We start from the raw sequence: 57,671 nt of genomic DNA, 5'->3' as shown, positions 1-57,671 counted from the left end.
ATCGGGTTTGCAGGTGTTATAAAATAGTATGAATATTGTATTTAACAAATCAATAATGGAGATATATCGATTTGCATTCATAATCTTGTTGTCGTCTCTTCTTGTTTCATGTGGAGAGAAGAAGCAGGAAACCGGAAATGCTGATAAAGCCGCTGAAAAGAAAACTCCGGCTTTTACATTACCCGAAGTACCTGTTATGTTACAATCTGTCGAAGACAGACTGCATTTTGTGGTAAACCACTATTGGGATAAATTTGATTTTAAAGATACAGCCTATATTCATGCGCCCGACATTACGGAGCAAGCAATGGCAAATTATATTGATTTGCTGACACGTGTGCCGCAAGTTATGGCGGATTCTTGCGTAACCCGCACTTTGGAGAACGTATCTTTAGAACCAAAGATGCTGAATTATTTTGTTGAAACACTGCGTAAGTATCTTTTCGACCCTAATTCTCCCATGAGGAATGAAGAGATATTTGAACCGGTGTGCCGTTTTGTTGCTTCTTATGCATCGGCAGATGAGGCAGCACAGAGCCGTGCACGGTATGACTTGAAACTGATTGACATGAATCGGGTGGGCAGTGTGGCTGCTGATTTTGTTTATACATTGGCTTCGGGAGCCCAACGGCGTATGCATGATTTACGCAGTCCCTATACTTTGCTGTTGTTCTATAACCCTGATTGCCATGGGTGTGCAGAGGTATTGGCGCATATGAAATCGTCTCCTGTACTTACTGATGCGGGTATTATGAAGCAAGTCAGTATTCTGGCTTTCTATCCTGATGAAGAGTATGAGGTGTGGAAGAATCATCGGGACGTGATTCCCTCCGGGTGGATAAATGGTTATGATAAGGAGCTGACTGTTTTGGACAGGGAACTGTATGACCTGAAAGCTATGCCAACCCTTTATTTGCTTGATAAAGATAAAAAGGTATTGCTGAAGGATGCGCCGGTGGAACAAGTGGAGCAATATTTGGCCCACTTGTTCGGCAGGTAATTATTCCGATTTTTCCATCAGCATTTTATTGCAGAAAGTGGATGGAGTGGTACCATAGAAATCAACAAAATGTTTGCGGAAAGTGGCAAGGTCATTGTAACCCACCATTTCAGCTATATCTTGAACTGTGTAGCGTCGGCTGCGCAACAGTTCGGCTGCACGTTTCAGACGTACACCCCGGATAAATTCGCTGATGGTGAAATTAGTGAGTGTCTTTACCCGGCGGTAGAGGGTGGGCTGACTGATGACCATAATGTCTGCCAGCTTTTTCACGTTGAAATCGGGGTTTTTCATGTTTTCATTGATAATTCTCACGATTTCTATGATGAACGGATCTTCGGGAAAATGAAGTCCTGCTTCTCCTGTTTTTTCTTCCGGTGATGCTTCCGGCTCGGAGGTGGGAGTGAGAAGTCGGGTATATATTTCTTTTAATTCTTCACGGCTTTTGATGAGGCGCTTTACTTTAGTGCGCAGGATGTTGGGGTTGAAAGGTTTCTGGATATAATCATCGGCCCCCAGTTCAATGCCTTTCATTATATCTGTTTCTGAGGTGAGGGAGTCAGCAGAATGACGGGGATGTGGCAGGTGGTGAGGTTTTCTTTTATCAATTGGCAGCATTTGAAACCGTCCATTACCGGCATGATGATATCGGTAATAATTAAGTCGGGTACTCCTTCACATGCTTTTTTAAAACCCTCTTCACCATTTTCGGCCATTAGTAGGTTGTATTCGTTGCTGAATATCAGCTTCAGGTAAAGGCGTATCTCCAGATGGTCTTCTATAATTAATAAGGTATGTTGCTTCTTTGTTTTGGCTGCGGAAGCCGGAACTTGAGGTAAATCTGCGGTCTCGCTCCCCGGAGGTATATCGGAAATCGTTAATGTTGCCGGGTGGGAAGGGCGCTTCTGTTCTTGAAAAACTGTACGCAAAATGGTAAGGTCGATATGGAGTCGTCTGAAAATAAAATAGATAGTAAGCAGTACTACGATAAGGAATACTGCTAATATACCGCACAGAATAGCCCAAGTGTTGGGATTCCATGCACTGTTTGTTACAAAATAGATGAAAGTCATGCCCCTATAAGTCGAATTTTGTTTTGACCGGAGCAAAGATACGGTTTTTCTTATAGAGAAAGGAATAGTTTTGGAAAAAAGTGAACCATCCGGAGAATCGCTTATTCTTCCAGATGGTTCTATAATAAAAAATGATATGAAGGGGCTTTGTTTATCTAAAAGAAATACTTCGTTTATTTCTTCGTTGCAAAGGTAGGAATAAAAAATAGAAAAACAAATTTTTTAGAGAAAAAATGAACGATATACCGATATTTTTGATTGAAATGCCGATATTATTGATGAAAATACCACTGTAATCATGCTAAAACAACAAAAACAGGCAGAGACAAAACGACATTGAACTCTTATGTCTATACATTAAAATAAAAAAATAAATTGCTTTAATTCATTGTGGTATAAAAGATAATGTCTATCTTTGCACCCGCGAAACGAATAAATTATATATCAACAAATCTAAAAATTATGTATTTAGACGCAGCTAAAAAACAAGAAATCTTTGAAAAGTACGGAAAGTCTAACACTGATACTGGCTCAGCAGAAGCGCAGATTGCTTTGTTTTCATACCGTATTTCTCACCTGACTGAGCACCTGAAGCTCAACAGAAAAGATTATAGCACTGAAAGAGCTTTGACAACTTTGGTAGGTAAGCGCCGTGCGTTGCTGAACTACTTGAAGGATCGCGATATCGAAAGATACCGTGCTATCGTTAAAGCACTCGGATTGCGTAAGTAATCCATTCTTTAGGAAAGGACTTAAGAAAAGCCGCTACTCTGAAAAGAGAAGCGGCTTTTTTTATGAGGCTATTTTACTTAGAACAGGTCGTACTCAATGGCGTCCTTGGTTATCTTTTCATTGGCTTCTATGCGTATGTAACGCGCTTTTGCCGGCTTCTTGAAGTAGTGATAACGGCAAGTGGGGTCATTCTTCAGATTTCCGAATTCAAATGTTTCTGCAAGAATCCAGTCTTTTCCATTCTCACTGAACTTGACGCTTCCTTTGACACTCATCGGCATTGCATCATTTATCTGTGGAGTATACATCAGTCCGGATATGGAATAAGGACGGTCTGCCTGCAGAGTCACCACAGTAGGTCTTTCCTGTTTGATCTTCCATTCCTTTTTAAGGTATCCCAATTGCTGCTGACACACTTCTCCCTTTTCGTTGTTCAGCAGTGCAACAGCTTTCACCATTCCGCTTTCCAAAGCAAACGGTTGGGTGTATTCTTTTGATTCTGCTGTAGGAGTACTTCCGTCTGTAGTATAATGAATCTTGAATCCGGCGTTCAAATTTCGGGCAATGTCCTGTGTATATGTTTTCCATCCGAATTTTTGTTGCATGGTGCCGATGGTTACGTTACCTTCTGTATTTCGTTTTACCTCCAGGCGGGGCGGACGGGCTGCATAGTGATAGGCTGCTACTTGGCAAATGGCCGGCTTCATGCGAGATTCCAAAATACGCAGTCTGAATTTATTGCTGGTTACATCGGGGAAACGGAGGATGCGTTTGTAGCCGATGTTGGTGCCGGTTGCCACTTCTTGCCAGGCATTGTCTATCCATGCGTCCAGGGCATGCTTTTCTACTCGTTCACTGCTCACGGTGATGGCTTCCTGAATAAGGAAACGGTTGATAGTGACAGGATCGGGGGTCTCAATAACAATTTCTTTCTTGTCCGGTCCGACTACGATATAGGTGTCTGTATTGTTGTCCAGCAGTTCTTCCGGCCCCTCGGCTCCTTGCAGGTAATCGGTAGTATAGGTTTGGTTGATCCGTTTTCCTACTTCTTTCAGCACACTGACATCTTGTGCCGAGAAGCGTCCTTCACGGTTGGGAGGAATATTGAGCAGAAAAGTGGAATTGCCTCCTACTGCACGTTCGTATATGTCGAATACATCATCGACAGAGCGGACACGCTGACGGTCATCATCGCGGTAGAACCAGCCTTCACGGATGGAGGTGTTGGTTTCGGCTTGCTGGTAGTGCAGATACTTGGCCTTGCAGAGTTGTGTGCGGCTGCCTAAATCTTCGTCAGTCATATCCGGGAAATGAGAAGTGGTGTCGGGATTTTCCGGATAGGGGATGACATTCCATTCGGTATCGCGGGTTTTTCCCGATTCGTTTCCGCACCAGCGGATGTCCTCGCGACCGAAAATGACAGCTTGAGGGGCCAGTTTGTGAATCAGTTCTTTCCAGGCGGAGTAGTTATATCTCTGTCCGCCTTTGCGCTTGGGATGTGCACCGTCAAACCATACTTCGTGAATGGGACCATACTCGGTGAGCAGCTCGAACAGTTGGTTCATGAAATATTCATTATAGTCATCAAGCATGAATCGGAAAGTGGTTTTGTTGGCGAACGGACGTCCGGGTACTTCCCGAGGAATGGTGCGCTCGGTGTATGGACTCAGGTTGCCATAGAGACCTTGAGGATGTTCTATCTGGTATAAATCGGCAGGAGAAAGGTATACGCCTAATTTTAATCCGTATTTTTGGCAGGATGCGGAGAGGTCTTTCAGTATATCCCCCTTGCCTTCGCGGAAATCTGTGGACATGATACCGTGACGGGTATAGCGGCTTTGCCATAATACGAATCCGTCATGGTGCTTAGCTGTGAATATGACCATTTTCATGCCTGCCGCTTTCATGGCTTCGCACCATTGGTCGGTATCCAGTTGTTTCAAATCAAAGACGCGGGGATCTTCCATGCCGTTTCCCCACTCCATGCGGGTAAAGGTATTGGGACCGAAATGGATGAAAGCGATGAATTCATTTTTCAAAGCTTCCATTTGCATCGGGCTGGGAACAATATGTGCGGCTTTCTCCATAATGCTTTCCGGGGTGTCTGTACTTTCTATCGCTATCGTGTTTTGGCACGGCAGGGTCAGATCCGGGCGACTCTTCTCGGCACAGGCTGCAAAGAGCATGCCTACGCCGAAAAGACTGCTGTATAAAAAGGTTCTTTTCATCTTTTGTAAATGATTGATGTTATGGTTCATATTATTTTCGAGTAAAAACATAGACATTGCCGCCGAAATCAGTAGCGACCAAGGCGTTTCCAGATGCAGCTACCGAACCGAATACCGGTGAGCCTGTGGCATGTTTCCAAGTGATTTTTCCGGTTGCTTTATCTACTCCATAGATGGTTCCGTCTGATGCGCCTACTGCTATCATCTTGCCTGCCAGGACAGGGGTGGTCTCTATGGTGCCCGATACGGGGCGGCTGTAGGGCGAGGTATAAATCAGGGCATCTCCTACGGGGCATTTCCATTTTTCTTCCAGTGTCTGGTTGTCCAAAGCTACCAGTCCCTCTTTGGCTGTACCGAAAATGATCTCTTTATCGGTTAGAAGAGGAGTGGAGGTGACATCTACACTATAAGGTAAGGTCTTGCGGACAATGATTCTTCCGGTCCGGGCTTCCATAATAAAGAAGGCTTTATTGGAAATCAAATAGAGCAGTCCGTTGTGAATCGCTGCCGACGCACCCCGGTTGCGCAGTCCGTGGTTGCTTGCACTCCAAAGCTTCTTGCCTGTTTTCAGGTCGTTGGCATACAAGGCACTCCATTGAACAGAACCTATCACGACTCCACTGCCTACAGACAGGGTCGTTGTGGTTCCTTCACGCTGGTTCCAGTCGTTATTTCTCCATATCAGTTTTCCGGTCCGTGCTTCAAAGGCCGACAATGCTTTTCCGGTTCCGGCATACACGATTCCCTTGTCGGTAGCCAGTCCTTCAATCAGTCCGGGCAGGCCGTTTACCGGCAGTTGGGTTTTCCAGCGGAGTGTTCCGCTCTCGCAATCTACGGCATACAGGTTACCCAAAACATCTTGGGCAAATACGATATCATCAGTAATGGCTATTGTATTTTTGATGGAGCTTGCTACCGGATATTTCCATACTATTTTTCCGCTTGCTCCGTCCATGGCATAAATAAAAGCTTTTCCTTTTAAATCTTCATCTATGGAAGCGGTAAAGATTTTGCCGTTATGTATTAACGGAGAGGACATATAGAGGTTGGCGCCCACATTTCTGACCCATGCCAGCGAAAGTGTGCTGTCCAGTTGGGCGGTAGAGATTCCGGTATGGGCGGCATTTCCTGCCAGGTTGTCCCAATTACCATCTAGTTTTACTGTGGTCTCTCCGGGAAGGTAAACAAAGTTTGTTTCTGTTTTTGTCGTTTCTCCGTTTTTGAATTCTGCCACTACCTGTAAGGTCAGTTTCTTTCCTTTATACTGTTCTTTCAGTGGCATATCGGCACTCCATGTCCAGTCCGAAACCTGGGTCAGCGGTTTGTTTTTCAAGATTGTCCTTGTTCCGTCTGTGCAGGTATAGCTGGCTTTGCGTACGGGCGATACCGAGGAGTAAACATTGGCTGTAACAACGCGTGACGCCGACTCTCCGACGGGTGAGGCGATACATAATTTCTTGTCCAGGTAAGTATAACGTAACTCGCTGGTAAAGTCTCCCTTGCCGTCTACATGCATGACCCGGTAGGCACTGGTGGAATGGTCAATCCCACCTTTGTCGAGGCTGGAAGTGCAGATGGTATATACGTTGCCCTGTTTCTTTTTGTGGTTGATGTGCCAATGGCCATATATCCAGGCTTTCAGGTTGTATTCGTTCAGGTTGATACTTTCAGTCTTTCCTTTATAAGTGAAGTCATTTCCGTAAGTCAATATATCATGGTTGAATATATAGATGGGGGTTTCCGGCGAGACATGTGCCAAGTCATTCTTTAACCAACGGCATACATCGTCTTTGGTATATCCCGGGCGGTAATCTCCTCCTGGCATGGGAGTGACGATATAGTGTACACCTGCCACATCGAATGAATAATATACCGGACCGTAGTATTTTTCGAAACACTCTTCTCCATATTTTCCTTTTACCAGGTCGTGGTTACCGATGCAATAGAACATGGGTATGTTCATATTTTGGGTATTCATCAGTTCGATATGTTCCTTTAATCCCTTTTCGTAGCAGATGTCGCCGGTATGTATGATAAAAGCCGGTTTTTCATTGGCGGCATATTGGCGGATGTTTTCGGCCCATGCTTCGTTGCCGGTAGTATTGAATATTTCGGTATCCGATACCTGTATAAAACGGTGTGCTCCTTTCTTATCAATGCCTGCCTGATAGGGGATGAGGCCGAAATCGTAATTCCCGGCAGCCGCCGTGATGGGGTGGTAGTGCTTGTCACCGGCTTTGTATCCGGAGGGGAGGGTGATGAAAACAAATCGCTCACGTTCGTGTCCGGGCAGGGTGTACATACCGTTTGCATCGGTTTTTACCACGTTCAGCCCGTCGGATACTTTGACGTCTTTCAGCACTTTTTCTCCTTTATCGAAACTTCCGTTGTGGTTCTTATCCACAAAAACACGCCCGTGGTGGGCGGCGGCAGCCGGAAGCGAAGCTGCCAATAACATTGAAAATATAAATTCTTTTTTCATACCTTTCTTTCCAGATGATTTCTTATTTCTGAGCTTGTTTCCAGCTCTTTTTTAGTTTCTTAGAATCTGATTTTGGCATCCTCAATACTCGAAACCAACGGGAATACACCGATTGAATCGTTCATGTTCAGTTCCTCGGGTGTGGGAGGAAGGAAACCTGCTTTTGTTCCCTTGATATCTGCTTCGTCTTCGGTCAGAGTGACAATGGCATAAAGCGGTTTGTCATAGGTCATGGAATAGTTCAGGATAGGATAACGCTTGTTGATTTCCGCCGGATAACGTTTCTCTGTTTGCGAGGGTTTGTCTATCCATACATACGATGCACTGTTTATCTGCACATAGGTGATACCGTCTATTTTCTTTGTATAGTTGCTGTGATTGTGTCCGCTGAAGGCCAATACCACCTTTTTGAATCCGGCACGCTTGTTTTCTCCGGCAAGGAGTGCATGTACTTCTTTTCCGTTGTTCATAAAGGTATCGATACTTTGGTGAGAGAAGATGATACACTTCTTATCGGTCGATTCCAGGTCTTTTTTCAGCCATTCCATTTGCTCCGGGTCTACGAAGGCTCTCATCTTGGGATTCACATAATAGTTGGCTTTGGAATAGTGAGTGTATTTTTTTCCATCATACAAGTTGTTTCCATCCAGTACGATAAAGTGGAAGTCTCCTTTGTCGAATGAGTAATAGTGTCCGGGCATTTTCATTCCTGCTACGTACTCATCGGGAGTATAAGCATCCATGTCGTGATTACCGATGGTGTGATATTTGTCTCTCGGAAAACTGTTCCAGATGTCATGAAACACTTGATTGGCACTGTCCAGACGACAGAAGTCACCCAACTCTATGATGAAGTCTGCATTGGCGTCTTGGGCGGCACGTACAAAACTGCTTAATCGTTCTTTTCCGTCCGGGACATCTTGTGCGTGGAAGTCGGATGCGATGGCGAATGTGACTGTTTTCTCTTGCTGGCTGCAACTGCAAAAGCAGGCAGTGCATAACATTAAAAAGAGTGCGATGAGGTTGTTCTTTTTCATTGTGATATATTTAGCTATTTGTTATACAATCAAAGCCGTCCGCCAACAGGTTTTGGTTTCTATACCTGTTGTGCGGATATCGGCTCATTTATTTTCTTAATTTTTCCACCACTTGTTTTGAACCAGGTTGTTATTCAGTGTAATATCATCTATTGCTATCGGAGAGTAATAATATTTGGGCTCTTCGAACTTGAATTTATTTACCTGTGCTTTCAGACGGATATATCCTTTGTCTCCCTCGGTCAGCTCAATGGTATGTCCTTCCAGGGTATAGACAGTTACCTTTTCTCTTTCTTCCTGAGGAAGGTTGTCTGCTTCCGCTTTGTTTCTGACAAACGCGACATCCGGTTGTCCGTCGCCTGTAATGTCATACATTCCCATGCCCGGGATATATGCTCCTTCGGGTGCTTTTTCCATCAGTTTTCCACAGCCCCACCGCATCAGGTCGTTGTAGCGGAATCCTTCACAGGCTAGCTCGATACGGCGTTCACGGCGTATTTCCAGAACGGCTCCCTTTTGGGTGGAAGATACATTGGGATAACGCGTGTCCTGTACAGGGTCGATGTTTGCCAGCCAGTCAGCCAGCGAAGCTTCCGGTACACCGGCGCGTTTCCGAATCAGGTTGATGGAAGCGTCTATGTCTTCTTGTGTCAGCGTACCCAATTCGGCTTTTGCTTCGGCATAAATCAGCAGTATTTCGGCGTAGCGGAAGATGGGGAGGTCGGTATAGCTTTTATTCCATGAAATCTGGTCGTATGTGCGGGGGTCAAACTTGATTTGTGCATAACCTCCGGCATCCATGTTGGTGCGGTGGGGACTGCTTTCGTTGGCTTTCTGATATCCGGGCCACATGAAGGTCTGGCGCAAGCGCGGGTCGCGGTTTTCAAAAATCTCCAGGTATGTTTTGGTCTCGTATCCCGGGACGGTGTGGAAAGGTTTCGTCTCGTTTCCGTCAATCACCAGGTAGTCTTCCATCAAGTCGCGCGAGAGTCCATGGTAAACGTCACCGATTTGCTGTGCATTATGCATGCGTCCCAATGCCTTGTCGTAATCACTTACCAGAATCATTTCCGGATTGCTGGTCAGATTCAGGCTGCAAAACAGGGATTCGTATGCTTCCAAATCATTTTCTTTCACTTCTGACAGGCTGTATGTACCGTCCATCAGTTGGGATGCTGCTGAAACGGCGATATTCAGGAATCGGTCTGCATCATTCAGCTCCAGCTCCGGGTGGTATTTTCTGAATGTTCCTTCGTTCAAGGCTATTCTGGCTTGAAGTGCCAAGGCTGCATTTTTGAAGATACGGGTCTTGCTTGTTCCGGCTTTCATGTTTTTTACGGCAAAGTCCAGATCGGCCATAATGGAGTCTACGACCAGTTTACGGGGGTCTTGTGTTTTATACAGTTCTTCTGTGTCGGTGGTTTGCAAATCTGTGCTATACCAGGGCACGTCCGAGTATGATTTAACTTTATCGTAATAGAGTTTGGCACGGAACATGCGGGCCAGACCTATGTAGTGATTGATTTCTGCTTTGTCACCTTTCACATTTCCGGTACGTGCAAGCATAAAATTAACTTTGCGGATATCTCCCCAAGACCAAGTGCCCCAAGTTTCAGGCGAGCGGGTACCGCTTAGCAATTCGTAAGTGGAGCTGCTCTCTTTGTACAGCATATTGTCTGATACGGCATCCCAGTAAGAGGCACCTAGGTATCCATACATACCATTGGTATACGATTCCAAATCTCCGGGGTTTTGGAAGAAGACTTTTTCAGTAATGGATGTTTCCGGAAAACGATCCATGAAGGAGTCATTGCAACTGCTTAATACATTCAGCAGGCCGAGACCTAAAACGGTGGTATATAATTGTTTTTTTGTTGATTTCATACGATTCTGCTTATTTAAAATGTTACATTAAGACCAAAGGAGTAAGAGCGTTGTAGAGGATATTTCTGTCCTCCCAGTCCTTCCGGGTCTACTTTATAGTGTTTATACAAGCCTGAAATGGTAAACAGGTTATCACCGGAGAGGTAAATTCTTACACGATTGATACCGATTTTATTCATCCATTGTTCAGGTAGCGTATAACCTAAAGTGACGTTTTTCAAACGCATATAAGAAGCGTCTTGCAGATAACGAGTTTGTGGCAGACCGGCTTCTTTGGACGATGATTCGGCTACATATCCTTTCAGACGGGGGAAGTAGCCATCGGGATTTTCTTCGGTCCAGCGGTCATAATAGTTCCCTACGGTAATATTGGTCCAGGGCTGTGCATAAATTCCCCAAAAATACAAGTCGCCTGATGGGTTATAGTCTTTCTTGCCTACACCTTGCAGGAAGAGACTGAAGTCAAATCCATTCCAACTTCCACTTGCTGTAAAACCATAAGTATAGCGTGCTCTTGAATTACCGATTATTCTCAAATCGCCATGGTCATCTAGTGTGTTGGCACCTCTGTATACTTCTCCGTCACCATCCAGGTCGGCGAATTTCAAGTCTCCGGGGGCTATTGGGCGCGAACTCGGATAAGAAGCCAGCTTCGACTGGTCAGCATGGTTGTCAATATCTTCTTGTGAAGTAAAGAATCCTAAAGTGGTGTAACCCCATATTTCTCCGATTTCCATGCCTTCATACTTACTGCTTAAAGTTCCGGTTGTATTTTGGAATTTAGTGATGTAAGCACGGCTGTCGGCTAAGTTAAATCCTAATTGGTAATCAAAGGGTTTACCGGCTAACTTAAACTGGTCTTTCCATCCCAAGGTGATTTCCCAACCTTCAGTCTTTAGATCGGCCGTATTTTCCTTTGGAACAGAAGTTCCTAATACGTTGGGTAAAGGTTCTCCGGAAGTTAACATATCTGTGGTGCGACGCACATAGTAGTCTCCGCTGAAGGTCAGTCGGTTGTTGAGGAAGTTCATGTCCACGGCAATGTTGGAGGTGGAAACCTTTTCCCAAGTCAATGCTCCGGAAACCAGTCCGGGTACGTCCACATATACCGGTTGTTTTCCGTCAAGTATTTGAGATATCTTTCCGGAACCCATTGTCGATATATATTCATAAGCACCTACATCCTGATTTCCCAGTACACCATAAGAATAGCGCACTTTAAGGAAGCTGAATATGTTTTCGAGGGGCTTGAAGAATTTTTCTCTGGAGATGACCCATGCAGCCGAACCCGACGGGTTGAAGACAAAGCGCGAATCTTTAGGGAAACGTGAAGTGCCGTCGTATCGTCCGTTGAATTCTACAATATACTTGTTGTCGAATGTATAATTGAAACGGGCATATCCTCCCCGCAGTGCCCAGGTGCTGATGGATTCACTGACAGACATATCGCCTGTAGCGAGTCCCGGTGTGGGAAGGGAACTGGAAATTAGCTCTTTACGTCCTAATTGAACGTTTTCATAACGATATTCCTCTTGATTGAAACCGGCAATGACGGTGATGTCATGTTTTTCATTGAATGTCTTGTTGAAGGTGGCATAAGCATCAAAAGTCAAGCGTTTTGTCTCATTGGATTGGGTATAGGCGCTTGTTACTTCATTGAAATATTTAGGTGCTACTTCAGGACCGTCATAGTAGGCTACCGGCAGATAATGCCATCTGTTTCTATTTTTATCGAAGTTATAAGAGAAGCTTCCGTTTACGAATAATACATCTTTTATAATGTCCAGGCGGGTTGAAAACTGTGTCTTTACGCTGGTACCTTGTTCAGATGCGCGTCCTCCATCTTGCATCACTCCAAGGACTTGGGCTCCTTTTTTAGTCCATGAGCCATCAGGGTTTTCCAACAGTTCCAATGGGCTGATACGGTTGATTTCCCAAAAATAGCTTGAACCTAATGAGCTGGGACGTTCATAGTCTTTTATGATAAGGCTGGTATTGTTGGAGATGCTCCAGAAATCGGTAATTTTGAAGTCCAGCTTTGAACGCAGGTTATAGCGGTTGAATTTATCAGGGTTGTATTTCAGCATACCGTCTGTAAAGTTATATCCGGCAGAGAAGTAGTAGTTTACTTTTTCCGTTTTTCCCGAGATATCTACGTTATGGCTCATTGAGAAGCCGGTCTTTTTATAAGCTTCATTTACCCAATCTGTGTCTCCGAAGTAACTATATGTGCCATTAGGGTTTAGGAAATAAGGGGAAACTGATGGGTCTTCCGATCTTTTTTTGGCATATGCCAGTTGCTCTTCATTGAACAAATTATACAAGGGGCGTCCCATGATGTTTTTGGTTTCGGCCACGATGTATGGGTCGGTAATCACTTCCGGCATTTTTGTATTCTGTCGGAAAGAGAAGTTGTTGTTGTAGTGAATGACCGGTTTGTCTGACTGACCGACTTTGGTAGTCACTAAGATGACACCGTATGCTGCGCGTGAGCCATAGATGGCAGAAGAGGCAGCATCTTTTAGCACGGAAATGCTGGCGATGTCGTTACTGTTCATGTGGTTTAGAGTCCAACTGTCCGAAATAATACCGTCAATGACCACTAGCGGAGAGCCACCGTTCAAAGAAGTGGTACCACGAATGTTGAAAGAAGGTGCATCGTCTGCCTTACCACTGCCAATTGTTACATTCAGATTGGCAACTGTTCCCTGCAAAGCTTGTCCCACATTGGTGACGGGACGGTCTTCCAACTGTTTGGTCGAAACGGTGCTTACGGCACCCGATAGATTGACTTTTTTCTGAACGCCGTAACCGATAACTACCACTTCGTCAAGTACTTCAGTGTCTTCGGTCAGTGTGATGTGCATCGGCTTGCGAAGCATTACTTTTAATACTTGATTCTTATAGCCTATATAGGAAACTTCCAAAGTTGATTTCTCTGACTGAACTGTCAGCGTGAAGTTTCCATCGATATCTGTAATTGTGCCTTTACCTGTTTCTTTTTCTATGATTGTAGCACCAATCACAGGTTCTCCCTTCGTATCTACAACTTTACCTTTTACAGTATTGTTTTGTTGTACTACATTGGCAGTTTCATAGGTAGAGACAGGGACGCCGGTGGCATTGGCTATTCCCGGTAATAAGCAGAAAAAGGACAAGGCGCATGTTTTTATAATGCCGGAGGTCTTGGGAGCAGAAAGCTCGAATAATCTCATGTCCTGTAACCGTTTGATTCTAGATTTGTTTTTCATAACTATTTTAAGATTTTAAATTGTTCTCTGCGGTCTTAGCATTTTAATGTGATAGATGACTGACTCTCTATCTTTTGAATGGTTTGTATCTCTGTTTTTTTATTGTAGTTTTTAATTTTATTTTTTACTTTATTAGGATGATGCAAAGTAATTGAAAATGATGGGATGCATCAATAAACGATTCAGATAAAGGATAGTCTTAAATCGATATAGGTCTTAAATTGTAGTTGGCAGGAACTGCTTTGGGAGGGATTTCTGCAAGAAAATAAATATTATAGAGATCCAATATCTGGATTCACAGCTTCATTTTACTTGGCTACAAGTGCTATGGAAATAAATGCGGAATTCAGTAATTATTTATTTGCGGGTTAGGCTGGTATAACATAATGGTATAGAGTAACTAATGTTTCCGGTTAGACTCTTTGTAGGTTTGTGGGGTGAGTCCGGTCTGCTTTTTGAATAACTTAATGAAATACGAGTAATTGTCATATCCCAGTGTGTAGGCTATTTCCTTGATGGCAAGGTCTTTGGTGATGAGCAGTAGTTGTGCTTTCTCTATTTTCTTTTTGACGATATACTGTAAGGGGGTTGTTTTCATTTCGCTTTTGAACAGGCGGATGAAGTGGTCTTTCGAAAGGCAGGAAAGTCCGGCCAAAGTATCAATGTCAATGTTTTTGTCTATATTCTTACGTATAAAGTTGACTACATTAATGATACGGTTGTCGCTGCTGGAGTCTTTGGGTTGTGCGTCTTTTAAGAAGCGGGAGATTAGCATGTAGATGATGCCTTTGGAGGCTACTTTATTATGAAAAGCTTTCTGTTTGTTTTTTATGATATTTTGTATCAGGGTAGGGGTATTGTCGTAAGTAGAGGGATTGGAATGTGGAAGCTGAATAGCGGGATTCATTTCATGTAATAGTTTGATCAACTCCAAATCCAGTGGGCCGGCCGGAACTTCAGTGGGGAAGTCCAAATCTTCCAAGATACTGGTGGCGGAAGAATGGTCTTCGTAAATGTGCAGATAGTAATGTTCAAAATCTCCTTCACAATGACAATTGTGACAGGTAAATGCAGGAATAATATATAAGTGGTGGGGAGAAAGTGTTATGGTTCGGTCGGGAAGAGTTACTTCTGCCATACCTTTTGTTACATAATAGATACGAAAAAACGGGCTGTTTACCTCTGTCCAGTTCCAGTCGGAATGATGAATCGCATAGCCGATATTAAGTAGCAGAGGATGAAATGTGTCTGTTTCCTGAAGTATGTCCATAGGGTTATTTAAACAGTTATTTTGTACAAAAGTATAAAAAAATATCGATTTTATATTATTTGTGGCGGATTTATTGCTACTGATTGTGTTTTCTTTTTAAAGGATGTATCAGAGTTGGCTGGAGTATGATGTGGTGTGTTTTTAAGACTTTTACTGTTAGAAAGGCAAAAAGGGACAGATATACGGTAATATTTTTTTGTTTTGAAAAACCGTAAATGCTGTCCCTTGTTTATGAGAATGTGTGTGAAGCCGGGAAATGCTATGCTTTTTGAGGATAATACAGGTTTTTATCAGTCATTTTTTCGAGTACTTCATGCAGGTAGCGTGCAGATTCCCATTTGGCCATAGGCAGGTCGTGGAGCAGACAGTTACCGCAGTCTTTAGGGGTGGTACCCGGCACTTCACCTTCAAATTCGGCAACGAAGCGGAAGGTTTCTTGCATCAATTCTACAATGTCTTTTGATTCCAAGTCACCTTTCATCAGTAAATAATTGCCAGTGAGACAACCCATCGGTCCCCAATAGACAATTTTGTCACCCCATACAGGATGGTTACGCAGGAAGGTGGCGGCCAGGTGTTCGATGGTGTGCAATGCTCCCTGGCCCAAGGCCGGTTCGCGGTTGGGCTCTTTCATTCGGATGTCGAAAGTAGTTACGGTGTCGTCTCCTACTTGGTCTTTTCTTGAGACATAAATACCGCGCAAAAGACGGATGTGGTCGATGGTAAAACTGGGTATTGTTTTCATATTTCTGTTTTTATTATAAATTTGCTGGTAATGAATGGAGGAAAATGCGGGTTACCTCGAATGAACGGTCGGCAATGGTGCTCCAGAAGTTGGTGTATTGTTCCCAATGATTGTCGGCACCCGGAGTGTCGCTGATAATGCGGAAACTGAGGAACGGTACCTTATATATATGACAAATTTGGGCGATAGCTCCTGATTCCATGTCGACGGCCAGTCCTGCGGGGAAAGCTGTCTTGATGGAGTTGAGCTCTTGGCGGTCGGTGATAAATTTGTCTCCGCTACAGATGAGTCCGCCGTGGATGGCTGTTTCTGTGTCTAATGACATGGCGCAGTTGAACAATGTGTCGTTGCCTTCGAACAGGGCAGGCAGTCCTTGGATTTGACCGTAGGCATTTCCTTCTCCACACCATACATCATGGTAGACGATTTGGCTGCCGGCAACTACATCCATTACTTTCAAACCACTGTCTATGCCTCCCGCCACACCGGTGCTGATAATGCAATCGGGGTGAAAGTTACGGATTAGCTCCACCGTGCCGGCGGCGGCATTTACTTTTCCGATACCGCATTTCATCAGGATGACCGTGTTGTTTTGAATCGTTCCTTCCGTATACTGGAACGGTCCTTCGACATATTCTTTCTTGTTGGCGAGCAGTTGTTCCACTTGTTTCTGCTCGGAACTCATCGCAGTTATAATTCCTATTTTCATAATTCAACTTTATTTCAGGTGCAAATGTACGTAATTTATCAGAGTATATCGTATCTTTGCAGCGTTAATAAACAGATATACTTATGAACTTATTTAAAAGAATACTACCTGATATAGTAGTGATTATCTTATTTGCCGTCATCTCGTTTGTTTACTTTTTCCCGGCTGTGACCGAGGGACGTGTTCTGTCTCAGCATGATGCTGTGGCGGGAATCGGTGCCGGTGAGGAATCGAAAGAGTACTTGGAACGTACAGGAGAGCGTACACGCTGGACGAATTCGATTTTTGGAGGTATGCCTACTTATCAGATGGCTCCCAGCTACAATTCTACGGATATGTTGAAAGGGATGGAAAATTTGTATCATTTATATTTGCCTTCTTATGTGTGGTATGTGTTTGTGATGCTGCTGGGTTTCTATATTCTGATGCGTGCGTTTGATTTCTCGGTGTGGCTTGCTTCATTGGGAGCGATTATATGGGCTTTTTCGTCCTATTTCTTTATTATTATTGCGGCAGGTCATATCTGGAAATTTGTAACGTTGGCTTATATTCCGCCTACCATAGCCGGTATGGTGTTGGTTTACAGAGGAAAATACTTGTTTGGTGGATTACTGACGGCCATATTTGTAGCTTTGCAAATTGTATCGAACCACGTGCAGATGAGCTATTATTTTTTGTTTGTGATGTTGTTTATGGCAGTGGCTTTCGGGGTATCTGCTTATCAGAAGAAAGAACTACCCCGTTTTTTTAAGGCAACAGGTGTATTGGTAGTAGCAGGTGTATTGGGGGTATGTATCAATTTGTCAAATCTTTATCACACGTATGAATATAGTAAGGAAACCATGCGTGGAAAGAGTGAATTGGTGAAACCGGATACGCATAATCAGACAAAGGGTGGATTGGAGCGCGATTATATTACGCAATGGAGTTACGGCATCGGTGAGACCTTTTCTTTATTGGTGCCTAATGTGAAAGGTGGAGCATCGGTGCCTCTTGCTGCCAATGAGAAGGCGATGGAAAAGGCCAATCCGATGTATGGAAGTATTTACAATCAGCTTGGTCAGTATTGGGGTGAGCAGCCCGGAACGTCAGGTCCGGTGTATGTCGGGGCATTTGTAATGTTTCTGTTCATTTTAGGGCTATTTGTTGTAAAAGGGCCGATGAAATGGGCGCTTTTGGCTGCTACTGTATTGTCTGTATTGCTTTCTTGGGGAAAGAATTTTATGGGATTTACGGATTTCTTCCTTGATTATATTCCGATGTACGATAAGTTTCGTGCGGTATCTTCTATATTGGTTATTGCCGAGTTTACAATTCCGTTGTTGGCAATGTTGGCATTGAAGCAGATTATTGCACGTCCGCAAATCATGAAAGAACAGGCAAAGGCGTTTTATATCAGTTTTGGATTGACAGGCGGTATTGCTTTGCTGTTTGCACTGGCTCCACGCTTTTTCTTTCCTTCTTATGTGTCGAGCATGGAAATGCAGGCTTTGCAGAGTATTCCGGCTGACCAGTTGGCACCACTGATAGCCAATTTGGAAGAGGTTCGCGTAAGTATTTTCACTTCGGATGCCTGGCGTAGTTTCTTTGTGGTATCAATTGGGGCTGTGCTGCTGTGGCTTTATGGCATGGGTAAGCTGAAATCAGAGTTGACTATTGGTGTATTGTTGTTGCTCTGCCTGGTGGAAATGTGGAATGTAAACAAACGCTATCTGTATGATGCACAGTTTGTACCTCAAACGGTTCGAACGGAAAGCTTCCGGCCGACGGAAACGGATAAGGCCATTTTGGAGGATAAGACATTGGATTATAGGGTACTGAACTTGGCTTCGAATACATTTAACGAGAATAATACTTCTTATTGGCATAAGAGCATAGGTGGTTATCATGCCGCTAAATTGCGCCGTTATCAGGAAATGATAGAGGAACATATCAGTCCGGAAATGAGTAATTTGTTCAAGGCTGTGTCTGAAGCCGGCGGCGATATGGCGAAAGTAGATGCGTCTGCGTTTCCGGTATTGAATATGCTGAATACTCGTTATTTTATTTTTCCCCTACAGGGTGGAAAGACTATGCCTATACAAAATCCTTATACTTTAGGTAATGCATGGTTTGTGGACAAAGTGCAGTATGTGAATAATGCGAACGAGGAAATAGAATCTTTACATAAAGTGATGCCCGCGAAGGTGGCAGTAGTTGACAAGAAGTTTGCTGAGCAGGTAAAGCCGGTGGCGGTGTCTGATTCGTTGCGTTTCGTTAAGCTGGTGGCATACGAACCGAATGACTTGAAATATGAGGTAAGCTCGGAGAAGGGTGGAGTTGTTGTTTTCTCCGAAATCTATTATCCGGGTTGGCAGGCTTATATCGACGGAGTTGAGGCTCCTCACGGCAGGGCAGACTATATTTTACGTGCTATGAATGTGCCGGCAGGAAAACATACGGTTGAGTTCAAGTTCGACCCGAAGTCATTGCATACGACGGAAACAATTGCTTTTGTCGCATTGGGATTGCTGGCAATGGCGGTGCTGCTGTTGCTGGTGTTACAGGGAAAAGCTCTTTGGGGAAAGAAGGGATAAAGAATGGGCAGGAGGAAACTTGTCAAAGGGGAGTTGCGGAGCTCACCTTGTTTTGGAAAAGCTTTATGATGCTCATCATCATTCTCTTATTATATTAACCGGAGCAATGGCTTTCATTTATAAGCCAGACGCACTGCAAACCAAGCATGATGCAACACGGTGCTGACCAATCCGTAATGCTTCGCCATGATGTGGAAACGCTCTTTCAGTGAGGCTTTATGGTTTCGGGTGGTCATTCCTTCGTTCAGATAATCAATGAGGGTGAGATGTGTATTATGCAATACTTTCGCCTTCTTCATGATACGGATGCACCAATCAAAGTCTGCCGAAAAGCGGTATTGTAAATCGTATGGTTCTTCTAAGGCCAGCTCTCTGCGTGCAAAGAAGGCTTGATGGCAGACCAACATTCCTTTTTTGAAACTCTTCCAGTGAAGTGTTTCGGGAGCAGAAAGACGTCGCTTGTAAAGGAAATGTCCTTCATCGTCTACTATGTCCGTTTCGCCATAAATCACATTCGGCAGTATTGTTCCGGTCAGGGAATGAACGATTCGTAAAAGTGTATCATCTTCATGAAGTCCGTCTCCTGCATTCAGAAAACAAAGGTAATCTCCTGTTGCCAGTTTGATGCCTTTATTCATGGCATCATACAAGCCTTTGTCGGGTTCGCTGACAATGGTATGTATGTGCTCTTTGTATTTGTTGACAATGCTCAACGTGCCATCGGTGGAACCTCCGTCTACAATGATATATTCCACGTTCTTATAAGATTGGGTAACAATGCTTTGTATCGTGTCTTCCAGCACTTTCTCCGCATTATAGGTCACGGTGATGATGGAGAACTTGGGATGAGGATGAATATTATGCATGGCTTCCTGTAATCTTATTATAGATATCGATATATCTCATTGAGATAATACTTTCGGAATAACTGGAGAGTGCTTTCCGGCAAGCTTCTTCACTCAGGTTATCGTATTCGCCTTCGGTCAATGTCCACCGGATGCCATTGGCGAGGTCTTTAGCCGATTGATATTCGGCCACGTATCCATTGTGCAGATGGTCTATCATTTGGGGAATGCCTCCTACATTGAAACCTACGCAGGGAATGCCACATGCCATCGCTTCTACAATGGTGTTGGGAAGATTGTCCTGCAAGGAGGGAGTGACATATAGGTCGACAGCATTGTAGATATCCACCAGTTCCTTTTCGTTGCTCACATAGTTCATCGGGTAAATAGGGAAAGGGAATAAGGAGGCATACTGCTCGGCTTGTTTGCCAAACACCACGACCCCCAATTGTTTACTTAATCCGGGGTCTTGTGAGGCTAGAATTTTACATGCTTCCACCAAATAGTCAATGCCTTTTCGCTTATCTGTGATTTTTACCGAGCCGAAGAGCAATAATTTCTTGTCTTGCGGCAGATGGCATTTCTCCCGTGCCTGTTTCTTGTTGCGCGGTTTGAACAGGTTGGTGTTGATGGCATTGGGAATATTGGTAATGGTCTGTCCTTTCAGCAGTTCACTTTGTTTGGCCATTCCTTCCAGCCAACGGCTGCATGCCACGAATGTGATGTTTGCCCCGTCAAAAAGCTTTCTTTTTTTCTCGAAAGTGCGATAGGAAAGGTCTTTCTTTCCTCCTTTGAATAACAAAGGGCAGTAATGGCATTCTTTGGTATATTTATCACAATCACTTGCGTAATGGCAAATGCCTGTAAAAGGCCACATATCGTGCATGGTCCATACGATGGGCTTTCCCGACTCGATGATGCGGCGTATATCTGTCAGTGAGAGCATACCTTGGTTAATCCAATGCAGATGAATCACATCTGCCTGATTGAACTCGGGGAGTGCGGAAATGTTTGTACCCGTGTTGGCAATGTCGACAGCAAAAAGATTATGTTTTTTAAATCGGTTTGCTTTCCAGATGACGATGCGCTCCCAGATGAATTGCCATACTTTCCACCACGATTTTTTCAGTTGCACCACACTGATTTGGTCAGTCTGCTTGTCGCGGACAAGCATCTTGGCTTTTATACCATTGTTCTTCAGGGCTTCCATCAGGCGGTGGGCTGCAATGGCGGCTCCTCCTATTCGCTCAGACGTATTGATGATAAGTACTCTCATGTGCATTAACGTTTATGCAAAGGTACGTTTTTTAGAAGAAATGTTTGGTATCTTTTTGCCTTTTTATGCTCCGAAATCTCCTTTTAAAGTTCGTTTGATACGCCGGATGGCTTTGGCCATAAATGAGTTGGTCCGTGCATAATAGTTGACATAGGCCTGGCGTGCCTGTAAATTCTCAACGACCGGAGTGATGGGAACGAGAGGCAATTCTTTCATATATAAATTGGAAGCGTAAAGATTTCCTCCCCCACAATTTGTTCCGCTTCCGTCAAATCCGTTGTTCTGTATCAGTGATTTGCCTACATTTAACGATAGAATGTCTTTTAGAAATAAAGATGCATTCCAGCGAATAGCCCATGAATTATTTTTGCCTTCCGTTTGCCGGCGAAGCATACGGGTATAACCATATTTACCATTGAAATCAAAGGTATAGGTTAACTTTCGTTTTTCCAGCTCATTTAAGAGTGCTTTACCGTCAGGATTGAAATATTTCCAAGCGCGATCCCAGGTTGCCCAGCCCCAGCTTCCGGTCCATTTAATAAGAAAAGTATCCGGTAACGATGGGTCCTGAGTAAAGTCGCAAGCTTGTATATGTCCTATCCGGGGCTCGTCTTTATACATTTCCAGTGCGCTGTTCATAAATTGCAGGAAGTAAGGGGCGGTTACCAGATCATCTTCCAATACAATGGTGCGTCCGTATGCATTGACTTGTGTGGTAACTCCGTCAATAATACTTCGTGCCAAACCATAGTTCTTTTCACGTTCTATGATGTGTACCTTTTTAAATCCATTGACGGAGTGGATAAAACTGCGCACTTCGTTTACCGATTTGCAATCTTCGGGACTACGGGCTGCATCCGAGTAAATAAACAGCTCGCTTTCGGCAGCCAAAGTATTGTGCAACAGTGCTTCTATTGCACGTTTTGCATGTGCAGGACGGTTATATACAAATAGAAGAATGGGGGCTAACATCATATTATCTGAGTTTTAGGAAATATAAGTTATCAAATAATCTGTTCCATCGGCTATAAGTCCTTGGTTTGGATAATCCTCGTTTTTCTTTTAGGCAGTTGATGAGTGATTGAAGTGGTGCGTCAAAAAAGTAAGTGTGCAGTACCTGACGTTGCTTCTGCTGTAAAGTCCGATATAATTCGGGGTCATTTTCTAGTCGGTTGATGAGTGATATCATTTCATCCATGGTTTTCACATTGCATTCATCAATAATCAGCTCGTGGTGAATTACCTCATCACGGTTCATGATAGCGAGTGTGCCAAGTGATACGGCTTCGGCTACGGAGTTTCCTCGGATACTCCGACCTCCCATTTTGACAAAATATTTGGCGTCATAAATGTTTTTCAGGTTATCTGCTATTTTCTGTTGATGCAGGATAATTTCATATCCGGCATCCGCCAGCGGTTGAAAATGGTCGGGTATGCGTGTTACCGGTCGTTCTGTAGTTGAATTGATTTCCATAAAGATACCTTTTCTTGCAGAAGGTCTGCCTAAGTATTGTTGCATAATTTTCTCTAAAGTATCTTTTGCAACAAAGGTATAGGGAAAATCTATAGCGCCACATTTATGCGATATTCTGCCCCTTGCCATTTGGTTGAGAGTGGCATCGTATCCAAACCTGGCTTTTCCGGTAGCCATATTAGCCTCGCCTATCATATAAGCGAAAAGCGTTTGTGGATATTTCAATATCAATTGTGTGGGAAGACTTATATTGATGGAAATAACAATATCGTATTGTCCCCAGTCTATAGTATAGCAGCTGACAGCATATTTCCCGTTCGGGTACGGACTTCCCGGACTTTTAAATTCTTGCCCGGGTATTTTATCCAGCGTTTCGGTTTTAAGCAAATGCAAATAAGGAGCTATATGTGGGATGACTTTCTGATAAATCCGGGTTTCTTTATTGGACTCTTCTTTTACAATATAGAAATCCGCATTCAGGTCGCTCATTAGTGCTATGGGACCTACACGTCCCATAGATGAGAACAAAATTTGACCCGGATCTTTTTCTGTAACAGGACAAACATACAGATCTTGATAGACCTCTTGCTTAACTAATGCTATTTTGAGTTTATTCATGATTCTGTCAGTTAAAAACGTTGTTAATAGCTTTTAATAGAGCTTCCAGATAGCCTCTTCCGAACTTTAAATCCGGTTCCATGTAGTTTCCTTCTGCCCATTCATTCCAAGATTTCAGAAAGACAATGCGTTCTTCCTTCGGTTTGTGTATGACATTACGGAAAGTTCTTTCCGCATGTTCCTCAAACTTTTTCGGCGTGGAATTGATTAATATATGTCCGGATCGTCCCGAACGGGGAGAATGGTCCCAGTTGGGAATCAGTGTAGGGTAACAGTCTGTGTTTTGGTCTTCCGGTCCTGAAAAGTATCGGGCAGCTCTTTCATAGTCTATTCTTTGTCCCTGATGGAAGGTGATGCGCTGGAATTTGGTTTTGATACGTCCTAAGAGGCTATAGTTCTTTTGGAACACATCAAACAGACGTACCAGATTGGTGGCGTTAAACCCCCATTGGCGGAATAAAGGCAATTCCTCTGTTTTACTGGTATGCCCCACAAAATGAATGCGGAAACCATGAGGCTCGGCCAGTTTTTGCCAAAGTTCGATAAAGTGTGCTATATCAGGCACTTTCATGGGAGCATAAATCATAAACAGTGGCTCACCGTTTACACGGATATAGCGCGGATCTTTGAATGCCGGGAGAACAGCATTGAAATGGGCGATATAATCTTCGTTACCCGGATATAATTGCTCCATTAACATTTTGTTCCCTCCCTCTTTGTTAAACTGTTTATCTTCCCAGCTATGGTTGGCCCATGCCAGGCAAAAGGGGAAATCAGGCTCTCCCGAAGCCAAAACTTCTTGAAACGGACGTTGTAATAATTGTCTGCCGTTACCGAACCAGTAATGCCAATAGCAGAAGCCTTCTATTCCATATTGACGTGCTAATTCTGCTTGCTCACGGCGGGTTTCGGGAACTCTCAAATCATAATATCCTAAGTCGGCCGGAACCTTGGGTTGGTAATGCCCTTTAAACAAAGGTTTGGCTTTGCCCACATTGGTCCATTCCGTAAATCCTTTCCCCCACCATTTATCGTTCTCGGGGGTAGGATGGAACTGTGGCAGGTAAAATGCAATGACCCGTACTTTATATTTATTCTTTTCCATTTTTAATTAGTTCTATCAGTTGACTCGCCTCGGCCGGAGTGTGCAGAGGAGTATACAGTTGTTTCAAGTTCTTTTTTAATATATCGTGTGAAATATCTTTCAGATATGTATCTTTTACAAGCTCTATCACTTCCCGGGGTAAACGATAGCGGATTATCTTGGCCGGATTTCCTCCTACAATGGCATAAGGAGGCACATCACGGGTGACTACTGAACCGGCGGCTATAATGCTTCCTTTCCCGATGGTTACTCCCGATAAGATGAGGGCGCCATAACCAATCCAAACTTCATCTTCTATTATAACGGCCCCTTTGCTCACACTGTCTTTCGGACAGTGTCCATTGGTTAACAATGATTGAATAGGGTAAGTGAAAAGCGTTTCTGTCTGATGGTTTCCACTCAAAATGAAGTGAACATCGGGAGCAATGGACACATAATTTCCTATTTGCAGGAATTCTGTTTCGGGCAAATAACTTAAAATATGCAGTTCGCCATACGTGTCTTTTCCTACTTGCACAGATTTTATGGGAAAACGGTTCATGGCAACAGTGCGATTATGGCGGTTTTGCTTTCGCCATTTTTTCTGAAAACAGGCAAACTCCCATTTCCGTGCATAATGGCGTATGAGCGGAATACGATGCAGAATATTAACCATGGTATTTCTTTTTTATTTTTCTGATAAAGCGGGATAAGCTGTATTTTTTCAGTCTTTGTGTAAAGAATAAGGGCTGCATGAGCAGATAGTAACCAAGTTGGTTGGCTTGGTGACAACCGGTCAGCCATTCTTTGTATTTGTATACGAAAGGTGAGTTCCATGGCTTTTCTCTTCCCGGGTAATGCAATTGTACCACTTGTTCACGCATCTCGTTGTAAGCTTTTATGGCAACTTGTTTGTCTTGAAAGGAGGCATTATTGGGGTTGAATTTCACCCTTTGCGGGTCTTCATGGAATTGAAACGCACAAACTACATATTTGTAAGGCATGAAACGAAGATATGGAGCACAGCATAATGCAATGCAGTCTTGTTCAGGCAGTATCAGGCGGTTTAAATTGTTATGGAAAAACTGTGTCAGTTCTATTTGCTTGTTGTCCTCACGTATGCATTTCAGGTTTATAAGCATATAGCCGGCCGATATTTCATAATCAGATATCAACCGGATTTCTTCCTGTGTAAATTCTTTAGCATAACGCGGCAAGTTTGTATTTTCCTGAATAGGACGTGTGCCGGCATAATAAAATTTCTCATTCGGATAAAGAAAGAAGGAAGAAGATATATCGGCTGTAAAGAGTACATCTACATCAGAAAAGAGAATTCGCTCATACTGAGGAAACATTTCCGCAGCTGTCAGTTTATAGAATATCTCTTTTGAAAAATGCGACTTATTACGCAATTTATCCCATGCCGTGTCATAATGGGAAGCATTTTTAAACTGTATATTGGCATTATGGAAGTGAGAGACAACTTTTTTTATTCGTTGTATATGATGAGGCTGGAGGTCGGTATGTACTACGTAGAGCTGATACTGATATTCGGGTGCGGCATTAGTCAACAAAGAATGGAAAGCAACACAGGCTGCAAGTACATAATAACGGTCGAATGTAAAGAATATAGGTATTGTTTCCATATCTTTTCTTTGTTGAAATGCTATTTTGCTACAAAGTAAAGGAGATTTTATCAGAAAGTCAAATATTATTTCTTTTTTGACAGATAGTTTATGACTTCTTTAAAAGTTGCAGACTTGCTCAATTGCATGATTATAATGTATAGTCCGGCTGCAATGGCAATTTTGGCTGTTAAGATTAGATAGAGGTTATCGATAGATCGGGTGAGAAAGTAGGCAGCACCCATGCAGCTTACTGCGATAACTCCGAAAGGAACGACATCTTTTAGTGCATCCCATAAAGTGAGGTGTATCTCTTTCCATATAAAGTAATGCCACACGAACAGCCAACTGATATTGATGCTGATATAGGCAAAAATCATCGTTCGGATGCCATAAGGGTAGCATAGCAGGGCAGTTGCAATTTGTATGATTCCCAGGAAAATGGTATTCCACATGAAGATATCCGATTTTCCCTTACTGATTACAAGGTTGGAATAAAGATTCTGAATGGGAAGAAAAGCACTTCCGATACAAAGAATCTGCATGATGATTGCACTTTCGTTCCATTTGTCTGTAATGGTTATTGTGATGAGTTCGGGAGCGATGAGTGAAAGACCGAACAAAGCGGGGAATGATATAAAAGCTGTAAAGCGGAGCATCTTGCGAAACACGCGGCATTGGCGTTCTGTATCTTCCGACACATTGCGCAATACAGGTTGGGCTATTCCGTTTATCGTACCTAGTATGGTAGAATATCCCATGGATGTCCATTTATTGGCTTGATTGAAATACCCCACTTCCTCTTGACTGTAAAAACGACCTAATATGACAGTCAGCATGTTGTTGTTTATATTCGAGAATATATTGGTTATTAATATCTTACAGCTGAAGTTGATCATGCTTTTCAGTGGCTTGAAAGAAATATGTAGCGTTGGTTTCCAGCCGGAATAGCGCCAAAACAGAATGGTATTGCTGGTCACGTATACCAACCCTTGTGTTGCTATTCCCCAATATGCCATTCCGCAAAGAGCCAATGTGACTCCTGTTATGTTTGACAGTATCAGACCGGTCAGTTGGATAAAAGCTTTCTGTTTTACTTTAAGATTACGGAATAAATAGGCATTGTGTGCTATGCCGAGACTGGCTATAAAAAAGCCAAGGAAAGTATACCGTGCCAATGGTATCAATGCCGGAGTATGGTAAAACTCTGCAATGTATGGGGATAAGAAAAATAATAATATGTAAAGCAGCCCACTTGTAAACAAACTGAACCAAAAGACTGCATTGTAGTCTTCATGGCTGATATTTTTCTTATTGGCAAGTGCGGCGGTAAATCCGCTTTCCTGCAGGGTGGAAGCAATCAGTGAGAATATGCTGAGCATCCCTATCATACCATAGTCTTCGGCATCAAGGATACGGGCTAATGCAATCCCGAAAATAAGATTGAGCAACTGCTGCATGCCGTTGCTCAGTCCTCCCCAAAAAAGTCCTTTTGCGGTCTTGTCTTTCAAAGATTGCTCTGTCATAATCTGTTCTTATCGTTTTGCCTATGGTATGCTTCTTCAGCTTCTTTGTCTGAAGACAATGCTGATGAAAACCAATGAGGATGTGCCAAAAGTAATCAGCCTATCATTTTGACACACCCTCACGAAGAGTATCTCTTCTTATAATGATTATTTAACTTCACTTCCCGGTTTTACCTCTTTTAATAGAGAGGTAACGGCCAGTGAACCGTCAAAGTTCTCGGCGCTTAGAATCATGCCTTCGCTTACCAAGCCGTTTTTGAATTGGCGGGGAGCCAGGTTTGCTATGAACAACACTTGTTTTCCTACCAGTTCTTCCGGGGCGTAGTGCTGGGCGATACCGCTGACAATGGTACGGTTCTCCAGTCCGTCGGCAATCTTGAACTTCAGCAGTTTCTTCATCTTGGGAACTGTTTCACATTCCAGTACGGTTCCTACACGGATATCCAACTTCTCGAACTCTTCAAAAGAAATAGTCGGTTTGATAGGATTAGCCTTATAGCTTGCAGCCTCATTCTCTTTTTTAGTAGCCAACAATTTGTCTACCTGTGCCTGAATTGTTTCGTCTTCTATCTTCTCGAACAGCAATTCAGCCTTATTCAGTTGATGACCTTCTGCCAACAGGTCGGTACGTCCCAACTGCTCCCATTCAAAGGTATCCATATTCAACATCTTACGAAGTTTTTCGCTGCTGAACGGCAGGAACGGTTCGAATGCAATGGCCAGATTAGCTACCAGTTGCAATGCTATATTCAGGATAGTGGCCACGCGCGGCATATCGGTCTTGGCAAGTTTCCACGGTTCGGTGTCTGCCAGATATTTGTTACCGATACGTGCCAGATTCATTGCTTCTTTCTGAGCATCGCGGAACTTGAAGACATTCAGCAGTTTTTCTACTTCCGCTTTTACATCTGCAAATTCCTTCAGTGTATCCTTGTCATATTCTGTCAACTCTCCGCAGGCGGGAACGCATCCGTTAAAGTATTTCTGAGTCAGCACCAAAGCACGGTTCACAAAGTTGCCGTACACGGCTACCAACTCATTGTTGTTGCGTGCCTGAAAGTCTTTCCATGTGAAGTCATTGTCCTTCGTTTCGGGAGCATTGGCAGTCAGTACATAGCGAAGCACATCCTGCTTTCCGGGGAAGTCCTGTAAATATTCGTGCAGCCATACAGCCCAATTGCGGGATGTGGAAATCTTATCTCCTTCCAAGTTCAGGAATTCGTTGCTTGGCACATTATCGGGCAAAATGTAACTGCCTTCCGCTTTCAGCATAGCCGGAAATACGATGCAATGGAACACGATATTGTCTTTTCCGATGAAATGAATCAGACGTGTTTCGGGGTCTTTCCACCATGTTTCCCAACTGTCGGGCAGTAATTCTTTGGTATTTGAAATGTACCCGATAGGAGCGTCAAACCATACATAAAGCACTTTCCCTTCCGCTCCTTCCACGGGAACGGGGATACCCCAATCCAGGTCACGGCTTACGGCACGCGGCTGCAAGCCCATGTCCAGCCAGCTCTTGCACTGTCCGTACACGTTGGGACGCCATTCTTTGTGGTCTTCCAGAATCCATTTGCGCAACCAGCCTTCGTGCTTGTCCAACGGCAAATACCAATGTTTGGTTTCACGCATCACGGGCTTACTGCCACTGATGGCACTTTTCGGATTAATCAAATCGGTAGGTGATAATGAAGTACCACACTTTTCGCATTGGTCACCGTATGCACCTTCTGCGTGACAATGGGGACATTCACCTGTGATATATCGGTCGGCCAGAAACTGGTGAGCCTCTTCATCATAATATTGTTCAGATGTCTTTTCGATGAATTCTCCTTTGTCATACAGCGTTTTGAAAAACTCGGAAGCCAGTTCGTGATGTGTCTTTGATGAAGTACGGGAGTAAACATCGAAAGAAATTCCGAATTCTTTAAAAGAGTCTTTAATCAGTGTATGATAGCGGTCGACCACATCCTGAGGGGTAATTCCTTCTTTTTTGGCACGGATGGTGATGGGCACCCCATGTTCATCTGAACCTCCGATGAACAGTACGTCTTCTTTTTTCAGGCGAAGATAGCGTACATAGATATCTGCAGGAACATATACACCTGCCAAATGGCCAATGTGCACCGGACCGTTGGCATAAGGCAGTGCCGAGGTGACGGTGGTTCTTTTGAATTTCTTTTCCATATTATGTATGTGCTTTTTGTTATTTCTGATAGTAAGGTGCAAAGGTAATGATTTTTAGTGAAGTAAATGGAATATGAGGCTATTTCTTTCTGTATTTTTGGTTGGGATGTCCGGGGATTTCGGGATATCCGTAACTTTCCTTTTCATCGTTTTGATTTTATTGTTTATTCTTTCCGGTTTTACCGTTGATATGTGGCAGTCACACCAAGCTAATATTCGAACTGGCTACAATGCCTTATCATATAATGAGTGAATCCACAAAAAAACAACTGTTTTTTTCGTGCTACAAGCGGAAATCCGCTTTTTCTTTTCTCCTTTCATTAGCGGTTGAAACGCCCTGTTGATGGGGGATCCGGTAGTGAATGGGCATCTTGTCACCACCCTTTCAGCCTCCTTTCATTCGTAAAACTTCTTCCTGTGAGACAAATGCTGAAGGTAGATTTTGAAGGGAGTTGAAGAGTACAGCTGAAACGAGGATGAGGGGATGTCCTGTCATTTTTAATAGATTGATTATCTGAATGTTTTGGTTAAAATGTAAGGATGAAGGGAAAAGAAGGTATGACCGGCCTAATGAGGGGATGATCCTTTTGCCCCCACATGAAAATCATGCCGGCATTTTTGAAAACCTCAAAATGTGTACGTACGCATCGGGCTACACGTACGTACGCATCGGGCCACAGGTACGTACGCATCAGGCTACACGTACGTACGCATGAGCCTATACGTATATATGTCATTGTGTCAGGCTGTTCCGAATGAATATAAAGTAGAGCGTTTCTGGTGTTTACCTCATAAAAGGATGTTTAAAGGGTTTGTATTTCCACGAAATATAACGGTTGACAAAATTTCGTTAGCGGCAAAAAGATCAAGATGTTTTTAAAAAAGTTCGTTGTCTTTTTAAAAAAGCTCCTTTTCTTTTTTTAAAAGGTCGTTATTTTTTTGAGAAAGCTCTTGCTCTTTTTAGAAGATGTCCTCGTCTTTTTGAAGGTGTGTCTGGGGCATTAGAACATAAACCGGCCAAAAGTGACGAAGAACTTAAAATGTATTCTCCAACGCATTTTTCTCGTTTAAATAATCTTTTACTTTATAGATATTCATTTCTCCGGTGTTGAATACGATTTGACAGATGGCTGCACTCCCCAGCAGGTAAGGTTGCAGGCTTTCGGGGGCACAAAAATTATCGATGTATGGGCCGAAGATCGCTTTGTCGTGCGTCTCCATTTTCTTTTTGTCGCCATGATAGCGAATATATGTGTGTATGTAAGGGCCGGCTAAAGAGAATTTGATTAGTTCGGGATTGATTGCCGCCGTTTTGTTGAATATGCTGTCGATATGGTATCTTATGGCAATACTGTCCAGACTCTTGATGTGTGGCTCAATGAGGGTATTGTTGATTTCCGCAATAACAGATTCCAATGTCTTTTCTTGGCTTATATATTCCCGAAACTTTCTATTTATCGGCAGGGTATATTGCTCAAACAGTGGAATGCCGGAGAAATTATCATGTATATATTGCAGTCCGGCCTGATTGGTCCCTCCAAACGTTATTTACGAATCATTATCTATATGGATGCTCGGCGAATCATTTGGGAACAGGGGGATTACTTCCTCCTTCCAATGCGAAGTTGCAACGGACAAAAGCAAAGGAATCAATCTGCGCAATTTTATAGTCGGTTGTTGTTCCTTTGTACAGGAATATCGTGGCCGTAGGTATCCGGTGGTTGGGCATGCAAGTTTGTGAATAGTGACATACACAAAGCGAGGAGAGAGAAAAGTTTAAGCTTCATAATATTGTATTTATTGTATGCTTGCCGACAATATCTTTATTACACATACTGTACATCTTCTATGTCGTACACTTGAGGCATCTCCCTCTCATTGACTGTGATAAAAGGCGTGTGTTTCAAGTGAATCTGTTGGCAATAAGCTTGTTGTGCTTCCAACATTTGTTCGGCCTGTCTTATAGGTTTGTAGTATGCTATAAACTTACTGTTTTGCTTTTCAAACCATTCGTTCAGTAGGTGCATGGCCTTTTGGAATCCGTGTTCAAGATAGCAGGTTATGATTGCCAGTGCGATGTCTTTGCCTACGGTATCTTGCGGAGCAATTGAGAAAAGAATCCTTATGGATGCATTTTCCGGTTTCATCCATTCTTGATGCTCGTTTGCACAATGTTTGCAATGTGGGTTTATAATAATTTGTATGAGCTTGCCGCCTTGTGCTTCTCTTTGAATTGTCATGTCCTTTTCCGCGTTGGGAACTGCATGCCCCATTTGCAGCAGTGTATCGAAAAGGGTGGGATATGACAGCAAAAGTACTCTTTTGTCTTTCAACTTTGCTACTTCCCGCACCGAGTCCAGCAGTTCTTTCAGCGCATACCATGCGGTGCAGCAAAGTGTGCCTATTAATATAAAAGCAAAGATGGATGATATGTTTAAATGCCAGGCAGCCATATCAGTGGAGAACAGGACAAGAGCCTGTAACCATATTATGATATCGATGGACAGGCAGAACATGCACAGTTTGCGAGCTATTATCACCTGATAACCGACGGACCACAAGGTGAATGCAATGGAAATGCAGGTGGCCCAAGTCCAGATGCTGTAATAGAGGGGGATATGGAATGCCGTAGAAAGGAACAATGTTGAGTAATATAATAAGGCCATTTCTCCCAATGTGATGATTCCATTGATGCTGGCGGCTTTGGAGTGCAATATCTCGTTACAGTCCACGATATTGCCTATTTTGCAGAAACGCTGCAAGAAGTCTTTGTTGTAGGATTCTTTGTAAATGATGAGGATGGACACGGCAAGGCCTATCCATGTCAGTGTGTTGAAAAGTAGGTCTCCTGTTTGCCGGGGGCTGGCCAGCAGATAGATAATACCTGCTAATCCGATGGTCGACAGGCATCTATATTTCTTCGCAAGATACAATATTTGTTTTAATTGATAATACGGTTCGTGATAAGATGCCTGCGTTTCGTCTATTATCAGGACGACTCCTTTCCATGCAGCGATGAACTGTTTTGTCGGGAGGTTTTCTTCTTTCCCCTTGTCGGATAGTAAGATTGTTTTTTCTTCTTGTATGCTTTTTACAAGGCAATATCTTCCGTTGTGCATCAATGCAAGGAAAGGCGCTTCTATCTTGCTTAAATAAGTGGCCGGCAGTTGATATACTTCGTGTGTGATATGCAGGCTGTCAAGTGCATCACTTATTCCCCTGACGGAGCATCCCATCGGGGTAGCAAGCAGCTTCCTGATGCGTCCATAGCTTACTTTTATCGACAATTCTTTCAAATATCGATGCAGTATGCTCATTGTGTAGTCTATATCCGCCATGTTATTTTATCAGTTGTTCCAAAGCATTCAGCAGCTCCTCTCCCCTTAAGTCTTTTGCAATGATGCGTCTCTCTTTGTCCAACAAGAAGTTCCGTGGGATGGATTTAATCTTTAATGCCCTGACCTGCTTGTCGGGTACATTCCTGTCACTCACTCCTCTCACATGGATGAAGTATCGGGTGCTGTCTTCCTCTATGGCTTTTTCCCATTTGAGCGTATCGGCATCTATTGTCACTGCATATACAGCCAGTTTGTCCTTATATCTTTCTTTTGCCATTTTCAGGAAAGGTGTTTCCTTGCGGCACGGCACACACCAGCTTGCCCAAAAGTCTACCAGTACATATTCTTCTGCAATGGAGTCGGTGTTTATTTTCTTTTTTGAAATATGCGGGAATGCTAGTTGCAGCTTTGCTCCCATGGTTGTGTCTTTCGGCTCTACATAATATCTTTTCTTTATCAGAGCTCTGATTCGTTCAGATGCGGCTTTGCTTTTTGCGGTTGCTGGTTCTGGACTTGTTATGGAGAGGCGTTCTATAAGGCCATTATTAGGAAACTTTTGTTGTGCATATTGAATCACTGACCTGAAAGGCTCCTCTTCCCTTCGTTCTTCGGCATATCCCGGCAGCCATAAAATATATACCCATGCCAATGTAGGATATTGAGTCTTGTGAATCTCTTTTATATAGGCCTCTGTTAGTTTGGCTTTATAATATCGTATGCTGTCTTCGGGCAGGGATTGGTCTTCGCTCTTTTTTCCTATATATAGGATTTTATTATCAAATGCAAGAAGTTCATTTTGCATATCATTCCCTTTCATGGGACGTGGATATCTTCCGTCCATGTTTTCATCAATTTCAATTTCACAGTTTGTATTAGGCTCTATATGGAAAAAGAGATTGACGGGTCCTTTCTCTGCGCATAAGATATATATACTCATCCCTTCGTAAATGTCAAAAGACAATTTTGTCTGCGTATCGCCCTTATTCACTTTTACAGAGTCTAGAATGGCATATTCATTTGCTCCGACATATCCGCTCGCATAAATCCATTGCTCTGTTTGGGATAGTTCAGTAGATAGTTTGATGGTTATATTTACATTCTTGTCTGTGGCGCAGATAAGTAACGGCAGCCAGATAAGTATCAGAAATAAAGTGTGTCTCATGGCAGTATATGTTATTTTATCAGTTGTTCCAAAGCATTCAGCAGTTCCTCTCCTCTTAAATCTTTTGCAATGATGCGTCTCTCTTTGTCCAACAAGAAGTTCCGTGGAATAGATTTAATCTTTAAAGCCCTGACCTGCTTGTCGGGCACATTCCTGTCATTCACCCCTCTCACATGGATGAAGTATTGGGTGCTGTCCTCCTCTATGGCTTTTTCCCATTTGAGCGTATCGGCATCTATTGTCACTGCATATACAGCCAGTTTGTCCTTATATCTTTCTTTTGCCATTTTCAGGAAAGGTGTTTCCTTGCGGCACGGTACACACCAGCTTGCCCAAAAGTCTACCAGCACATATTCTTCTGCAATGGAGTCTGTGTTTATTTTCTTTTTTGAGATATGCGGGAATGCGAGTTGCAGCTTTGCTCCCATGGTTGTGTCTTTCGGCTCTACATAATATCTTTTCTTTATCAGAGCTCTGATTCGTTCAGATGCGGCTTTGCTTTTTGCGGTTGCTGGTTCTGGACTTGTTATGGAGAGGCGTTCTATAAGGTCATTATTAGGAAACTTTTGTTGTGCATATTGAATCACTGACCTGAAAGGCTCCTCTTCACTTCGTTCTTCGGCATATCCCGGCAGCCATAAAATATATACCCATGCCAATGTAGAATATTGAGTCTTGTGAATCTCTTTTATATAGGCCTCTGTTAGTTTGGCTTTATAATATCGTATGCTGTCTTCGGGCAGGGATTGGTCTCTGCTCTTTTTTCCTGTATATAGGATTTTATTATAGAATGTTAGGAATTCATTGAACATATCATTCCCTTTCATGGGGTGTGGATATCTTCCGTCCATGTTTTCATCAATTTCAATTTCACAGTTTGTGTTAGGCTCTATATCAAAGAATAGATTGACGGGTCCTTTCTCTGCGCATAAGATATATATACTCATCCCCTGGCTGATGTCAAAAGACAGTTTTTTCTTTATATCTCCTTTGCTCACTTTCACAGAGTCTAGAATGGCATATTCATTTGCTCCGATATATCCGCTCGCATATATCCATTGCTCTGTTTGGGACAGTTCAGTAGATAGTTTGATGGTTATATTTACATTCTTGTCTGTGGCGCAGATAAGTAATGGCATCCAGATAAGTATCAGAAATAAAGTGTGTCTCATGGCAGTAATTATTATATTAAGTTTTAATCAGGGAGCATTGGTTATAATAGCAATGCTCCTGATTGTTGGTATGGAAGATTGGCTGTATGTTATTACAGCTGCATCTCCATAAAAGCTTTGTGCTTCCTGACTTTTGGGGTAAACTCTTGGTATAAGAGCGAAAGGTCGGAATTATGAAATAATCTCACCTCTTGCCCAAGTCAGGTAACGAGGGGATTAGTAGCACTCTATAATTGCTGAAGTACCTGCGTATGACTTCTGCAGCACTTCTTGTGCTTTTTTTGCATCACCTTTCTCGTCTTTAACAATCATCAACGGCTCATCACCTTCTTCCCAAATGGCGTAACAGTTGTATCCGCCGGTCACAGCATTCATCTGTCCTTTTCCTAGGCGGAAATATTCTAGGTCTTTAAGTGTTTTCATGATACATTAAGTATTAGAATAATTCATTTCTTTGCGATATGCTCAGCCCTTATCGCTTGGCTTTTTGTTTGCAAACAATATCTTTATTACACACTCGTTACAGTGTGAATTCTCCTGTGTATTTCATACCTTCTATATTTATCAATAGAGTGTACGTCCCTTTCGCTTTACCCTTTAAATCAAATAGGATGTTGTCAGTGCCGGCATATATCATGGAATAGGCCGGCTCACCCGTCTCTTTATTAATGACGGTCACAGTGGAGGTTGCTGTTTCTCCTAATCGGATATTGATAGTGGTCCCATTTTGATAGGCTGTCGGAGCATCAAAGATGCATACGGGAACAATCTCATTTGCGTCTAGGATTTTTATTTCTTCAATGGTTTGTGCCTTAGCGACAAACCCCATGCAGCAGAAGAGAATGAATAATAAGCTCTTTTCCATATTGTATTGATTTATATGTTTTTCCTGATAGCAAACATACGAATAAAATCAATAGGTTGGTGCTCTGAAACCGTTACATAAAAAGAGAAAAGCGTTACAAGTTGATATGCTGTAATTATAGCTTTCTCGATGAAATGGGGACTTTTTATTTGTTGAAGATGATTCGGAAGGTTTCTTCCGCCATATTTTTCTTTAATCTGCTTTTGCGGGTTCGTAAGGCTCCTGCAGGAGTTTTCATACAGTACACAATGGTCCGGCTCTTGTATTTCAGCGCAGACAGGATACAGAAATAGATATCTTCTTTGGACATGTCCGGGTATATCTGATTGAGGCAGGCAATGAAGTCATTGAAGTGTAATTTCAGTTCCTTGTAAAGTGATTCCTGTTCTGACAGTTTTATATAGTTGCCGGGTACAATTGTTTTTTCAACTGTTTCCAAATTCTTTCCCCACTGGGATGCCCGGAATGCCCGGATGCCATTTCGGAGAATATCTTGTTTGAACTTTGTTGCCGTTTCGGGCAATTGGATTTCTTCGCCTACTTTTTCTTTTAGAAAGGTGCTGATGGTCTGTGTTTGGTCCAACGAGTTCAGCTTTTCTTGCTTGAGCTCTTTATCTTTTTTTCTCTTCTTTAAATATTGGCAAACGGCAAAAGCACCTAGCAAAAGCACAATCAGGCAAATTGTAATGACATAATATATATTCCTGTTTTCGGCCTCTATTTCCTTTCTCTGTATGGCCAAAGCATATTGTGTGCTTAGCTCTTCAATCTTTTGATGTTGCTGTATCTTGATGATGGAGTCACGATATATGTTGAAAGAATCATTGTATGCATAGGCTGCCGAATGATTGCCGGCCTTCTTTTCTACTTTATATAAATAGAGGTAGCCGGTAGTTTTGCTGTATAGGTTGCCGGATAGGCAGCTTTTTTTCAAATAGAATCTGGCAGAATCCATCTGATTGCCATAATATAATAATTGTCCTTTCAAACTGATATTAGTGGCAGAACTGTCTTTCCTTATGGCAAAGTCTATGGTGTTGTTGGCTTTCAGCGTGTCTCCTTCGTGTAAATAGACTTTGCTGATGTCATTGAGTATGTTGGCCTCCCAATAATTGTTTTGAAACTTTTGGCTGATGGTCAATGCCTGTTGGTAATAAGAAAGAGCGCTGTCGCTCTTATGTTTTAATAAATGTGTCTGTGCCAATTCCCGACATGGAAAGAATAGGAGCGAAGAATCATCTAAGGCCTTGGTCACTGCATAGCATTCCCGGTACATATCCATGGCTTTATTATATAGATTCTGCTTTTTGTATATCGCTCCTAAGTCAAAATAGATTTGCATCAGTAGTTTGCTCTTGTTGTTCTTCGGCATCTTCTTTAACGCTGTTAGTAACATTTTGATGGCAAGTGTATCTTGTCTGAGGTTCCGCTTTAAGCGCCCTAAGTAAAAATAGCTTTTGGCGGCATTGATGCTGTTCTTCTCTTTTTTGTAATAGTTCACGGCTGTTTGTACCAACGAATCTGTCGGAGGAAGAAGATGAGTCTTATCACAGGCTTGTGTGTAAAGCAAAGCATAATCCGCCCGGGCTTGGCTACGCAAGTTTTCGGGGTGACTGATATTTTGAAGTATATGTAAAGCGCTGTCCGGGTTTTCTTCCATGTAGGCTTCGGCTGTGGATAAGGCTTCTTTTACGGATGGAGGTACATTATATCGGCATCCGTAAAAGGTGAGTATGGATAGTAATATGAGTATTGTTTTTCTCATTTGGTATTTATTAGTGGCAAAGCTACTATTATTTGTTGAATATGTCTGTCTCTCAAGCATTGATATTTATCTCCCGGCAGTTGAAAGATGGAAGTTGAATGTTCAAAGGGGGTAGAAGCAGGGAGGAAAGTGGAAGGAAATATAAGGAAATAAGGGATATTTCATTTAAAGGGTAAAATATTTTTCTTTTGATGCAGTATTTTAGTTAAATTGACATTTTATAAGTAAAACGAAAATGTTTTTGTTTGCCGAAAGATAAGAAAAATGAAGAATGAACCACTAACTCTGAGACATCGCATCGGCCTGGAAATAGCCCGGAAGCTGAATAATGATTTGCTGAAAGAACATCCGTTGAAGCAATTGTTTTGGGAATGTACGTTGCGCTGTAACTTGCATTGCCGGCATTGCGGAAGTGACTGCAAGAAGATAGCCGGACACCCTGACATGCCGAAAGAAGACTTTCTGAAAGTGCTTGACAGCGTGGCGGCATCTACAGATCCGCATAAGGTATTTGTCATTATTACAGGCGGCGAACCGTTGATGCGAGAGGATTTGGAGGAGTGTGGAAAGGCTATATATGATAAAGGATTCCCATGGGGGATGGTGACCAACGGACTTTATATGACGCGCGAACGTTTTCGTCGTTTACTGGCATCGGGATTGCATACGGCAACGGTCAGCCTTGACGGATTTGCGGCAGATCATAACTGGATGAGGGGAAATCCACAGAGCTTTGAACGTGCGGTGGAGGCAATAAAGATGATGGCGGAAGAACCCGGATTTGTGTTTGATGTGGTGACTTGTGTCAACAAGCATAGTTATATGCGTCTGGAGGAGATGAAGGAATTTTTGCTGAGTTTGGGAGTGAAACGCTGGCGGCTTTTCACTGTGTTTCCTGTCGGCCGTGCGGCAAAAGATCCGGAACTGCAATTGTCGAACAGGGATTTTCGCGGGGTGATGGAGTTTATCAAACGTACGCGCAAGGAGGGAAGGATAAAGACGGCTTATGGCTGTGAAGGTTTCCTCGGAAACTATGAGGGAGATGTGCGCGATCATTTCTTCCATTGTCAGGCAGGGGTATCGGTAGGGTCTGTTCTGGTGGACGGTGTTATTTCTGCTTGTCCCAGCATCCGTGCCGACTATCATCAAGGCAATATTTATAAGGATGACTTTATGGAGGTGTGGAATAACAAATATCAGCCTTATCGTGACCGCGAGTGGATGCGCAAAGGGGAGTGTGCCGACTGTGAGTTTTTCCGTTATTGCAAAGGAAACGGCATGCATCTGCGTGACGGGAAGGGAGATTTGCTGTTTTGCCATTATAAGAGGTTGCAAACATTATAAAACTAGAAAATATGAACACGAAAAAGAAAATCGCGGTGCGTAAGCTGTTATCCGGCGTATTGGTATTGCTGGGCTTTACTGCTTGTGACAGTGATGGTCCCGGTAATGAGTTATGTGAATATGGGACTCCCTCGGCGGATTATCAGGTGAAAGGAAAAGTACTTGACCAAACCGGGAAGCCGATAAAAGGGGTACAGGTGGTGGTAAAGGACTTGGATGCTGTTTTTGTGAAGGGTGAGAAGGACTATGTGTCGGATTATGATACTGTGTATACGGATGTAAAAGGTGAGTTCGAGAGTGACAAGGCGCATACTTTCAGCATAGGCAGTCAGGAAGTGCTTTTCCATGATGTGGATGGAGAGGAGAATGGGGGAGAATTTGAATCTGTTACTCTAGGGGTGGATCAAATGGAAAAGTCCCAAATAAAAAAAGGCGGAAGCTGGTATACGGGAGCTTATGAACTGAAGACTGAGGTGAAACTTTCATCGAAGAAGAAATAATCCAAGAAATAAAACTAAACTATCCATTCTATTCTATTATGAAAGGGCTGTGGCAGACTTAACCTGCCCAGCTCTCCCTGTCTAGATTTCTGTAACTGATGGCTTCTGCCAAATGGATGGACGTTACTTGTTCGCTGTGGTCGAGATCTGCAATGGTTCTTGCCACTTTTAAGATACGGTCGTAGGCACGAGCCGACAGGTTGAGTCGTGTCATGGCATTGCGCAGTAGATTGAGCCCCTGTTCATCGGGTTCGGCATATAGGTGGAGCAACCGGCTTTCCATTTGTGCATTGCAATATACTCCCGGATGATTGGCAAATCTTTTTTCTTGCATTTTTCTAGCACAGATTACTCTTTCACGGATGGAAGCGCTGCTTTCTGCCTGCTGTTTTTCCGATATCTTTTCAAATGGCACGGGAACGATCTCTATCTGTATGTCGATGCGGTCTAACAGCGGTCCTGAGATGCGGTTCAGGTAGCGTTGTACCTGTCCGGGGTTGCAGACGCATGCCTTGGTAGGATGGTTGTAGTATCCACAGGGGCAGGGGTTCATAGAGGCTACTAGCATAAAGCTTGCCGGATAGTCGAGGCTGTATTTGGCGCGCGAGATGGAGATGTGGCGGTCTTCCAAAGGTTGCCGGAGCACTTCGAGCACACTGCGGTTGAATTCCGGTAACTCATCCAAAAAGAGGACACCGTGATGTGCGAGACTGATTTCTCCGGGTTGTGGATTGGCTCCTCCGCCCACCATTGCAACCTGTGAGATGGTGTGATGGGGGCTTCTGAAGGGACGGGTGGCTATCAGAGATGAGTCTTTTCCCAATTTTCCGGCAACGGAATGTATCTTGGTCGTTTCCAGACTCTCGCCCAGCGAAAGAGGAGGAAGAATGCCCGGCAGTCGTTTGGCCATCATAGACTTTCCGCTTCCGGGTGCGCCAATCATTATCAGGTTGTGCCCTCCTGCGGCAGCTACTTCGAGTGCGCGTTTCACGCTTTCCTGTCCTTTTACGTCTGCAAAGTCGTATGGGAAATTCTCCTGATTCTTATAAAATTCTTCGCGCGTATTGACTATGGTGGGTTTCAGTTCTCGTTCACCGTTGAAGAATTCTATGACTTCTTTTATATTTGCTACTCCATAGACATTCAGGTGGTTAACCACAGCCGCTTCGCGGGCATTCTGCCGGGGAAGGATGAATCCTTCAAAGCCTTGTTCGCGTGCACTGATGGCGATGGATAAAGCTCCTTTGATAGGTTGCAGACTTCCGTCCAGACTTAGTTCGCCTATGATGAGGTAGCGTGATAATTTTTCTTCGGAAACTATTTTTGCGGCAGCCAGTATACCAATGGCCAAAGGCAGGTCGTATGAGGAGCCTTCTTTGCGTATATCGGCCGGAGCCATGTTAATGACGATCTGACTGGTGGGAAACTTGTATCCGTTTACTTGTAAGGCGGATATGATACGTTCATGGCTTTCTTTTACGGCAGAGTCCGGCAGACCGACAAGAAAGAATTTTATACCGCGCGAACTATTGACTTCAATAGTTACAATGGTTGCATCAATTCCTTGTACAGCCGCGCCATAGACTTTTACCAGCATTCTTTTTATTTTTTCTTTTTACGAGCTCTTTCGGCTGCTTTTGCGGCTTTCTCTTTTTCTTTGTCTTGCTCTATGAGTTGTTTTACTTTATCTATTAATGCTTTTCCTCTGATGTCTCTGGCAACCACTCGTTTATTGGGTGCTATCAGGAGGTTGGCGGGCAGGCGGGTAATGCCTTGTTGTTTGACTATGGAGTTGTCCCAGCCTTTAAAGTCACATACTTGTTTCCACCGGGTGGTGTCTTTGTCGCAGGCCTTCAACCATTCTTTCTTGTCCAAGTCCAGTGACAGGCTGACAATGAGGAACTTCTCTTTTTTCAATGCCTTCTGTACGTTGACCAGTGAATCCTGTGCCGCCATGCTCGCTTTGTCCCAGCTTGCCCAAAAATCGAGAAGGATGTACTTGTCTTTCATCTCTTTCCAACCAATGGTCTTTCCGTTTTTATCGGTACAGGATATTGTGTGTAGGCTTTGTCGGTTCAGTTCCTTCTTTTCCTTCAGCTTGGCTTGTAGGTCTATCATGTAAGGCGTGTCCTTGATGCTTCCGCTTAGCCCCTGTATCAGTTCATCTATCCGCGAATAGTCGGGAAGACTGTCCTGCACGTAATATTGTTCTATTAAATAAATATTGGCGAATGAGTGAGGGTTTTCTTTAATGAGACGGTCTACCGTAAACATAAGGCTGTCTGCTTTTGTTTTTTTGATGGCTTGAAGGATATATGCCATTCTTTCGTTGTCTCCTTTTCCTTTGATTTGTATATCTCCGGGAGTGCCGTTCCACGTTACGCTTTCTCCTTTGTTGGCAAACACGGGCAGAACTTCTTTATCGCTAAGTAACAATGAGAAGATGGTGAAAGTATCAGAGTTGATAGTGTAACTGAACTTTCCGTTTTGTGCGATAATCGTATCCAGTTTATAGTTAGGCTCCTGGTAGAAAACGAGTATGGTATCAGAAGACAAGCTGCTGATATTCCCTTTTAAAGTGAAAGTGCTCTTCTTGCTGCAACCGGTCAGCAGGAGTATAAGCGCAAGGAAAAGAAAAGATAATTTTTTCATCTCAAATTATTTTCTGCGAAAATACTCATTTTGGAGGTAACAGGCAGTATAAATGGAAGTTATTTTGCATAAAAAAACCGGGATATCCTTTAAATGGGACATCCCGGCTGTTTATTTAGTTATTTTAAATAGTCTGATTATTTGATAGAATCAGCAAATTTAGCGAATTCGCGGTCGTTTGCAGCTCTCTGAGCCATTGAAGCGTCCTTAGCGATTGCACTCTTAATGCTGCTGCTTACCAATGAAGCATTGTTAGTGCGGGCACCAACGATAGCCATTAAGTAGTCAGTCATTGCATCAGGATTCTTGATAGCAGACAAAGTTGCTTTTGCCTTGTTGTAGTCTTTAGCCAAAATCTGAGCTTGAGCAGCACTGTTAGTCTTAGCATCACCAAATGCATTTACAGCTCTGTCATACTGACCTTGTTTGATGTACAGGTTACCAAGAGCTTCGTTAGCAGCGTTAGCTCCGGTTGCTTTGCCTAAGTAAGATTCGGCAGCAGCTACATTACCTTTAACCAATTCGCAAAGACCAAGGTTTGCGTTTACTTCAGGAGCGTTAGCATTCTTAGAAGCAGCTTGTTTGAAGTAAGATTCTGCTTTAGCAGCGTCACCGGCAGCAAATGCCAATTCACCTAAGTTGTTGTAAGCACGGAAGTCGTTAGGATACAACTGAGTTGTTTTAGTGAAGATAGCTTCTTTGCGAGCATTATCGTTAGTCAAAGTAGCAGCATACAGTAATTCTTCTACGCTCAATACTTTAGCATCTGTGTTGAACGCTTCGTTGATTTCGTCATCGCTGCGACCGATGATGTCATAGTTGGCAGTCAAACGAGCACGACGTAACTGAGGCAGGATTTCGTCAGCCAAAGTTTTGTAAACTGAAGAGATGTTCTTGATTTCAGTTTCTCTTTGTTCGGGATCCTGATACATAGAAAGAACGCGCAAGATCAAGTCTTTGTCCTGCAAGTTTGATTTAGAAACCAATTCTTGGAAACCTTCCCAGTCTTGTGCAGTATATTTAGCATCAAGGTTGGCATCGATTTTGCCTTTCTTCAACTGACGCTGCATATATTTTTCTGTGTTGTTCTCACGGTTTTCAGCCAAGCCGGTGTTCAATTCAACACCACCATCAGGAGAAGCGTATGCAGAGATTTCGATGTTGTTTAATTTGTAGTTCTTAGTGTCAGCATTGATTTCAGCAACTTTCTTGTGGAATTCTTTCATATCGTCTGAATTCAATTCGCTGTTGCGTAAGTTAGCTTGTTGGATTAAGAACATGATGTTGGCAGTCTGAGCGTCTTTGATAATGCGCTGGAAAGCGTCATTAGCGTATGATGCATTTGAGCTGGCAGCAGTAGGCAATTCAGAAGTAGCGATTACACCGTCTGCAATTTTCACAGAAGGAATAGTATATGTCTTTTTGCCTTTTGTGATTTTGAAATCAAGATATAATTCAGAGTTAGCCATTTCAGGAACATAATCGAAAGAAGCTTTCATAGTATAGCTACCACCTACTTTATAAGAGATAGTCTGTCCGTTTCCTTCTACTTTTTCACCTTGGAATACAGCAGGCTGACCTTTAGCTTCGCCACCTTTCCATCTTAATACCGGAGTTACTTCAACAGTAGCTTTTTTCTTCATGTACTTTTCGGGGAACTTACCGTTGATAGTTACAGGCACTTTACCACCGATTGCTTCAAGCACTTCAGGGTTAGTTGTGAAATAGTCAGAAGACAATTCTCCCATCTTGCCGCATGATGACAGGGCAAGGACCAATAAAGCCACAAGGGGCAAATACAACTTTTTAATCATAGTTACTTTAATTATTTAACGTTTGTAATGTAATTTCTGTGCAAAGTCGCGTTTTTGTATGCATCTTTGGGTGCAAAGATAGAAAAAACTCTATTATATGCTAACTTTAAGCGGACCTTTTTTTTCAAAATATCTTAAAAAAGGATATAGCAATGAACACTTTATTTATGTTCCTCTCTGAATTTGATGTTACGGGGATGATGCTCAATGATTTCACTGCGTAGCATATTGCGGTCAATGTGTGTATAAATTTCTGTAGTCCCGATACTTTCGTGTCCCAACATACATTGAATGGCACGTAAATTCGCTCCTCCTTCAAGTAGGTGTGTGGCAAAGGAATGGCGGAAGGTATGGGGACTGATGGTCTTTTTCAGGCCGATGCGCTCGGATAATTCTTTAATAATGTGGAAAACCATGATGCGCGAGATGTTTTTTCCAAAGTTGCTGATGAATAGAAAATCCTCGAAGCCGGGTTTAATCTTCATTTGGTTGCGGTCGGGGAAATATAGATTAATTTCTTTTACAGCTCGTGGCGAGATGGGAACCAGGCGTTGTTTGCTCCCTTTCCCTTCCACTTTGATGAAGTTTTCATTTAAGTACAGGTCGGATAACTTCAGGTTGCAGAGTTCGGATACGCGAAGCCCGCAACTGTAGAGTGTCTCGAGGATGGCTCGGTTTCGTTGTCCTTCTTTGGTGCTTCTGTCTATACTCTCTATGAGACGGTCTATCTCTTCCACGGTGAGCACTTCGGGCAGTTTGAATCCTATTTGCGGAGACTCAAGCAGCTCGGTCGGGTCGGTCTCGAGATAATCTTCGAGCACGAGAAAGTGATAAAAAGACCGGATGCCCGACAGGATACGTGCTTGTGAACGGGGGTGAATGCCTATGTCGCGTAATCCGGCCGAAAATGTTTCCAAATGCTCTAATGTTACCTCTAATGGATGGAGGTTTTCAAGGGTCAGATAGGCCATTAGTTTGTCCAAATCTGTGAGATAAGCCTCTACCGTATTGGTAGATAGGGATTTCTCCAACTTTAAATATTGCTTGTATTTCGCTAATATCTTGTCCGTTTTCTCGGTTCTTTTCATTTCTTTTTTCTAACTTTGTACCCAAATTCCCTGCAAAGGTATTAAAATTCAGACAAAGCATTAAATATGAAAATACAAATTATTAATGGACCTAATATCAATTTATTAGGCAAACGTGAACCTTCCATTTATGGGGCTGTTTCATTTGAAGACTATTTGGCAGATTTGAAACGTGCTTATCACGATATTGAGATTGAGTATTATCAGTCGAACGTGGAGGGGGAGATGATAAATAAGATTCATGAGGTAGGGTTTGATTATGACGGTATTGTGTTGAATGCCGGAGCATATACCCATACTTCTATCGCTTTGCAGGATGCTATACGGGCTGTGACGGCTCCGGTGATTGAAGTGCATATTTCGAATGTGCATGCCCGCGAGGAGTTTCGCCATAAATCAATGATTTCGTGTGCTTGTGTAGGAGTGATTTGCGGGTTCGGGCTGGTTTCCTATCGGTTGGCGATAGAAGCGTTGTTGATGAAGAAATAATTTTTAGGTACGTATATAAAAGGTGATAAGATTATGATGTTGAAACAGACAAAAATCGTGGCGTCTATCTCAGATGAGCGTTGCGAAGTTGAATTTATTAGAGACCTATTTAAGGCAGGTATGAATGTAGTTCGTATGAACACGGCGCATGCTTCGCGTGAAGGTTTCGAGAAGTTGATTAGAAATGTGCGTGAGGTTTCCAATCGCATTGCTATATTGATGGATACAAAAGGGCCTGAAGTGCGTACAACTGCTATCACAGGCGGTGAACCTATTCCTTATAAGATTGGTGATCGCGTGAAAATTGTCGGTAATCCTAATCAGGAGACAACCCGTGAATGTATTGCCGTATCTTACCCCGGCTTTGTGCATGACCTCCAGGTGGATGGCGATATATTGATTGATGATGGTGATTTGGAATTGCGTGTAGTAGATAAAACCGATGAATATTTGGTTTGTGAGGTGCAGAATGAGGCTACTTTAGGAAACCGTAAAAGTGTAAATGTTCCGGGTGTTCGCATCAATCTTCCTTCGCTGACAGAAAAAGACCGTAACAATATATTGTATGCTATCGAGAAGGATATCGATTATATTGCCCATTCTTTTGTCAGAAACAAGCAGGATGTATTGGATATTCGCCAGATATTGGATACATATGGTAGCGATATCAAGATTATTGCCAAGATTGAGAATCAGGAAGGTGTTGACAACATTGACGAGATTCTGGAAGTGGCGGATGGCGTGATGGTGGCGCGCGGAGATTTGGGTATCGAAGTTCCGCAAGAACGTATTCCGGGCATTCAGCGTATGTTAATCCGTAAGTGTATTTTAGCTAAGAAACCGGTAATCGTGGCTACCCAGATGTTGCATACCATGATTAATAATCCGCGTCCTACCCGTGCGGAGGTTACTGATATTGCCAATGCTATTTATTATCGGACGGATGCTTTGATGCTGAGTGGTGAAACTGCATATGGAAAATATCCGGTGGAAGCGGTAAAGACTATGACCAAAGTGGCAGCTCAGGCAGAGAAAGATAAATTGTCGGAAAATGATATCCGAATTCCTTTGGACGAGTCTTCTAATGATGTGACTGCATTTCTTGCAAAACAGGCGGTAAAGGCAACCAGCAAATTGAAGATTCGTGCTATTATTACCGATAGTTTCAGTGGACGTACAGCGCGTAATATTGCAGCTTTCCGCGGAAAGTATCCGGTATTGGCTATCTGTTATAAAGAAAAGACCATGCGTCATTTGGCTTTGTCATATGGTGTAGAAGCCATTTATATGCCTGAAAAAGCAAACGGACAAGCTTACTATTTTGCTGCTTTGCGCAAATTGCTGGACGATGGTGTGTTGTGCGAGAGCGATATGGTGGCATACCTGAGTAGCGGTAAGCAGGGAACGCAGACTTCATTCCTCGAAATCAATGTGGTGGGAGATGTGCTGAAGTATGCGATGGATTATGTGCTTCCCAACCGTAACCGTTATTTATAATATCGGTAGGCATGAAAGAAACAGATGCTATTGACGAATATATCCTTCAGCATATTGATGAAGAAAGTGATTATCTGAAGGCTCTTTATCGTGATACGCACGTCAAGTTATTGCGTCCCCGCATGGCTTCGGGACATTTGCAGGGGCGTATGCTTAAAATGTTTGTGCGGATGATACGCCCTCGTCAGGTACTCGAAATAGGTACTTACAGTGGTTATTCTGCATTATGTTTGGCCGAAGGTCTCGAAGAAGGAGCCATGCTGCATACCTTTGAGATTAATGACGAACAAGAGGATTTTACTCGTCCGTGGTTGGAGGGCTCGCCTTACGCTGACAAAATAAAATTTTATATCGGTGATGCATTACAGTTGTTGCCGGATATGAACATTACGTTTGATCTGGCGTTTGTAGACGGTGACAAGCGTAAGTATATCGAATATTATGAGCTGGTATTGAAGATGCTTTCGCCGGGTGGTTACATCATAGCGGACAATACGTTGTGGGATGGCCATGTGTTGGAAGAACCGCATCATACCGACCTTCAAACTATCGGTATCAAGAAATTTAATGATTTGGTGGCAACCGACTCAAGGGTAGAGAAAGTGATTCTGCCCTTGCGTGACGGACTGACAATAATAAGAAAGAAATAAAAATAAGTAGTAATATGGAAACGACCAGACAAAATAAGATTTCCCGTCTTATTCAAAAAGAATTGAGCGAGATTTTCCTGCTTCAGACTAAAGCAATGAACGGTGTATTGGTGTCGGTAAGTGCGGTTCGCATCAGTCCGGATATGAGTATAGCGCGTGTTTACCTCAGCGTGTTCCCTTCGGAGAAGAGTCAGGAAATAGTAAAGAACATCAATGATAATATGAAGTCTATTCGCTTTGAACTGGGTACGCGCGTACGTCATCAGTTACGTATCATTCCCGAACTGAAGTTCTTTGTGGATGATTCGCTGGATTATGTCGAACGTATTGATGAACTGTTGAAAAAATAACCAACGGTGAATTTCCCCTTTTATATAGCGAAGCGCTACCTTTTCTCTAAGAAATCGCATAATGCCATTAATGTCATATCAGCTATTTCGGTTTGTGGAGTAGCTTTGGCTACATTGGCAATGGTATGTACATTGTCCGTCTTTAATGGATTTCAGGATGTAGTAGCTACCTTTTTCACTGCCTTTGACCCGGAATTGAAGATTACGGCAACCACCGGAAAGGTTTTTGACGGGCAGGATGAACGTATTCTGGAGTTGAAGAAGTTGCCTGAGGTAGCCGTCTTTTCCGAATCGTTGGAGGAAAATGCGATGGTTCAGTATAAGGGCAGACAGACTATGGCGGTAATAAAAGGGGTAGAGGATAATTTTGACCGTCTGACTCCCATAGACAGTATCTTGTTTGGGCGAGGGGAATTGTTGCTCCATGATGAAGTGGCGGATTATGCCATTCCGGGCATTGAGTTGGTTTCGATACTTGGTACTGGAATTCGTTTTCTGGATCCGTTGGAAATTTATGCTCCCAAGCGGGGAGCAAAGGTCAACATGGCTAACCCGGCAGCCAGCTTCAACTCGGCCAATTTGTTCTCCAGCGGGCTGGTGTTTGCTGTGAATCAGCAAAAATATGATGCTTCATATATTCTGACTTCGTTGCAATTTGCCCGTAAGCTGTTTCAATATGATACGGAGGTGAGTTCTGTTGAACTGAAATTAAAGTCTGATGTCAATATTGGTAGCGTCAAGAAGAAGATACAGGCGATTTTGGGCGATGGTTTTCGGGTACAGGACCGATATGAGCAACAGGTGGATACATTTCGTATTATGGAGATAGAGAAACTCATCTCTTATCTGTTTCTGACTTTTATTCTGATGATTGCGTGTTTTAATGTGATAGGTTCCCTTTCCATGCTTATTATTGATAAGCGGGCAGATGTGGTGACATTGCGTAATTTGGGAGCAAATGATAAACTGATAACGCGGATATTTTTGCTTGAAGGGCGTATGATTTCCTTCTTCGGAGCAATCATCGGGGTCGGATTGGGATTGGTTTTGTGCTTTATCCAACAGGAGTTTGGCTTGATTGCGTTGGGAGGCGGCTCAGGAGCAGCCGGAAACTTTGTGGTGGATGCCTATCCGGTCAGTGTACATGCCTGGGACATTGTGCTGGTGTTCCTTACGGTATTGGTGGTAGGCTTCCTTTCAGTCTGGTATCCTGTGCGTTACCTCAGCCGTCGTTTGTTGTGATTCTCTTTTCTCCTTATTTCCGGTTAAATTAGTTCGTAACTGCTGATTTGGATGGGCATATCCAGATTATGAAGCACCTTTTCCAATAAGATACCTTCCCGATTGTCATATTCGTAGCCGAATGTGGCACGGATGCCTTGCAGAATAAATTGTGTGGCACGATCCAAGGCAATGGGCAGACTGTCGCCTTGCATTAAAGAACCGGTAATGACGCTTGTAAATGTATCTCCTGTACCCGGATAGTGGGCAGGCAGGTAGGGGCAGGTTACTTTCCAATAGCGGTTGCTCGAACGGTTATAGGCGTATACTGAAGTCTTTCGTGGGTCGCCTTGTACCGGAATACTGGTAATGATGACGGTTTCAGGACCTTTGTCCGAAAGTTCGTGCAGGTAGGCTTTGAGTTCTTCGTCCGAGTTCTCGGCTTTGTAGGGTTTGTCCAGCAGATAGAACAGTTCGGTTAGATTGGGGGTAATGACATCGGCTTGAGTGATAAGGTGGCGCATTTCGATAATCATCTCTTTGTCGAAGTTGGTATATAATTTGCCATTGTCACCCAACACGGGATCAATAACGACGAGACTGTCCGGTCGGCGGAAGTCATTGATAAATCCCGATACGATTTGGATTTGTCTGGGTGAGCCCAGATAGCCAGTATAAATGGCATCAAACTGTACTTCCAGCTTTTTCCATTCGGCAATAATCTTAGGCATTTCGTCCGTCAGGTCGAGGAAAGAGAAATGAGGAAACTGAGTGTGACTGGATAATACTGCTGTGGGAAGCGGACACACTTGAAAGCCCATGGAGGAGAGAATGGGAATGACGACGGTCAGCGAGACACGCCCTGCACCGGACAAATCGTGTACGGCAGCTATTTTTTTTACTTTATTGGCATACATAATCTTTTCATAAATAGGTAATGATGCTATAACAGACAGGGGGAGCAAAAGGTTATTCCAAAGTAATACTTTCTACTTTTATATTCTCCTGACGTAGAAAGATGGAAGCGGATTCTTCAAACTTACCCGGACTTTCGGTCGTCAGAAAACGGCAGCTGTTGCTCTTGGTGCAACGGGCATCCATCTCCGTGTGTCGGTCTAGATAATCGCGCAAACTGTGTGCCACATACTCTCCTTGCGCTATGATTTGTATATGAGAAGGAGTGAACTGCTTGATTTTATCTATGAGTAACGGGTAATGGGTGCATCCCAGGACAATAGTATCGATTTTCGGGTCTGCTTCCAGCAGGCGGTCGATATATTGTTTCACAAAATAATCTGCACCGGGAGACCGGAATTCATTATTCTCAACCAATGGCACCCACATGGGACATGCCAAACCTGTCACTTTGATATCGGGAAATAGTTTATGTACTTCCAGCGGATAGGATTGGGATTTGATGGTACCGGCGGTGGCAAGTATGCCGATATGCCGTGTATAGGTGATGGTTCCTATGCATTCGGCAGTAGGGCGTATCACTCCGAGTACGCGGCGGGTAGGGTCATTTGATTGGGGTAAGTTCATCTGTTGGATGGTGCGGAGTGCTTTGGCTGACGCAGTGTTACAAGCCAATATAACCAGTGGGCAACCCAATGCAAAGAGTTTGTTTACAGCTTGAAGGGTAAATTCATAGACCACTTCGAATGAGCGCGTGCCATAAGGGGTACGTGCATTATCTCCTAAATAGATATAATCATATTCGGGCATGAATTCCCGGATTTTATCCAGAATAGTCAGTCCGCCATAACCGGAATCAAAAACACCGATAGCACCGGTTGAAAGGGAAGAAGATGGTTGATTCATGACAATGGTCTATAAAAAGGCACGGATTACACGGATTAACACGGTTATAAATAAGTCCGTGAAATCTGTGTAATCCGCGCCCGAAGGGGTTATCTGAATTATTTAAGTCCTAATTTACCTTTAACTGCCGGAGTAACGTCTGTAGACAATGACTCGTTTACAAAAGGAATATCAGTTCTGTTCAGGTCAAAGATATAAACATATCCGCCTTCTTGTCCGACTGCTTTGATGGCATCATCTATCTTCTTATAGATAGGTTCCATCATTTCGGCGTATGCTTTCTGCAACTGCTGTTGAGCGTCTGCCTGAAACTGCATACCTTTTTCGTTCAGTTCCTGCAATTCTTTCTGGCGTCTTTCCTGGATATTCTTAGGCAAGTTAGCCTGTTCTTGTTGGTACTCAGTGAATTTCTTAGTCAATTCATCTGAAGCACGTTTCATTTCATCTTCATATTGTTTTTGCTGAGCCTGAATATCAGTCTGAGCCTTGGTGTATTCCGGCATAACAGTGAGAATCTCTGCAAATTTAACATGACCGAATTTCTGTGCAAATACGCTCATTGGAGCGATAAGTAAAAGTAATAAAGCAATTTTCTTCAACATAGTTCTATTTTTTATTAGTTATTGCAAATTTGATTATCGGATGCAAATGTATGAAATTAATTTGAATATCCTAGTTTTGAGAGCACTTCATTGCTGATATCAATACGCGGAGACGCAAAAATAATACTTTGAGCAGATGAACGGTCGACTACCGCATCGTATCCGTTTTGCTGGGCTATCTGCTTCACTGCTTCATATATTTTGTCCTGAATAGGGTTAATCAGCGCTTGTTGCTTTTTAGCCATTTCTCCTTCCGGACCAAAGTATTTCTTTCTCAGTTCTGCCGCTTCTTTTTCTTTAGCAATAATCGCTTCTTCTTTCTGAGATTTCTGTGCGGCAGACAATGAAGAGGCTGTTTTCTGATAATCCTTATACAGTGCTTCGGCTTCTTTGGCTTTAGCTTCTATTTCGGCCTGATATTGTTGGGAAGCCTGATTCAATTGGTTATTTGCCTGTTCGTATGCAGGGATATTTTTCAGAATATACTCCATATCAATCAAAGCAAACTTTTGCGCGCTGGCTGTGAATGCACAAGCCACAAATAATAGAGATAATAGAATAGCCTTTTTCATAATCACTTTGTTTTATGGGTTATTAAAACTCTTGTCCTAAGATGAAGTGGAACTGGCTGCCACCATATTGGCTGCTACCGTTAATCTTATCGAAACCGTATGCCCAGTCGATACCCATCATACCAATCATCGGTAAGAAGATACGGACACCGACACCGGCTGAACGCTTCAAACTGAACGGGTTGAATTTGCCGACTTCCGTCCAAGCATTACCGCCTTCAACAAATCCTAATGCATAGATACTTGTTGAGTTCTCCAGCATCAACGGATATCTCAACTCGGCACCTAAGCGTACATAAGCATACCCCTCGCTACCATAAGGTGTCAATGCACCGTTTTCATAACCACGCAATGCTATGGTTTCTGAAGCGTAGCTTGTACTGTATCCGGTCATACCGTCACCACCCATATAGAATGTTTCAAACGGAGACTTCTTGTATTTGTTATAGTGACCCAACAGACCGAACTCTGCACGTGTCATGATCACCGGACATTTTGAGGCACCTGTCAATGCTGTATAGGTTTTGGCTTTGAACTTCCATTTATGGTATTCAATCCAGTTAAACATACTTGCAGCTTCATCATAGTCGTCTTTTCCGTAAGTGGAATAATCCTTGTTGCTGAACAATGAATACGGCGGAGTCAGTTGTACTGATGCCGAGAATTCAGAACCGCGACGCGGGAATATCGGGTTATCCGTAGAGTTACGTGCCAAGGTGAATCCCAGACTCAGGTTGTTACAGTTACCTGTAGACATATATTCTCCATTGTTCAGCTTGATGTACAAGTAGCTCCAGTCTTTCAAGATGAAACGCTGATAGGATAATTCTGCTGTCAATGTGAAATAGTCATCCGGCCATCTTAAACGTTTACCCCAACCGATAGAAGCTCCATACATTTGGATGGACTTATCCGGGTCATAGAATGACTCATAGTTATTACCATAGCTTCCTCCATAATAATTATTCATACCATACAGGTAATTATAGTAATTATCCATGTAAGCGGAGTTATAATAGTTGCTACTGATATCTGTCTGGATAGAGTAGAACGCTGAAACTGAGAATGAATTAGGACGTTTACCTCCAAACCACGGATCGAAGAACGATACACTGTATGACTGATAGTAGCTACCATTGGTTTGTCCACTGATGGTTAATGTCTGTCCGTCACCTTGAGGCAGGAATCCACGGTAATTGTCACTCTTATTGAACAAGTTGGCCATAGAGAAGTTCGTGAACTTCAAACTTAATTTACCGATAACACCGGTTTGTCCCCATCCGGCAGAGAATTCTACCTGGTCATTGGCTTTCGATTCCAAGTTCCAGTTGATATCAACCGTTCCGTTAGTCATATCCGGTTGAACATCCGGCTGAATATTTTCAGGGTTGAAGTGTCCCATTTGGGCAATTTCACGATAAGAACGTTCCAAAGCTTCTTTGCTGAACAAATCACCCGGGCGTGTTCTTAATTCACGGCGCACTACGTTTTCGTACAAACGGTCGTTACCATTGATACGCACCTTGTTGATACTTGCTTGCGGACCTTCCTGAATACGCATTTCGAGGTCGATAGAGTCCCCGTCAATATTCACTTCTACCGGGTCAAGGTTATAAAACACATAACCGCGGTTGTAGTAGTTGTTACCAATAGCATCTTCATCTCCACTCAAACGTTCATTCATAAGTTTTTGGTTGTATACATCTCCTCTCTTCATGCGGAATTGTTCATCCAACATATCAGCCGGGAAGACGGTATTACCTACCCATGTAACATTTCGCAGATAATATTTGTCACCTTCTTCGATGCGCATATATACATCTACGGTACGGTCATCATAAGGAGTCACGCTGTCTACTACGATTTGGGCATCACGATAACCCAACTCGTTATACTTATCAATAATAAGTTGTTTGTCTTCTTCGTATTTCTCTTCAATGAATTTCTTTGAACGGAAAATATTAACGAGCTTATTCTTTTCGTTTGTCTTCTTCATTACTCGCTTCAACTTTTTGTCGGTCAGAACAGTATTTCCGTCAATGGTGATTTGGTGTACTTTTACTTTTTCTTTCTTGTCAATCATCACATCTACATCCACCTGTTCTTTGTTGTCGGCAAGATCACGTTCGATAATTGTCACTTCGGCATTCTTGAATCCTTTCTCGTCAAAGTGTTTTTTGATAAGGATTTTAGCACGGTCAATCAGGTTAGGGGTAATCTGGCTACCTTTTACCAAACCCAATTTGGCTTCAAGGTCTTCTCTTTCGCTCTTCTTCACACCGTGGTAGCGGATATCGGCAATACGCGGACGTTGTGTTAAAAGTATCTTCAGATAAATTTTATTGTCTACAATCTTTTCAGCCAATATTTGTACGTCAGAGAATAAGCCATGTCTCCAATAACGCTTTACTGCTGAAGTGATGTCGTCACCCGGGACGGTAATTACTTGTCCTACCGACAGTCCTGAAAGTCCTATCAGTACATAGTCTTCATAGTTCTTTACCCCTTCGACTTTGATTCCGCCGATTTCATATTTCTTGGGAGTTCCAGAGTAAAGTATCACCGGATTGTTGTTTTCTTGAATATTTGCTTCTTGAGCATAGCTACTGACTGAGAAACAAAACAGGCATGTAAGCGTTAATAGTATGAGTGAAATACGATATAGCATTTTATATAACTTTATATTTGTTCACTGGTTTTGCCGAAACGGCGTTCTCTCTGTTGATAATCATAAATGGCTTTGCAAAACTCTTCTTCGCGGAAATCCGGCCAAAAAGTATCGCAAAAGTATAATTCGGAATAAGCGCATTGCCATAGCAGGTAATTGCTAAGACGAATTTCACCTCCGGTACGGATCAATAAGTCCGGGTCGGGCATGAAGTGGGTGCTCAGGTTTGCACTTATTACTTTGTCGTCAATGTTTTCAATAGCCAGTTTGCCGTCTTGCACTTTTGTGGCTATTTGTTTCACGGCTTCGGTCAGCTCCCATTTGGAAGAATAGCTCAAAGCCAGAATCAAGCACATTCCGGTATTTATGGAAGTTCGCTCGATGCATTGGTTTAGTCGCTCCAAAACCTCTGCCGGTAGTTTCTGGGTGTCACCGATGATGCGGAAGCTGATATTGTTCTTCATAAAGATTTCCTCTTCGATAGAGTCCATGAGAAGGCTCATCAGCGCAGCTACTTCATCGACGGGGCGATTCCAGTTTTCAGTAGAGAAGGTGTATAGCGTCAGGTATTTGACTCCCAAGCGTGCCGCTTCTTCGGCAATGATGTGCACAGTTTCGGCACCGGCTTGGTGGCCGAAGCTTCGTATTTGTCCACGTTGCTTAGCCCATCTTCCGTTACCATCCATGATGATGGCTACGTGGGCCGGTACACGGCTCTTGTCTATTTGCTCTCTATATAGCATGTCGTGTTCTGGTTTTATATACTTTTCTTAAAGCCTAATTTATTGATTCTGCCTCGCCATACCTGACCGGATTTACTCCACATTATCCATAAATAGTTATTCTTGTCAATAACATAAGAATAATTGCCATCGGCTTGCTTGTATAAATTGCTAAATTCTTCAGGGAAGAATACATATCTTTTCACTTGTTGCCAAGTGATGCCATTGTTTACCGATTCATAAAATGCACTGAAAGGTGCAAGGTTGGAACCGTTTTTCTTACCGGGTCCGCCAAATGCATATAATTGATTATTATAATGTATCATGGCTATATTTTCCAATTTGGGACAGAAGTCCAAATTGTCTTTTTCCGGTGGATAGTTACCCCATGTGTTTTCTGTGCTTAACTGGGCCCATACCACTGAAGTCGTATCGGTAGCAATCGGATTTTCTCCCAAAACCAACATGCGGTCTATAGAACTATTGGTATTCAGAGGATAGGAAACAAATGACAAGCTGGTTTCAGGAAAACCGTAAGGAACACTTTCCTGTTCTGTCCATTCTGTTCCGTTATGGCTTTCAACGAATACATTATCAGTATTGATTGCTATCAGTTTGTTGTTCTCTTCCGGATTATTCTGGGAATAAATATTTGATACCAGCATCTTCAATTTGGGCGCTGATTCTATTTTGCTCCAATCCGTACCGTTTTCCGACTGGTACAATTGATTTTCTGCAATAATGTATAAATGATCTCCCCATGTCATGGCAGTGGAATAGTCGGCTTTCTCCAATGACAACGGTTGCAAGGCACTCCAACTATGTCCGTCGGTAATGCTTGTTGTTGTCACGGCAACCTTTCCCTCGTCCTGACGGGCAAATACATAAATCTTATCATTGAAATAAACGGCTTTTTGTGCCTGGATGGCACTACCGTTGAAGTCGCTGCTTAAATTAGACCATACCAATGAATCTGGCTCCTGTTTATGGACATTGATTTCGGCTGTATAGACCGCACCATATTCCATGCTTTGCGCCATTACCTTAAACTTGACAGGATTTTCAAAATTTAAGGAGTCTGTGGATGTCCATAGAGAATCCTTATCGGCTACAATAAGAATATAAGGTGTGTCTGCAGTGATTTCCACTACTACCTTGCTGACATTCGTACCCACCGGAAGCGAGTCCGCATTATAGATACGTCTTTCTACCTGGTCAATGATAAAGGGATAATCAGAACCTTTCACGGTAGCTGTCAGTGTCGTGTCTTTCCCGTTAACTTTGGCGGTGTATTTAGTCTCTATGTTATCTTTAATCGAAAAAGCAGTAATACTGGATTCCGAGCTTAAAGTCACTTCGTTGTCGTCATCGTTCAAACATGATGTAATCATAAAAGCGGCCATAAGCAGCCCTGTGATAACTGTCAAAAACTTTATTTTCATTTGCAAATGAGTCTTTTTGTTACAAGTCGCAAAAGTAGGAAGATTTTTTTCTATATAGAAGTTTTGGAACAAGTTTTATATTAATTTATAGATAAACCTCCGCTTCTTATCTGCTAATCAGACGTATTTTGTCTATGAGCCTGTGGGTAGCAGGCATGAAGAAAATCTCTTCCAAAGTATCTTTCGCTCTCTTTAAAATATTTTTTTTGAATAGTGGGAGCTGCAACTCCCTCTTTTAGAAAGATGGGGGATTGCTCTATATAAGCTTCGTCCCATAAATCCGAGTCGATGAAGGATTGAAGCAGCATACTT

The 57,671-nt window shown here is 43.0% G+C and carries 48 protein-coding genes (1 of these 48 only partly in view); 10 read left to right on the top strand and 38 right to left on the bottom strand.

Features of this window, described 5'->3' with window-relative positions; all coding sequences use genetic code 11:
• The first annotated feature begins 28 nt into the window (after positions 1–28).
• On the top strand, positions 29–1,000 hold the full coding sequence (locus HMPREF1534_RS03120) for a DUF5106 domain-containing protein (RefSeq protein ID WP_018452211.1): 972 nt from the start codon (positions 29–31) through the stop codon (positions 998–1,000).
• On the opposite strand, the gene HMPREF1534_RS21070 is transcribed toward HMPREF1534_RS03120, so the two are convergent.
• Complete coding sequence (locus HMPREF1534_RS21070) at positions 1,001–1,534, bottom strand: helix-turn-helix domain-containing protein (protein WP_005943873.1); 534 nt, start codon at positions 1,532–1,534, stop codon at positions 1,001–1,003.
• The gene (locus HMPREF1534_RS21415) at positions 1,534–2,073 is read right to left on the bottom strand and encodes a response regulator (protein WP_005943871.1); all 540 of its coding nucleotides are present in this window, start codon (positions 2,071–2,073) and stop codon (positions 1,534–1,536) included. The genes HMPREF1534_RS21070 and HMPREF1534_RS21415 overlap by 1 nt, the downstream gene beginning before the upstream one ends.
• Positions 2,074–2,535: 462 nt before the next feature.
• Here HMPREF1534_RS21415 and rpsO point away from each other — a divergent pair, with 462 nt between their 5' ends.
• Positions 2,536–2,805 carry a 30S ribosomal protein S15 gene (rpsO, locus tag HMPREF1534_RS03125; protein ID WP_005943869.1) on the top strand — a complete coding sequence of 90 codons (270 nt, stop codon included), beginning with the start codon at positions 2,536–2,538 and terminating at the stop codon, positions 2,803–2,805.
• Between the two features lie 77 nt (positions 2,806–2,882).
• Here the strand turns inward: rpsO and HMPREF1534_RS03130 are convergent, their stop codons facing one another.
• The 8 genes from HMPREF1534_RS03130 to HMPREF1534_RS03165 form a co-directional block, all read right to left on the bottom strand.
• Positions 2,883–5,033 carry an alpha-L-fucosidase gene (locus tag HMPREF1534_RS03130; RefSeq protein WP_026231464.1) on the bottom strand — a complete coding sequence of 717 codons (2,151 nt, stop codon included), beginning with the start codon at positions 5,031–5,033 and terminating at the stop codon, positions 2,883–2,885.
• 31 nt (positions 5,034–5,064) lie between these two features.
• Positions 5,065–7,515, bottom strand: coding sequence for an outer membrane protein assembly factor BamB family protein (locus HMPREF1534_RS03135; protein ID WP_026231465.1), 2,451 nt, complete (start codon positions 7,513–7,515; stop codon positions 5,065–5,067).
• Positions 7,516–7,574: 59 nt separating this feature from the next.
• Positions 7,575–8,552 carry a metallophosphoesterase family protein gene (locus tag HMPREF1534_RS03140; RefSeq protein WP_005943863.1) on the bottom strand — a complete coding sequence of 326 codons (978 nt, stop codon included), beginning with the start codon at positions 8,550–8,552 and terminating at the stop codon, positions 7,575–7,577.
• Positions 8,553–8,648: 96 nt separating this feature from the next.
• Positions 8,649–10,436 carry a RagB/SusD family nutrient uptake outer membrane protein gene (locus tag HMPREF1534_RS03145; RefSeq protein WP_005943862.1) on the bottom strand — a complete coding sequence of 596 codons (1,788 nt, stop codon included), beginning with the start codon at positions 10,434–10,436 and terminating at the stop codon, positions 8,649–8,651.
• A 14-nt stretch (positions 10,437–10,450) separates the two neighbouring features.
• The gene (locus HMPREF1534_RS03150) at positions 10,451–13,687 is read right to left on the bottom strand and encodes a SusC/RagA family TonB-linked outer membrane protein (RefSeq protein WP_005943860.1); all 3,237 of its coding nucleotides are present in this window, start codon (positions 13,685–13,687) and stop codon (positions 10,451–10,453) included.
• 400 nt (positions 13,688–14,087) lie between these two features.
• Positions 14,088–14,957 carry a helix-turn-helix domain-containing protein gene (locus HMPREF1534_RS03155; protein WP_005943858.1) on the bottom strand — a complete coding sequence of 290 codons (870 nt, stop codon included), beginning with the start codon at positions 14,955–14,957 and terminating at the stop codon, positions 14,088–14,090.
• Positions 14,958–15,216: 259 nt separating this feature from the next.
• Entirely contained in the window at positions 15,217–15,702 is a 486-nt protein-coding gene (locus tag HMPREF1534_RS03160) for an S-ribosylhomocysteine lyase (protein WP_005943856.1), read from the bottom strand.
• A gap of 13 nt (positions 15,703–15,715) precedes the next feature.
• Positions 15,716–16,411: a 5'-methylthioadenosine/adenosylhomocysteine nucleosidase gene (locus HMPREF1534_RS03165; protein ID WP_005943854.1), complete on the bottom strand. Its 696-nt coding sequence runs from the start codon at positions 16,409–16,411 to the stop codon at positions 15,716–15,718.
• 83 nt (positions 16,412–16,494) lie between these two features.
• Between HMPREF1534_RS03165 and HMPREF1534_RS03170 the strand changes: the two genes are divergently transcribed.
• Complete coding sequence (locus tag HMPREF1534_RS03170) at positions 16,495–18,987, top strand: YfhO family protein (protein WP_005943852.1); 2,493 nt, start codon at positions 16,495–16,497, stop codon at positions 18,985–18,987.
• Positions 18,988–19,100: 113 nt separating this feature from the next.
• On the opposite strand, the gene HMPREF1534_RS03175 is transcribed toward HMPREF1534_RS03170, so the two are convergent.
• The 16 genes from HMPREF1534_RS03175 to HMPREF1534_RS03240 form a co-directional block, all read right to left on the bottom strand.
• Positions 19,101–19,853, bottom strand: a complete 753-nt coding sequence (locus HMPREF1534_RS03175) for a glycosyltransferase family 2 protein (protein ID WP_005943850.1) — start codon at positions 19,851–19,853, stop codon at positions 19,101–19,103.
• Positions 19,846–21,108 (bottom strand): glycosyltransferase family 4 protein, encoded by a 1,263-nt coding sequence (locus tag HMPREF1534_RS03180; protein ID WP_005943849.1) that lies wholly within the window; start codon positions 21,106–21,108, stop codon positions 19,846–19,848. The genes HMPREF1534_RS03175 and HMPREF1534_RS03180 overlap by 8 nt, the downstream gene beginning before the upstream one ends.
• Before the next feature lie 63 nt (positions 21,109–21,171).
• Positions 21,172–22,083 carry a glycosyltransferase family protein gene (locus HMPREF1534_RS03185; protein WP_005943847.1) on the bottom strand — a complete coding sequence of 304 codons (912 nt, stop codon included), beginning with the start codon at positions 22,081–22,083 and terminating at the stop codon, positions 21,172–21,174.
• Between the two features lies 1 nt (position 22,084).
• Positions 22,085–23,200, bottom strand: a complete 1,116-nt coding sequence (locus HMPREF1534_RS03190) for a hypothetical protein (protein WP_005943845.1) — start codon at positions 23,198–23,200, stop codon at positions 22,085–22,087.
• Positions 23,201–23,207: 7 nt separating this feature from the next.
• Positions 23,208–24,305, bottom strand: a complete 1,098-nt coding sequence (locus tag HMPREF1534_RS03195; protein ID WP_005943841.1) for a glycosyltransferase WbsX family protein — start codon at positions 24,303–24,305, stop codon at positions 23,208–23,210.
• Positions 24,292–24,960 carry a DapH/DapD/GlmU-related protein gene (locus tag HMPREF1534_RS03200; protein ID WP_005943838.1) on the bottom strand — a complete coding sequence of 223 codons (669 nt, stop codon included), beginning with the start codon at positions 24,958–24,960 and terminating at the stop codon, positions 24,292–24,294. The genes HMPREF1534_RS03195 and HMPREF1534_RS03200 overlap by 14 nt, the downstream gene beginning before the upstream one ends.
• On the bottom strand, positions 24,953–25,930 hold the full coding sequence (locus HMPREF1534_RS03205) for a glycosyltransferase family 8 protein (RefSeq protein ID WP_005943835.1): 978 nt from the start codon (positions 25,928–25,930) through the stop codon (positions 24,953–24,955). The genes HMPREF1534_RS03200 and HMPREF1534_RS03205 overlap by 8 nt, the downstream gene beginning before the upstream one ends.
• 65 nt (positions 25,931–25,995) lie before the next feature.
• A complete protein-coding gene (locus HMPREF1534_RS03210) occupies positions 25,996–27,435 on the bottom strand; it encodes a lipopolysaccharide biosynthesis protein (protein ID WP_005943832.1) in 1,440 nt (479 codons plus the stop codon).
• Positions 27,436–27,582: 147 nt separating this feature from the next.
• On the bottom strand, positions 27,583–29,625 hold the full coding sequence (metG, locus tag HMPREF1534_RS03215) for a methionine--tRNA ligase (protein ID WP_005943829.1): 2,043 nt from the start codon (positions 29,623–29,625) through the stop codon (positions 27,583–27,585).
• Positions 29,626–30,660: 1,035 nt separating this feature from the next.
• Complete coding sequence (locus HMPREF1534_RS03220; protein ID WP_005943827.1) at positions 30,661–31,041, bottom strand: hypothetical protein; 381 nt, start codon at positions 31,039–31,041, stop codon at positions 30,661–30,663.
• A 410-nt stretch (positions 31,042–31,451) separates the two neighbouring features.
• Positions 31,452–32,942 carry a cysteine peptidase family C39 domain-containing protein gene (locus HMPREF1534_RS03225; protein ID WP_229032066.1) on the bottom strand — a complete coding sequence of 497 codons (1,491 nt, stop codon included), beginning with the start codon at positions 32,940–32,942 and terminating at the stop codon, positions 31,452–31,454.
• 22 nt (positions 32,943–32,964) lie between these two features.
• The gene (locus tag HMPREF1534_RS19535) at positions 32,965–34,125 is read right to left on the bottom strand and encodes a TlpA family protein disulfide reductase (protein ID WP_005943823.1); all 1,161 of its coding nucleotides are present in this window, start codon (positions 34,123–34,125) and stop codon (positions 32,965–32,967) included.
• An 11-nt stretch (positions 34,126–34,136) separates the two neighbouring features.
• Positions 34,137–35,297, bottom strand: coding sequence for a TlpA family protein disulfide reductase (locus tag HMPREF1534_RS19530; protein ID WP_005943822.1), 1,161 nt, complete (start codon positions 35,295–35,297; stop codon positions 34,137–34,139).
• Between the two features lie 216 nt (positions 35,298–35,513).
• Positions 35,514–35,720, bottom strand: coding sequence for a hypothetical protein (locus tag HMPREF1534_RS03230; protein WP_005943821.1), 207 nt, complete (start codon positions 35,718–35,720; stop codon positions 35,514–35,516).
• 97 nt (positions 35,721–35,817) lie between these two features.
• A complete protein-coding gene (locus HMPREF1534_RS03235) occupies positions 35,818–36,162 on the bottom strand; it encodes a DUF3244 domain-containing protein (protein WP_005943820.1) in 345 nt (114 codons plus the stop codon).
• A 145-nt stretch (positions 36,163–36,307) separates the two neighbouring features.
• Complete coding sequence (locus HMPREF1534_RS03240) at positions 36,308–37,927, bottom strand: tetratricopeptide repeat protein (RefSeq protein ID WP_005943819.1); 1,620 nt, start codon at positions 37,925–37,927, stop codon at positions 36,308–36,310.
• Positions 37,928–38,191: 264 nt separating this feature from the next.
• On the opposite strand from HMPREF1534_RS03240, the gene HMPREF1534_RS03245 reads away from it, so the two are divergent.
• Complete coding sequence (locus HMPREF1534_RS03245) at positions 38,192–39,271, top strand: TIGR04133 family radical SAM/SPASM protein (protein WP_005943818.1); 1,080 nt, start codon at positions 38,192–38,194, stop codon at positions 39,269–39,271.
• A gap of 11 nt (positions 39,272–39,282) precedes the next feature.
• The gene (locus HMPREF1534_RS03250) at positions 39,283–39,771 is read left to right on the top strand and encodes a radical SAM-associated putative lipoprotein (RefSeq protein ID WP_005943817.1); all 489 of its coding nucleotides are present in this window, start codon (positions 39,283–39,285) and stop codon (positions 39,769–39,771) included.
• Between the two features lie 58 nt (positions 39,772–39,829).
• Here the strand turns inward: HMPREF1534_RS03250 and HMPREF1534_RS03255 are convergent, their stop codons facing one another.
• From HMPREF1534_RS03255 to xerD, 4 genes are all read right to left on the bottom strand, one after another.
• Positions 39,830–41,368, bottom strand: a complete 1,539-nt coding sequence (locus tag HMPREF1534_RS03255; RefSeq protein ID WP_005943816.1) for a YifB family Mg chelatase-like AAA ATPase — start codon at positions 41,366–41,368, stop codon at positions 39,830–39,832.
• A 5-nt stretch (positions 41,369–41,373) separates the two neighbouring features.
• Complete coding sequence (locus HMPREF1534_RS03260) at positions 41,374–42,423, bottom strand: DUF4369 domain-containing protein (RefSeq protein WP_005943815.1); 1,050 nt, start codon at positions 42,421–42,423, stop codon at positions 41,374–41,376.
• A 137-nt stretch (positions 42,424–42,560) separates the two neighbouring features.
• Positions 42,561–44,237, bottom strand: coding sequence for a tetratricopeptide repeat protein (locus HMPREF1534_RS03265; protein ID WP_005943813.1), 1,677 nt, complete (start codon positions 44,235–44,237; stop codon positions 42,561–42,563).
• 161 nt (positions 44,238–44,398) lie between these two features.
• Positions 44,399–45,325, bottom strand: coding sequence for a site-specific tyrosine recombinase XerD (gene xerD, locus HMPREF1534_RS03270; protein ID WP_005943811.1), 927 nt, complete (start codon positions 45,323–45,325; stop codon positions 44,399–44,401).
• 66 nt (positions 45,326–45,391) lie between these two features.
• On the opposite strand from xerD, the gene aroQ reads away from it, so the two are divergent.
• The 5 genes from aroQ to HMPREF1534_RS03295 are packed head-to-tail and all read left to right on the top strand — an operon-like array spanning position 45,392 to position 49,553.
• Positions 45,392–45,814, top strand: coding sequence for a type II 3-dehydroquinate dehydratase (gene aroQ / locus HMPREF1534_RS03275; RefSeq protein WP_005943809.1), 423 nt, complete (start codon positions 45,392–45,394; stop codon positions 45,812–45,814).
• Between the two features lie 33 nt (positions 45,815–45,847).
• Positions 45,848–47,311, top strand: a complete 1,464-nt coding sequence (gene pyk, locus HMPREF1534_RS03280; RefSeq protein ID WP_005943806.1) for a pyruvate kinase — start codon at positions 45,848–45,850, stop codon at positions 47,309–47,311.
• A gap of 11 nt (positions 47,312–47,322) precedes the next feature.
• Entirely contained in the window at positions 47,323–47,961 is a 639-nt protein-coding gene (locus HMPREF1534_RS03285; protein ID WP_005943805.1) for an O-methyltransferase, read from the top strand.
• Positions 47,962–47,975: 14 nt separating this feature from the next.
• Positions 47,976–48,311, top strand: a complete 336-nt coding sequence (rbfA, locus tag HMPREF1534_RS03290; RefSeq protein WP_005943802.1) for a 30S ribosome-binding factor RbfA — start codon at positions 47,976–47,978, stop codon at positions 48,309–48,311.
• 6 nt (positions 48,312–48,317) lie between these two features.
• Positions 48,318–49,553, top strand: coding sequence for an FtsX-like permease family protein (locus HMPREF1534_RS03295; protein WP_005943799.1), 1,236 nt, complete (start codon positions 48,318–48,320; stop codon positions 49,551–49,553).
• A gap of 23 nt (positions 49,554–49,576) precedes the next feature.
• Here the strand turns inward: HMPREF1534_RS03295 and HMPREF1534_RS03300 are convergent, their stop codons facing one another.
• From HMPREF1534_RS03300 to ribD, 8 genes are all read right to left on the bottom strand, one after another.
• Positions 49,577–50,449 carry a pyridoxamine kinase gene (locus HMPREF1534_RS03300; RefSeq protein ID WP_018452218.1) on the bottom strand — a complete coding sequence of 291 codons (873 nt, stop codon included), beginning with the start codon at positions 50,447–50,449 and terminating at the stop codon, positions 49,577–49,579.
• A 52-nt stretch (positions 50,450–50,501) separates the two neighbouring features.
• Positions 50,502–51,353, bottom strand: coding sequence for a glutamate racemase (gene murI, locus HMPREF1534_RS03305; protein WP_018452219.1), 852 nt, complete (start codon positions 51,351–51,353; stop codon positions 50,502–50,504).
• 98 nt (positions 51,354–51,451) lie between these two features.
• Positions 51,452–51,955 (bottom strand): OmpH/Skp family outer membrane protein, encoded by a 504-nt coding sequence (locus HMPREF1534_RS03310; protein ID WP_005943790.1) that lies wholly within the window; start codon positions 51,953–51,955, stop codon positions 51,452–51,454.
• A 56-nt stretch (positions 51,956–52,011) separates the two neighbouring features.
• Positions 52,012–52,527 carry an OmpH/Skp family outer membrane protein gene (locus HMPREF1534_RS03315; protein WP_005943787.1) on the bottom strand — a complete coding sequence of 172 codons (516 nt, stop codon included), beginning with the start codon at positions 52,525–52,527 and terminating at the stop codon, positions 52,012–52,014.
• A gap of 22 nt (positions 52,528–52,549) precedes the next feature.
• Positions 52,550–55,195, bottom strand: coding sequence for an outer membrane protein assembly factor BamA (gene bamA / locus HMPREF1534_RS03320; RefSeq protein WP_005943784.1), 2,646 nt, complete (start codon positions 55,193–55,195; stop codon positions 52,550–52,552).
• An 11-nt stretch (positions 55,196–55,206) separates the two neighbouring features.
• Entirely contained in the window at positions 55,207–55,938 is a 732-nt protein-coding gene (locus HMPREF1534_RS03325; RefSeq protein ID WP_005943781.1) for an isoprenyl transferase, read from the bottom strand.
• A 14-nt stretch (positions 55,939–55,952) separates the two neighbouring features.
• Positions 55,953–57,359: a DUF6242 domain-containing protein gene (locus HMPREF1534_RS03330; protein ID WP_005943778.1), complete on the bottom strand. Its 1,407-nt coding sequence runs from the start codon at positions 57,357–57,359 to the stop codon at positions 55,953–55,955.
• A gap of 113 nt (positions 57,360–57,472) precedes the next feature.
• Positions 57,473–57,671 carry the end of a bifunctional diaminohydroxyphosphoribosylaminopyrimidine deaminase/5-amino-6-(5-phosphoribosylamino)uracil reductase RibD gene (gene ribD, locus HMPREF1534_RS03335; RefSeq protein ID WP_005943775.1) on the bottom strand. 863 nt of this gene lie beyond the right edge of the window, so 199 of the gene's 1,062 nt are visible here — the last part of the coding sequence; its start codon lies beyond the right edge, outside the window; it ends in the stop codon at positions 57,473–57,475.

Source organism: Phocaeicola massiliensis B84634 = Timone 84634 = DSM 17679 = JCM 13223, from assembly GCF_000382445.1.
Classification (GTDB): Bacteria; Bacteroidota; Bacteroidia; order Bacteroidales; family Bacteroidaceae; genus Phocaeicola; species Phocaeicola massiliensis.
Note: the sequence above shows the minus strand (reverse complement) of the source record. Positions and strands in the feature narration are given on the sequence as shown.

Bases quoted from the DNA above. Each gene is read 5' to 3' on its own strand.
- HMPREF1534_RS03120 (WP_018452211.1), top strand. From the start codon at position 29: ATGAATATTGTATTTAACAAATCAATAATGGAGATATATCGATTTGCA.
- HMPREF1534_RS21070 (WP_005943873.1), bottom strand. From the start codon at position 1,534: ATGAAAGGCATTGAACTGGGGGCCGATGATTATATCCAGAAACCTTTC.
- HMPREF1534_RS21415 (WP_005943871.1), bottom strand. From the start codon at position 2,073: ATGACTTTCATCTATTTTGTAACAAACAGTGCATGGAATCCCAACACT.
- rpsO (WP_005943869.1), top strand. From the start codon at position 2,536: ATGTATTTAGACGCAGCTAAAAAACAAGAAATCTTTGAAAAGTACGGA.
- HMPREF1534_RS03130 (WP_026231464.1), bottom strand. From the start codon at position 5,033: ATGAAAAGAACCTTTTTATACAGCAGTCTTTTCGGCGTAGGCATGCTC.
- HMPREF1534_RS03135 (WP_026231465.1), bottom strand. From the start codon at position 7,515: ATGAAAAAAGAATTTATATTTTCAATGTTATTGGCAGCTTCGCTTCCG.
- HMPREF1534_RS03140 (WP_005943863.1), bottom strand. From the start codon at position 8,552: ATGAAAAAGAACAACCTCATCGCACTCTTTTTAATGTTATGCACTGCC.
- HMPREF1534_RS03145 (WP_005943862.1), bottom strand. From the start codon at position 10,436: ATGAAATCAACAAAAAAACAATTATATACCACCGTTTTAGGTCTCGGC.
- HMPREF1534_RS03150 (WP_005943860.1), bottom strand. From the start codon at position 13,687: ATGAAAAACAAATCTAGAATCAAACGGTTACAGGACATGAGATTATTC.
- HMPREF1534_RS03155 (WP_005943858.1), bottom strand. From the start codon at position 14,957: ATGGACATACTTCAGGAAACAGACACATTTCATCCTCTGCTACTTAAT.
- HMPREF1534_RS03160 (WP_005943856.1), bottom strand. From the start codon at position 15,702: ATGAAAACAATACCCAGTTTTACCATCGACCACATCCGTCTTTTGCGC.
- HMPREF1534_RS03165 (WP_005943854.1), bottom strand. From the start codon at position 16,411: ATGAAAATAGGAATTATAACTGCGATGAGTTCCGAGCAGAAACAAGTG.
- HMPREF1534_RS03170 (WP_005943852.1), top strand. From the start codon at position 16,495: ATGAACTTATTTAAAAGAATACTACCTGATATAGTAGTGATTATCTTA.
- HMPREF1534_RS03175 (WP_005943850.1), bottom strand. From the start codon at position 19,853: ATGCATAATATTCATCCTCATCCCAAGTTCTCCATCATCACCGTGACC.
- HMPREF1534_RS03180 (WP_005943849.1), bottom strand. From the start codon at position 21,108: ATGAGAGTACTTATCATCAATACGTCTGAGCGAATAGGAGGAGCCGCC.
- HMPREF1534_RS03185 (WP_005943847.1), bottom strand. From the start codon at position 22,083: ATGATGTTAGCCCCCATTCTTCTATTTGTATATAACCGTCCTGCACAT.
- HMPREF1534_RS03190 (WP_005943845.1), bottom strand. From the start codon at position 23,200: ATGAATAAACTCAAAATAGCATTAGTTAAGCAAGAGGTCTATCAAGAT.
- HMPREF1534_RS03195 (WP_005943841.1), bottom strand. From the start codon at position 24,305: ATGGAAAAGAATAAATATAAAGTACGGGTCATTGCATTTTACCTGCCA.
- HMPREF1534_RS03200 (WP_005943838.1), bottom strand. From the start codon at position 24,960: ATGGTTAATATTCTGCATCGTATTCCGCTCATACGCCATTATGCACGG.
- HMPREF1534_RS03205 (WP_005943835.1), bottom strand. From the start codon at position 25,930: ATGGAAACAATACCTATATTCTTTACATTCGACCGTTATTATGTACTT.
- HMPREF1534_RS03210 (WP_005943832.1), bottom strand. From the start codon at position 27,435: ATGACAGAGCAATCTTTGAAAGACAAGACCGCAAAAGGACTTTTTTGG.
- metG (WP_005943829.1), bottom strand. From the start codon at position 29,625: ATGGAAAAGAAATTCAAAAGAACCACCGTCACCTCGGCACTGCCTTAT.
- HMPREF1534_RS03225 (WP_229032066.1), bottom strand. From the start codon at position 32,942: ATGAGCATACTGCATCGATATTTGAAAGAATTGTCGATAAAAGTAAGC.
- HMPREF1534_RS19535 (WP_005943823.1), bottom strand. From the start codon at position 34,125: ATGAGACACACTTTATTTCTGATACTTATCTGGCTGCCGTTACTTATC.
- HMPREF1534_RS19530 (WP_005943822.1), bottom strand. From the start codon at position 35,297: ATGAGACACACTTTATTTCTGATACTTATCTGGATGCCATTACTTATC.
- HMPREF1534_RS03230 (WP_005943821.1), bottom strand. From the start codon at position 35,720: ATGAAAACACTTAAAGACCTAGAATATTTCCGCCTAGGAAAAGGACAG.
- HMPREF1534_RS03235 (WP_005943820.1), bottom strand. From the start codon at position 36,162: ATGGAAAAGAGCTTATTATTCATTCTCTTCTGCTGCATGGGGTTTGTC.
- HMPREF1534_RS03240 (WP_005943819.1), bottom strand. From the start codon at position 37,927: ATGAGAAAAACAATACTCATATTACTATCCATACTCACCTTTTACGGA.
- HMPREF1534_RS03245 (WP_005943818.1), top strand. From the start codon at position 38,192: ATGAAGAATGAACCACTAACTCTGAGACATCGCATCGGCCTGGAAATA.
- HMPREF1534_RS03250 (WP_005943817.1), top strand. From the start codon at position 39,283: ATGAACACGAAAAAGAAAATCGCGGTGCGTAAGCTGTTATCCGGCGTA.
- HMPREF1534_RS03255 (WP_005943816.1), bottom strand. From the start codon at position 41,368: ATGCTGGTAAAAGTCTATGGCGCGGCTGTACAAGGAATTGATGCAACC.
- HMPREF1534_RS03260 (WP_005943815.1), bottom strand. From the start codon at position 42,423: ATGAAAAAATTATCTTTTCTTTTCCTTGCGCTTATACTCCTGCTGACC.
- HMPREF1534_RS03265 (WP_005943813.1), bottom strand. From the start codon at position 44,237: ATGATTAAAAAGTTGTATTTGCCCCTTGTGGCTTTATTGGTCCTTGCC.
- xerD (WP_005943811.1), bottom strand. From the start codon at position 45,325: ATGAAAAGAACCGAGAAAACGGACAAGATATTAGCGAAATACAAGCAA.
- aroQ (WP_005943809.1), top strand. From the start codon at position 45,392: ATGAAAATACAAATTATTAATGGACCTAATATCAATTTATTAGGCAAA.
- pyk (WP_005943806.1), top strand. From the start codon at position 45,848: ATGATGTTGAAACAGACAAAAATCGTGGCGTCTATCTCAGATGAGCGT.
- HMPREF1534_RS03285 (WP_005943805.1), top strand. From the start codon at position 47,323: ATGAAAGAAACAGATGCTATTGACGAATATATCCTTCAGCATATTGAT.
- rbfA (WP_005943802.1), top strand. From the start codon at position 47,976: ATGGAAACGACCAGACAAAATAAGATTTCCCGTCTTATTCAAAAAGAA.
- HMPREF1534_RS03300 (WP_018452218.1), bottom strand. From the start codon at position 50,449: ATGTATGCCAATAAAGTAAAAAAAATAGCTGCCGTACACGATTTGTCC.
- murI (WP_018452219.1), bottom strand. From the start codon at position 51,353: ATGAATCAACCATCTTCTTCCCTTTCAACCGGTGCTATCGGTGTTTTT.
- HMPREF1534_RS03310 (WP_005943790.1), bottom strand. From the start codon at position 51,955: ATGTTGAAGAAAATTGCTTTATTACTTTTACTTATCGCTCCAATGAGC.
- HMPREF1534_RS03315 (WP_005943787.1), bottom strand. From the start codon at position 52,527: ATGAAAAAGGCTATTCTATTATCTCTATTATTTGTGGCTTGTGCATTC.
- bamA (WP_005943784.1), bottom strand. From the start codon at position 55,195: ATGCTATATCGTATTTCACTCATACTATTAACGCTTACATGCCTGTTT.
- HMPREF1534_RS03325 (WP_005943781.1), bottom strand. From the start codon at position 55,938: ATGCTATATAGAGAGCAAATAGACAAGAGCCGTGTACCGGCCCACGTA.
- HMPREF1534_RS03330 (WP_005943778.1), bottom strand. From the start codon at position 57,359: ATGAAAATAAAGTTTTTGACAGTTATCACAGGGCTGCTTATGGCCGCT.